This is a genomic window from Flavobacterium psychraerolatum (genome assembly GCF_025960985.1).
Classification (GTDB): domain Bacteria; phylum Bacteroidota; class Bacteroidia; order Flavobacteriales; family Flavobacteriaceae; genus Flavobacterium.
In genome coordinates this window covers 1-42651 of the sequence record NZ_JAOQMX010000039.1, presented here as the reverse complement: position 1 = coordinate 42651, position 42651 = coordinate 1, and the positions used below count along the sequence as shown (strand labels likewise).

At 35.1% G+C, this 42651-nt stretch carries 40 protein-coding genes; 16 read left to right on the top strand and 24 right to left on the bottom strand.

Annotated features, from left to right (window positions below; translation table 11 throughout):
• Nucleotides 1–648: 648 nt before the first annotated feature.
• The 5 genes from M2326_RS13685 to M2326_RS13665 all read right to left on the bottom strand — a co-directional run bounded on the left by M2326_RS13685 (nucleotide 649) and on the right by M2326_RS13665 (nucleotide 7529).
• Nucleotides 649–2943 carry an FdhF/YdeP family oxidoreductase gene (locus M2326_RS13685; protein WP_264620114.1) on the bottom strand — a complete coding sequence of 765 codons (2295 nt, stop codon included), beginning with the start codon at nucleotides 2941–2943 and terminating at the stop codon, nucleotides 649–651.
• 41 nt (nucleotides 2944–2984) lie between these two features.
• A complete protein-coding gene (gene fdhD, locus M2326_RS13680; protein WP_264620113.1) occupies nucleotides 2985–3764 on the bottom strand; it encodes a formate dehydrogenase accessory sulfurtransferase FdhD in 780 nt (259 codons plus the stop codon).
• 123 nt (nucleotides 3765–3887) lie between these two features.
• Nucleotides 3888–4844 (bottom strand): geranylgeranylglycerol-phosphate geranylgeranyltransferase, encoded by a 957-nt coding sequence (locus M2326_RS13675; protein WP_264620112.1) that lies wholly within the window; start codon nucleotides 4842–4844, stop codon nucleotides 3888–3890.
• 76 nt (nucleotides 4845–4920) lie between these two features.
• Nucleotides 4921–5859 carry a mevalonate kinase family protein gene (locus M2326_RS13670; protein WP_264620111.1) on the bottom strand — a complete coding sequence of 313 codons (939 nt, stop codon included), beginning with the start codon at nucleotides 5857–5859 and terminating at the stop codon, nucleotides 4921–4923.
• 581 nt (nucleotides 5860–6440) lie between these two features.
• Nucleotides 6441–7529 carry a diphosphomevalonate decarboxylase gene (locus tag M2326_RS13665; protein ID WP_264620110.1) on the bottom strand — a complete coding sequence of 363 codons (1089 nt, stop codon included), beginning with the start codon at nucleotides 7527–7529 and terminating at the stop codon, nucleotides 6441–6443.
• Between the two features lie 110 nt (nucleotides 7530–7639).
• Here M2326_RS13665 and M2326_RS13660 point away from each other — a divergent pair, with 110 nt between their 5' ends.
• Entirely contained in the window at nucleotides 7640–8116 is a 477-nt protein-coding gene (locus M2326_RS13660) for a TspO/MBR family protein (RefSeq protein ID WP_264620109.1), read from the top strand.
• A gap of 112 nt (nucleotides 8117–8228) precedes the next feature.
• On the opposite strand, the gene M2326_RS13655 is transcribed toward M2326_RS13660, so the two are convergent.
• From M2326_RS13655 to M2326_RS13630, 6 genes are all read right to left on the bottom strand, one after another.
• Complete coding sequence (locus tag M2326_RS13655) at nucleotides 8229–8969, bottom strand: hypothetical protein (protein ID WP_264620108.1); 741 nt, start codon at nucleotides 8967–8969, stop codon at nucleotides 8229–8231.
• A gap of 132 nt (nucleotides 8970–9101) precedes the next feature.
• Nucleotides 9102–10736, bottom strand: coding sequence for a hypothetical protein (locus tag M2326_RS13650; RefSeq protein WP_264620107.1), 1635 nt, complete (start codon nucleotides 10734–10736; stop codon nucleotides 9102–9104).
• 71 nt (nucleotides 10737–10807) lie between these two features.
• Nucleotides 10808–12016: a BaiN/RdsA family NAD(P)/FAD-dependent oxidoreductase gene (locus M2326_RS13645; RefSeq protein WP_264620106.1), complete on the bottom strand. Its 1209-nt coding sequence runs from the start codon at nucleotides 12014–12016 to the stop codon at nucleotides 10808–10810.
• Nucleotides 12017–12019: 3 nt separating this feature from the next.
• Nucleotides 12020–12700: a glycerophosphodiester phosphodiesterase gene (locus M2326_RS13640; RefSeq protein ID WP_264620105.1), complete on the bottom strand. Its 681-nt coding sequence runs from the start codon at nucleotides 12698–12700 to the stop codon at nucleotides 12020–12022.
• A gap of 126 nt (nucleotides 12701–12826) precedes the next feature.
• Nucleotides 12827–14632 (bottom strand): glycoside hydrolase family 13 protein, encoded by a 1806-nt coding sequence (locus tag M2326_RS13635; RefSeq protein ID WP_264620104.1) that lies wholly within the window; start codon nucleotides 14630–14632, stop codon nucleotides 12827–12829.
• 249 nt (nucleotides 14633–14881) lie between these two features.
• Nucleotides 14882–15709: a helix-turn-helix domain-containing protein gene (locus M2326_RS13630; RefSeq protein ID WP_264620103.1), complete on the bottom strand. Its 828-nt coding sequence runs from the start codon at nucleotides 15707–15709 to the stop codon at nucleotides 14882–14884.
• 143 nt (nucleotides 15710–15852) lie between these two features.
• Here M2326_RS13630 and M2326_RS13625 point away from each other — a divergent pair, with 143 nt between their 5' ends.
• Nucleotides 15853–17199: a deoxyguanosinetriphosphate triphosphohydrolase gene (locus M2326_RS13625; protein ID WP_264620102.1), complete on the top strand. Its 1347-nt coding sequence runs from the start codon at nucleotides 15853–15855 to the stop codon at nucleotides 17197–17199.
• A gap of 97 nt (nucleotides 17200–17296) precedes the next feature.
• Here M2326_RS13625 and M2326_RS13620 read toward each other — a convergent pair whose 3' ends face one another.
• Entirely contained in the window at nucleotides 17297–18256 is a 960-nt protein-coding gene (locus M2326_RS13620) for a DUF3078 domain-containing protein (protein WP_264620101.1), read from the bottom strand.
• 31 nt (nucleotides 18257–18287) lie between these two features.
• The gene (locus M2326_RS13615; RefSeq protein ID WP_264620100.1) at nucleotides 18288–20075 is read right to left on the bottom strand and encodes a 1-deoxy-D-xylulose-5-phosphate synthase; all 1788 of its coding nucleotides are present in this window, start codon (nucleotides 20073–20075) and stop codon (nucleotides 18288–18290) included.
• A gap of 130 nt (nucleotides 20076–20205) precedes the next feature.
• On the opposite strand from M2326_RS13615, the gene M2326_RS13610 reads away from it, so the two are divergent.
• On the top strand, nucleotides 20206–21384 hold the full coding sequence (locus M2326_RS13610) for a Fic family protein (RefSeq protein ID WP_264620099.1): 1179 nt from the start codon (nucleotides 20206–20208) through the stop codon (nucleotides 21382–21384).
• Here the strand turns inward: M2326_RS13610 and M2326_RS13605 are convergent.
• Nucleotides 21376–22221, bottom strand: coding sequence for an energy transducer TonB (locus M2326_RS13605; RefSeq protein WP_264620098.1), 846 nt, complete (start codon nucleotides 22219–22221; stop codon nucleotides 21376–21378). The genes M2326_RS13610 and M2326_RS13605 overlap by 9 nt on opposite strands.
• Before the next feature lie 61 nt (nucleotides 22222–22282).
• On the opposite strand from M2326_RS13605, the gene M2326_RS13600 reads away from it, so the two are divergent.
• The 7 genes from M2326_RS13600 (at nucleotide 22283) to M2326_RS13570 (ending at nucleotide 26426) form a co-directional block, all read left to right on the top strand.
• A complete protein-coding gene (locus M2326_RS13600; RefSeq protein WP_264620097.1) occupies nucleotides 22283–22726 on the top strand; it encodes a nucleoside deaminase in 444 nt (147 codons plus the stop codon).
• A 690-nt stretch (nucleotides 22727–23416) separates the two neighbouring features.
• Entirely contained in the window at nucleotides 23417–23698 is a 282-nt protein-coding gene (locus M2326_RS13595; protein WP_264620096.1) for a hypothetical protein, read from the top strand.
• A 28-nt stretch (nucleotides 23699–23726) separates the two neighbouring features.
• A complete protein-coding gene (locus M2326_RS13590) occupies nucleotides 23727–24260 on the top strand; it encodes a carboxymuconolactone decarboxylase family protein (RefSeq protein ID WP_264620095.1) in 534 nt (177 codons plus the stop codon).
• Between the two features lie 30 nt (nucleotides 24261–24290).
• Nucleotides 24291–24611, top strand: coding sequence for a thioredoxin (gene trxA / locus M2326_RS13585; protein WP_108740119.1), 321 nt, complete (start codon nucleotides 24291–24293; stop codon nucleotides 24609–24611).
• A gap of 4 nt (nucleotides 24612–24615) precedes the next feature.
• Nucleotides 24616–25044, top strand: a complete 429-nt coding sequence (locus M2326_RS13580) for an OsmC family protein (protein ID WP_264620094.1) — start codon at nucleotides 24616–24618, stop codon at nucleotides 25042–25044.
• 36 nt (nucleotides 25045–25080) lie between these two features.
• On the top strand, nucleotides 25081–25542 hold the full coding sequence (locus M2326_RS13575; RefSeq protein WP_108740117.1) for a YHS domain-containing (seleno)protein: 462 nt from the start codon (nucleotides 25081–25083) through the stop codon (nucleotides 25540–25542).
• A 149-nt stretch (nucleotides 25543–25691) separates the two neighbouring features.
• Nucleotides 25692–26426, top strand: coding sequence for a hypothetical protein (locus tag M2326_RS13570; protein ID WP_264620093.1), 735 nt, complete (start codon nucleotides 25692–25694; stop codon nucleotides 26424–26426).
• 97 nt (nucleotides 26427–26523) lie between these two features.
• On the opposite strand, the gene M2326_RS13565 is transcribed toward M2326_RS13570, so the two are convergent.
• Nucleotides 26524–26985, bottom strand: coding sequence for an Lrp/AsnC family transcriptional regulator (locus tag M2326_RS13565; RefSeq protein WP_264620092.1), 462 nt, complete (start codon nucleotides 26983–26985; stop codon nucleotides 26524–26526).
• 167 nt (nucleotides 26986–27152) lie between these two features.
• Between M2326_RS13565 and metE the strand changes: the two genes are divergently transcribed.
• Entirely contained in the window at nucleotides 27153–29471 is a 2319-nt protein-coding gene (gene metE / locus M2326_RS13560) for a 5-methyltetrahydropteroyltriglutamate--homocysteine S-methyltransferase (protein WP_264620091.1), read from the top strand.
• 189 nt (nucleotides 29472–29660) lie between these two features.
• Here the strand turns inward: metE and M2326_RS13555 are convergent, their stop codons facing one another.
• Nucleotides 29661–31001, bottom strand: coding sequence for a glycoside hydrolase family protein (locus M2326_RS13555; RefSeq protein WP_264620090.1), 1341 nt, complete (start codon nucleotides 30999–31001; stop codon nucleotides 29661–29663).
• A gap of 435 nt (nucleotides 31002–31436) precedes the next feature.
• Here M2326_RS13555 and M2326_RS13550 point away from each other — a divergent pair, with 435 nt between their 5' ends.
• Nucleotides 31437–31925, top strand: a complete 489-nt coding sequence (locus M2326_RS13550) for a PAS domain-containing protein (RefSeq protein WP_264620089.1) — start codon at nucleotides 31437–31439, stop codon at nucleotides 31923–31925.
• Between the two features lie 194 nt (nucleotides 31926–32119).
• Here M2326_RS13550 and M2326_RS13545 read toward each other — a convergent pair whose 3' ends face one another.
• The 5 genes from M2326_RS13545 to M2326_RS13525 all read right to left on the bottom strand — a co-directional run bounded on the left by M2326_RS13545 (nucleotide 32120) and on the right by M2326_RS13525 (nucleotide 37518).
• Entirely contained in the window at nucleotides 32120–32596 is a 477-nt protein-coding gene (locus M2326_RS13545; RefSeq protein WP_264620088.1) for an NYN domain-containing protein, read from the bottom strand.
• Nucleotides 32523–32756, bottom strand: coding sequence for an NYN domain-containing protein (locus M2326_RS13540; protein ID WP_264620087.1), 234 nt, complete (start codon nucleotides 32754–32756; stop codon nucleotides 32523–32525). Before M2326_RS13540 ends, M2326_RS13545 begins: the two co-directional genes overlap by 74 nt.
• 204 nt (nucleotides 32757–32960) lie before the next feature.
• Nucleotides 32961–35348, bottom strand: coding sequence for a ribonucleoside-diphosphate reductase subunit alpha (locus M2326_RS13535; RefSeq protein ID WP_264620086.1), 2388 nt, complete (start codon nucleotides 35346–35348; stop codon nucleotides 32961–32963).
• Between the two features lie 358 nt (nucleotides 35349–35706).
• Nucleotides 35707–36684, bottom strand: a complete 978-nt coding sequence (locus M2326_RS13530; RefSeq protein ID WP_108740108.1) for a ribonucleotide-diphosphate reductase subunit beta — start codon at nucleotides 36682–36684, stop codon at nucleotides 35707–35709.
• A 249-nt stretch (nucleotides 36685–36933) separates the two neighbouring features.
• Nucleotides 36934–37518, bottom strand: coding sequence for a DUF3109 family protein (locus tag M2326_RS13525; protein ID WP_264620085.1), 585 nt, complete (start codon nucleotides 37516–37518; stop codon nucleotides 36934–36936).
• Between the two features lie 154 nt (nucleotides 37519–37672).
• Here M2326_RS13525 and M2326_RS13520 point away from each other — a divergent pair, with 154 nt between their 5' ends.
• The 3 genes from M2326_RS13520 to M2326_RS13510 all read left to right on the top strand — a co-directional run bounded on the left by M2326_RS13520 (nucleotide 37673) and on the right by M2326_RS13510 (nucleotide 39290).
• Nucleotides 37673–38248, top strand: a complete 576-nt coding sequence (locus M2326_RS13520; RefSeq protein WP_264620084.1) for a MarC family protein — start codon at nucleotides 37673–37675, stop codon at nucleotides 38246–38248.
• Nucleotides 38249–38472: 224 nt separating this feature from the next.
• Nucleotides 38473–38676 carry a hypothetical protein gene (locus M2326_RS13515; RefSeq protein WP_264620083.1) on the top strand — a complete coding sequence of 68 codons (204 nt, stop codon included), beginning with the start codon at nucleotides 38473–38475 and terminating at the stop codon, nucleotides 38674–38676.
• Nucleotides 38676–39290 (top strand): NAD(P)/FAD-dependent oxidoreductase, encoded by a 615-nt coding sequence (locus M2326_RS13510; RefSeq protein ID WP_264620082.1) that lies wholly within the window; start codon nucleotides 38676–38678, stop codon nucleotides 39288–39290. Before M2326_RS13515 ends, M2326_RS13510 begins: the two co-directional genes overlap by 1 nt.
• A gap of 6 nt (nucleotides 39291–39296) precedes the next feature.
• Here the strand turns inward: M2326_RS13510 and M2326_RS13505 are convergent, their stop codons facing one another.
• Genes M2326_RS13505 through M2326_RS13495 form a run of 3 tightly spaced genes read right to left on the bottom strand, consistent with a single transcriptional unit; the run spans nucleotide 39297 to nucleotide 41893 of the window.
• On the bottom strand, nucleotides 39297–40865 hold the full coding sequence (locus tag M2326_RS13505) for a S41 family peptidase (protein ID WP_264620081.1): 1569 nt from the start codon (nucleotides 40863–40865) through the stop codon (nucleotides 39297–39299).
• Entirely contained in the window at nucleotides 40866–41297 is a 432-nt protein-coding gene (locus M2326_RS13500) for a deoxycytidylate deaminase (RefSeq protein WP_264620080.1), read from the bottom strand.
• Nucleotides 41298–41299: 2 nt separating this feature from the next.
• The gene (locus M2326_RS13495) at nucleotides 41300–41893 is read right to left on the bottom strand and encodes a HupE/UreJ family protein (RefSeq protein ID WP_264620079.1); all 594 of its coding nucleotides are present in this window, start codon (nucleotides 41891–41893) and stop codon (nucleotides 41300–41302) included.
• Between the two features lie 191 nt (nucleotides 41894–42084).
• Here M2326_RS13495 and M2326_RS13490 point away from each other — a divergent pair, with 191 nt between their 5' ends.
• Nucleotides 42085–42516, top strand: a complete 432-nt coding sequence (locus M2326_RS13490) for a TerB family tellurite resistance protein (protein ID WP_264620078.1) — start codon at nucleotides 42085–42087, stop codon at nucleotides 42514–42516.
• The last annotated feature ends 135 nt before the right edge of the window (nucleotides 42517–42651 follow it).

Genomic DNA, 42651 nt, shown 5'->3' with positions numbered 1-42651 from the left:
CTCTTTGAAAATCCATATCTCAAAAGTACATTTTTAGAAGCTAAAAGCGAAATGCACTAAAGTACATAGTTTTAACTATTTTTGGGACCAATAAAGATGAAACACAAACTACTATTGACATTCTTACTAATTTCTACCATTATCTCGCATACACAGGAATGAAAATTAAGCATAGAAGCAAGTTACCCAATTCCTATAAACAGTAATTCCATACCTAGTCAACACAAGGAAATAATAGATATTCGCACAAAATATCTTTTTCACAGTCATCTTCGTACTTTAACTTTAGGGATTTCTTCATAAACTGAGAACTTACAAAACACTCTTTAGGAATAGCGATGAACAAGGCTACTGAACAAATACTTATTTAACTTACACATAGCTAAATACTTAACTAAAAAACAATAAAACGACCGACTGCTTTTACTGGATTAAGACACACAATGACAATCTTTAAAACAACAGGTACCAAAACGATGATATACCCAAACTGTCTGCCCCAGATAGTAGCGGTAGCCCCGAAAGATAAAACGCTATTTTTTATGGAAGCAGCAGAGCGATCAAAGGAAGCTCCTGCTGTGACCTTGTAGAAAAAGCGTTTTGAAAGAGGACTAAAAGGAATAGCTAGAATTGGCGCATGATAATCCTCTACTTCCTTTTATGTATGGTGATGATAACAGTCTTGGATGTTGGTGTATTGCTTATTCGGGCTTTGCTATGTAGGGGTACGAGAACGTTTGTCTCTGGAAAATAGGTCGCCGTGCAATACCTCGGGATACTATAAGGAATGACGATAAATTTTTCGGCTAAGCGCTCTTGCCCCTCAAAGTGACTTACTAAATTGACTAAATCATCTTTCTTTAACCCAGCTTCATCTATATCTTGTTGATTCATAAATACGACTCGACGCTCGTTTAGAATACCACGATAACGGTCGTTTAGCCCATAAATAGTTGTGTTGTACTGGTCGTGCGTACGTATGGTCATCATTATATACTGCCCTTTTTCTAGTATAATATCTGAAGGTTCGTTAATTGTGAAATTGGCTTTTCCGGTATTGGTACTGCTAAAATCATTTTCACGCGCATTGTTTGGCAAATAAAATCCACCAGGTATGCGAACGCGTTTATTAAATTGAGTAAATCCTGGAATGGTGGCTTCGATTGCCTCTCGAATCAAATCATAATTTCCTGCCATTGCTTCCCAATTTACCATAGAATTTTTTACGGTAGCTTTTGCTATTCCTGCAACAATAGCCGTTTCACTTTTTAAGAATTCTGACAATGGCTCTAGAATCCCCACTGATTTGGAAATCACCCCCATGGAGTTTTCGACAGTTACAAACTGGTCGCCACTAGCCTGAGCATCAATTTCGGTGCGACCCAAGCAGGGTAAAATTAGCGCTTCTTTGCCGTGAATCAAATGGGAACGATTAATTTTGGTCGAAATATGAACCGTTAAATCGCAATTTCGTAATGCTTGAGCAGTGACTTCCGTATCGGGTGTGGCAGATATAAAATTTCCACCCATTCCGAGAAAGAAATGTGCCTTTTTTTTGTGCATTGCCTCGATTGATTCAATTACATCATGACCCTGTTTGCGAGGCGCATTAAAATCAAAATAATTATCTAAAGCAGCTAAAAATGATTCTGGTGCTTTTTCCCAAATCCCCATCGTACGATCACCTTGTACATTGGAATGACCACGTACAGGACAAGTTCCTGCACCTTTTTTTCCGATGCTTCCTTTGAGTAATAATAAATTCACCACTTCGCGAATGTTATCTACTCCATTTTTATGTTGTGTCAAACCCATTGCCCAACAGACTATAATTTTTTTATTATCGGCAATCATTTCAGCAGCTTCAATTACTTCTTCGTATGTTAGTCCTGTTTGCGCTACCAGTTCTGTTACCTTATACTTTTCTAAGTCGGCTATAAAGACGTCGTATCCTTGTGTTTGTTTAGCTATGAATTCTTGATCGAATACGGTCCCAGGATTGGCTTTTTCTTTTTGGAGAAGCAACAACAATATTGCTTTCAAGAGTGCAACGTCTCCGTTAATCTTTACCTGCAAAAACAAATCGGATAAATCTGTACCACTTCCCAACCACTTTAATGGATTTTGTGGTTCGATGAAATTTTTCAGACCCACTTCTGGTAATGGATTTACACTCATGATTTTCCCACCATGATGTTTTGTTTCACCTAAAGCTGTTAACATTCTAGGATGATTGGTCCCTGGGTTTTGCCCCATGACAATAACCAAATCGGCATGTTTAAAATCATCTAGCGTCACAGAACCCTTCCCTATTCCCAAAGTCTCACCCAATGCAGAACCACTTGATTCATGGCACATATTGGAGCAATCAGGCAAATTATTGGTCCCAAATTGACGGACAAATAATTGGTACAAATACGCCGCTTCATTACTAGTACGTCCCGAAGTATAAAAAATGGCCTCATCTGGGGAGTCCAAACCGTTCAATGTTTTACCTATTAATTGGAACGCATCCTCCCAAGGAATTGCTTCGTAATGAGTTGCACCCTCACGCAAGTACATAGGATGTGTGATACGACCTTTCTTCCCTAGCTCATAATCGGATAATTGCCCTAATTCATTGATGCTATGCAAAGCAAAAAACCCTGGAGAAACTCGGTTTTTGGTTGCTTCTTCAGCTACTGCTTTGGCACCGTTCTCGCAATACTCTGCCAAGAAAGAACGTTTTTCATCTGGATCTGGCCAAGCACATCCTGGACAATCAAAACCATCTTTTTGATTTAGTTTTGCCAGTAAACCTATACCTTTTATAATTCCAACCTCATCCTTAATATATGTCAAAGCAGATTTAATCGCTTTAAATCCTACGGCAGAATGTGGAACTTCAATTTCTTCAATTCCTGTTAGTTTTTCTGGTGGTTGCGCTATTGTTTTCTTTATCATAATGATAGTATTTTTTATATTCAATCAAATCTTGGTGATCCCTATGGGTTTGAATAAATGGTTGCTTTGTTATCTCTAGAGAACCCAATTAAACAGATTCCGAATTCCTTAGCATAATCAACCGCCAGAGAAGAACAGGCTGAAACGGCTACAATTGTCCCTATTTTTGCAAAGAAAGCCTTAGTTATAATTTCATAAGAAACCCTCCCGCTTACTAGTAAAAATATGCCTTTTTTTAATTGTTGTGATTGAATCAATGCTCCCACACATTTATCGACCGCATTATGCCGACCAATATCTTCCTTGAGTACTATCATTTGATACTTAGCATCAAAAATAGTAGCTGCATGAGACCCTCCTGTTAAACTAAAAGTTTTTTGATTGGCCGTCATCAAGGCAAACATTTCGGGTAGTTTGTTTAAATTGAGTGAAGGCTGTTTTGCTAGTTTGGTTTTTGGGCTATCAAAATCTTCTAGCTGCTGTTTACCGCAAATGCCACACGAAGAAACCGATAATAAAGATCTTTTATTGAGATAACCAATTCCTATTTGATCTTCTGGAATAGTCACTTCAATTTTAGTGAAGCCATTTGGCGTTTCAGAAATGATTTTCATCAGAAGTTCACCCGTATTTCTGTAAATATCTTCAACATAAAGTAATCCTCGAATGAGGTCAAAATCATTTCCAGGCGTTCTCATTACAACTGTAAACGGACTTTGGTTAATACTAATTTCCAGAGGAGCTTCGACCACCAAAAAATCATTTACTAACTCCCTAGTTTCAGCATTTTTTTTAATACCCTCATAAGTCACTGTTTGCATTTCATTCCTTATCATATTGTAAAAATACAGAAAAAGACAAAGAATGCATTTACTTATACCGTTAAATCAATAACGGATTATGTTAAGTTTTACAGGCTACTCGAATGGCGTTTTGAAAATATATTAACTTGCTAGAATCCACCTTTTACCATTGTACAAAACCGAAGGATCTATTAACACGATACAAAATACTCCCGAAACAATAAGAAACTTCAGGATGTTGTGCAGTACCAGATATTGTTCTTTGGACGTAGCTTTCCACAAATACATCAAAAAGAAGATTAAGATGATCAATGCTATATAAAAATAAATATCCATATACCCGACCTCATAAATAGCAACTAAGAGGTACACAGGGAAAATGGTCAAAACAACCAACATAGTAATGATTTTTTTTGATACAGCAACTCCAAAACGAATTGGAATAGTACGGTAATCATTAGCTAAATCCCCTTTGATATTTTCTAAATCTTTTATCATCTCTCTAATTAAGAGTAATAAAGATAAAAAAGCAGCATGTGCAAAAATCACCGCAAAATGAGATCTATAGCTAATAATTTCTTCGAAACTTAAATTATAATAATAATGCAAGGTGATGGCAAAAAAAGGAATTACAGCCATAAAGGTAGCCGTAAGATTACCAACTACTGCATACTTTTTTATTTTATGAGAATAAAACCAAATCATAAAAATATAAGTTGAAAAGAAAAGAAAAACTTTCCAAGACACCAACAATGCCATGGCAGCTGCTAGAAAATTTAATCCAAAATATACTTTCAATTTTGTAGCTTGACTAACCAAACGATCCAACATCGATTTGTTTGGTCGGTTGATTAAATCTTTTTGGCTATCATAAAAATTATTAATAATATAACCCGAAGCGATGGTAATTGCAGAAGCAAAAACTAAAAGAAATAAATCGCCATCAAACAAAATATCTAATGCCCTTTTCTCTGGTGCTAAAATAAAAATTGCCGATAAATACTGCGCCAAAATGATTACCGGAATATTGTACCCTCTTACTACAGAGAACAGACTCAGGATTTTTTTCAATAATAGCCTTTGTTTTCTACTGAGCATTTTTTTTAATAGTCCAATTTGTTCGTATGCAATAAATACAGAATAGAAGTATATTAATTTTATTTAAAAACTAATCTTAAAATTGATAAACGACTTCTAATTTATAATCTTTTAAAGAAGCTTTGGCGCGTTCTAAATCTTCGGTAAAACCCAAAATATAACCACCTCCACCAGAACCACACAATTTCAAGTAATAATCGTTGGTATCTATTCCGTGTTGCCAGAGCAAGTGAAATTGTTCTGGAATCATTGGTTTAAAATGATTCAAAACAACTTTTGATAATTTCTTGGTATTAGCAAATAAAGACTTCATATCGCCGCCAAGAAAATTCTCTACGCAAGCATCAGTATGTTTTACAAATTGGTTCTTTAACATGGCACGAAACCCTTTGTCTTTCAAGTTTTCCATAAAAATATTCACCATTGGAGCTGTCTCTCCCACAATCCCGGAATCCAATAAAAATACCGCTCCTTTCCCGTCAAAACTTTGATTTGGAATCCCAGTTGCTTCTATATTATCTTTGGAATTAATTAAAATCGGAATACTCAAATAACTATTCAAAGGATCAAGTCCTGAACTCTTACCGTGGAAAAAGCTTTCCATTTGGGAGAATATATTCTTCAATTGCAATAATTTTTCACGAGTTAAGTTTTCTAAAACTGTGATTTTATCTTGCGCATATTTATCGTAAATCGCTGCTACAAGAGCACCACTGCTACCAACTCCATAACCTTGTGGAATACTAGAATCAAAATACATACCTGTATCAACATCACTTTTCAAAGCATTCAAATCAAAAATAACCAATTCTGGTTGCTCAATCTGTAAATTTTCTAGATAAGTAGCAAAACGCTGTAAACTTTGATTGGACGCAATAGCTTCTAGAGATGCATTTTCGTCTCTCTTCAAAGCTCCATTGTAAAAATTATAAGGTATCGAAAGCCCTTTTGAGTCACGAATAATTCCGTATTCTCCAAAGAGTAATATTTTTGAGTAAAATAAAGGTCCTTTCATATATTTTTTAAATTAGCAATTTGGGCTTGGTAATTATTTTATTAATCTTATTTAGGTCTTATCTGGTATCGAAAAGAGCCCAAATGATTACCTTTTATTTTGAAAAAGCAAAGAAAAAGCTACTTTTTTTTAACATCACACATTTCCGAACTTTTTATTATGAAACGAAATTGGAAACAAATCTGGATTTCACGTAATCCTTTTTATATTTTCATACAATTTGGTTGCAAACCTGACTTGTACTTTTTTATTCCAATTCTCTTCTAAATAAGCCAAAGCCTCAGCAATATCTCTTTTAGTCCTATCAGTTATCACAGCCTTTCTCATTTACCGAGATAAGGAGTTATAAATTCATCAAAATCAGAATACCTCCCTTTCTCCGCCTCTAGCAATGATAACTGAATCTCTTCTTTCTGCAATTCACTCAAATCATCCCACCAATTTTTAGGTTCTCGTGTGAAAACTTTTTTAATTGATGCAATAATTGTTTCGTCATTGACCTACAACAACTGCCTAATTTTCTCTAACTTTTCTAATTGAATATCCATAACTAAAAAATCAATCTGTAAAGATATGAAAAATTAGACTTGGAGCGCGCCATTTCCAATTTGATCACAAAGGTACTGACCATTTTGACAATAGCCAACTAATTCGTCTTTAATAAATTGCAATACTCTCTCTTTCTCATTTACTGGATACAGAACATGCACATTTGCTCCTGCATCTAGGGTGAAACAAACTGGTGTTTTTGTGTTTTCTCTAAATTTCCAAATCGCATTGATGATCTCTAATGTATTTGGCTTCATTAAAATAAAATACGGCATTGAGGTCATCATCATAGCATGTAAAGTCAAGGCTTCGCTTTCAACTACTTTTATAAATTCATCTAAATCTCCATTTTGGAAAATTGAAATTAATTTATTTAAATTTTCATGTGCTTGCGCAAAACGTCTTTCGGCATACGGATGGTTGTGCATTAAATCATGCCCAAGTGTACTCGAAACTTGTTTTTCTCCTTTGTCTACTAAAAGAATAGTATCTTGAAAACCTTTGAAAACGTCGTGAATTGCATACGGATACTCTACACCATATAAATCTGAACTCCCTTTGACATTAGTTTGATTTCCCCACACTACTACTTGTCCTTTTACGCTTCGACAAGCACTACCCGAACCCAAACGCGCCAAGAAAGAGGCTTTTTGATAAAAATAATCATCGGACATTTCAGGATCTAAGGCTCTCTCCAAACTCATTAAATTCATTGCCAAAGCTGCCATACCTGAGGCTGAAGAAGCAATTCCGGAGCTATGCGGAAAGGTGTTTTCGGTATCAATGGTAAAATGATAGTCTTTCAAAAATGGTAAATAAATTGCTATTCGATCAAAAAAATTATTGATTTTCGGCTTGAAATCTTCTTTTGGATTACCATCAAAAAGCAAATCAAATGAAAAAGATTCATCAGACAAACTTACTTTTTTAACGAAAGCTAGTTTGGTAATCGTTTTACAATTGTTCAAAGTAAAACTTACAGATGGATTAGCTGGAATTTGATTTTCCTTTTTACCCCAATATTTCACTAAGGCAATATTACTGGGTGCTGTCCATTGAAAATTTCCATTTTCAATAGTTTGAGAATATTTCGATGGGATAAAATCAGTATCTAAAAACATGAAAGTCAATTTTTAAGCAAAGATACTTTTTTTGTGCCATCCGTATTATGTCAATTTGATTTATTACTTGCATAAATTTGATTAAATTTGGCTTTCGAAAATACTATCTCATGAATAAAATAAGTAAAATCCTTTGCATCGTAGTTACCTGTTTGGCTATTGGCTATCTTTCTGGAACAGTAACCCGCAGCGCGATCACAACCTGGTATCCTACTTTGACAAAACCAATTTTCAACCCACCAAACTGGATTTTCGCACCTGTTTGGAGCATGTTATACATTATGATGGGAATTGCAGCAGGTTTGGTTTGGGATCGTATTGAATATGAGCAAGAAATTGTCAAAAAAGCTTTGACTGTCTTTGCTATTCAGTTGGGTTTAAATGCACTTTGGTCGTATTTATTTTTTGGACTCCAAAATCCGTTGTTGGCTGGATTAGAAATTATTATCCTTTGGCTATTCATTTATGAGACTTATCTACAATTTTCCAAAATCAATAAAATTTCAGGCTATTTGTTCTTGCCATATTTAGCTTGGGTTAGTTTTGCAACAGTATTGAATGGAAGTATTTGGTGGTTGAATAAGTAATAATCATCAAATAAAAAAGATAACATTTTACTAATGAATTTTACAACTACTTAAAAGTATGAGCTACTTACTGAAAGTGAAATAATAGTACAAAATAGAATTCACTAAAAAATTATTCCTGCCCATGAAGTTTTTTGAATTCCTTATTTTTTTTATAAAGATATTCCATAAATATAAGTTGGTTCGAATTATTGGATAACATTATTTTTGATTCGGGATCAAAATCACAGAAATCAAGAAATGGACCGATTTCTTCTTTTTTTAATTTTAATGTTTCGGTATAAAACTTTTGATCAAAACGATATACGGCTGTTGTTTTAAAATTTACCTCAACACCCCCTTCTTTTTTATGTTTAAACAAACCACCAAAAAGCAACTTACCAACTTTGATTAAATCAAGTGGCTTATCAATACTTCCGTCGTTAACTCCAGGGTTTTTTATTTTATTTTCATTTCGATACAAGGTTACTTCATCTCTCTTGGACTCTTCCCATTTTTTATCAAATTTCCAATCTACATTAATTTGATGAATGATAACTTCCTTCAACTCTTCAGGTTTTTTATCAATTAGGATCACCATATTATTTTTTTCAATATCCTCTGAACTCAGCTTGATACCTTTCAATATAAAATCTTTGCTATAAAAAAGAATACTATCATTTACACTAACAGGCAAGACAAACTCTCCTTTTTCGTTTGTTTTAGTATTGGTAAAAGTTGTCTTATTGATGACATCTACATTTTCTAAAACGAAATTTTGAAACATTACTTTACCTCTAAGTAAATTATGTATTTGAGAATAACCTAAAGAAGGAATGCAAATAATAAGAATAACAACTGTTTTTATTTTCATAATTATTAACAACTTAAAATGAATACAAAATACTCAATTACTTCATAATATAATTAATTAAAAATGTAATTTTTAGTTAATTATATTATGAAGTAAATTATGCTTAAAATTTATAAGAAATACTTATTTATACTAATTAACAGCAATCTTTTGAATAGCCCATTCATTTACTAAGCCCGCCCCCCTAGCTTTTGTCATTATATAAATCGCATTTCCTGTGGAATTACTAAAAACAAAATATGGTTCTGCATCAAAATAATTAAAACCACCAAAATTATTTGGCACTTGATACTTTTCTAATTCTATTTTATTTTTAAGATTTAAATTTGTAGCATTATAGTTATAAATATAAGGTGATTTTACTGGTAACCAAGCACTACCTAAATTAATAATAACAAATAAATTCTCCTTAGCAGCAGAATGATCAAGCCATTCTATATTTGAATCAGCAGCTATACTACCATTATACACCATGTCTGAGGATCTTACGTCCGAAGTTCTCAATACTGTTTTACCTCTTGTAAAAATTCTAACACCATCTTCTGTAAACCATAAATTACCTGACATTGGATAATCACCATGGTAAGGAGAATCATAAAGCATGTTTGCTACTCCATTTTGAATATCATATTTCTCAATATCCGAAGGACTTACTCCATTATCTGCACCGTAAATATACTTACCAGAGGAATGCAATCTCCCTTTCGTTCCTGCATAAATTGACCCTCCGGTGCTGAGTGCTTCATTATCATTTGATAAATTCATATTAATACATCTAATATTGGTCCATTGATTTTCCTTAGGAAATACGTAAGCCCATTTATTATTTCCTAATACAATATCAATAGCAAAACATGATGAACTGTATGTTTTTATGATTGCTTTTGTTTTTAAATTGACATAAGTAATATGGCCGTCATGACCAACAACTGCAGTTTCTCCATCTTGTGATAACGATACGCACGTTGGCGTGTAGACCAATGGAATCGTTTCCATATTTAATGTAATAGGATTATAAATTGATAATTTAGAAGGATTTGCAGAAACAAAAACCAATTGATCTTTGACTTTAGAATATTCAGCATCCATTACATCACCTATCAAAATAGATTTTAGTTCTTTAAAATTATTGACATCAACAGCTATTGCTTCTTCATTGTTATTAATTTTCAAGTTTAAATTAAAATTAGTCGATCCATTAGGCAAAACACCCCTATTAAGAGTAACGACTATTTCTTTCTGACCACCCACTTCAATAGTACCTGCGTTTGACGACAGAATCGCTATTACATCTCGATTATCAAAGCTATACAACAACGGAATATTACCATTATTTTTTATACTAAATTTCACTTCACTATTATTAATAGAAAAACTGAGCGTTTTGGGAATACTATATGATATATTATCTCCAACAATCGCCTGTAAAAGGATTGTTTTATTCCCTAACGTCGTTGTGAATTCTAATTTTCCTTCATATTTTCCGGGTTGTAAATTTGTTACATCAGATGATAAAATTACTTCACTGAAACCATTTGAAGTATTTATATTTCCTGATTTATGATCGGCCTGAACCCAGCTAGGCATTGAGGTAATTTGATAATCACAATCAGATTTTGGGTTTGTTGAGATAAAGAGAGATTTTGTTTCAGAACCATTAAATACAATAGTCTCTTCTGAAAAAATTAATTTTGTTCCTTCAAGATGATCTGATACACAGCTGAAAAGGGAAATTAGGATGACAACTAAGAGTAGTGTTTTTTTCATATGCTAAGTTTTATCATTACCTCAGTCTTAAAGTAAAATCTGAGTTTGTGCAAATATATATAAAAAAACATTTAAATAGCATTCGCCAAAATAAAGCCACTCGTCCAAGCATTTTGGAAGTTAAAACCACCCGTAATGGCGTCAATATTTACAATTTCACCAGCAAAATATAGGTTAACATGTAATTTGCTTTCCATAGTCTTGAAGTTGATTTCTTTAAGGTTGATTCCGCCCGCAGTTACAAACTCTTCTTTAAACGTACTTTTTCCATTGACTTGAAATGTTCCTTTGGTAAGTTGTTGTCCCAATTCTTGCATTTGTAGTTTAGACAAATCAGCCCATTTAGTTTCAGACTGTATTCCCGAAGCAAGTACTAAGCTTTCCCACAATCGATTAGTGAGTTCAAAAGGTGATTTTTTGGACACCATTTTTTTAGCGTGTTCTTGTTTAAGCGTTTTTAATACTTTTTCTACATCTTGAGTATCTAAGTCGTTGAGCCAATTGACATAAACCGTAAACTGATAATTTTTATCGTGTAATATGCGCGCACCCCAAGCCGAAAGTTTTAAGATTGCAGGTCCGCTCATACCCCAATGTGTGATTAACAGCGGCCCAGTAGAAACCAATTTCGTATCTTTTACTGTCACCGTGGCAAGCGCCGAAACGCCTGGTAACTCTTTGATACGAGAATCTTTGATATTAAATGTAAATAGTGAAGGTACGGGCTCTACGATAGCATGACCGAAATTTTGCAGCATTTCCCAAACTTTAGGATTACTACCTGTTGCCAAAATGAGTTTTTCGGTCAAGTATTTTTCGTTTTGGCTTTCTATCTGCCACAATCCTTCTTTATTATAAATTGATTGTACGCTTTGCCCTGTCAATACCGAAATTCCTAATTTTTGAGTCGCTTGTAAGAAGCAATCAATGATCGTTTGAGACGAATTGGATACTGGAAACATACGCCCATCCTCTTCAATTTTAAGTGCTACACCATGTTTTTCGAACCATTCGATGGTATCACCAGAACAAAACTGATGAAATGGACCACGCAATTCCTTTTCACCACGAGGATAAAATTTCACTAATTCATTGGGTTCGAAACAAGCATGTGTTACATTGCAGCGTCCACCCCCAGATACGCGAACTTTGGATAAGACTTCTTTTCCACGTTCTAAAATAGCAATTTTTAATTTCTTATTTTTCTCTGCAATATTAATAGCAGTAAAAAATCCAGCTGCACCACCGCCGACTATTATAATATCAAAATTTTGATTCATATGTTATTGTATTCGATCTGGAAAATCAGAAATAATTCCGTCCACACCGTAATTTTGTAATGCTTGTAGGTCATTCACTGTATTTACAGTCCATGGAAAAACCAGAAAACCTTGCTGTTGTAAATGTTTTGTAGTACCAACTTCTACTAATTGAAAACCTGGATTGATAGCCTTTGCTTTTATTTTTTTAGCGAAAGCTAATGCTTCCTCAATTGTAGTCTCGGTCAAAACTGCAATGGGAATTTTTGAATCTAAAATTGTTATCTCCAAAAGCATCTCCCATTCGAAACTCGACACGATAAAATCAGTATAATTCCATTTATTAATGGTGATGTAGTGTTGAATCATATCGACTACTGGCTTTGCAGTTCCTCTGCCTTTAAGTTCGATATTGACAAAACATTTTCGATTAATTACCTCTAAAACTTCATCTAAACGTGGAATATATTGTTCTTTTTCTATTCGAAACTGCTGCAATTGTTGTAAGGTCATCTTTGCAACCCACCCTTTCCCGTTGGTAGTTCTATCAACAGTCTCATCGTGAATTACTACCAAAATTCCATCGGAAGACAAATGCACATCCAATTCGATGCCATTTACCCCCAAATCGAGGGCTTTTTGGAAACTCAATATTGTGTTTTCGGGTTCGTATCCTCGAGCTCCTCGGTGACCAATTTTTAACATGAGGCTAGTTTTGGAACAAAGGTAAGGAAACTATACTGAGGTATAATTCAAAAACAAAAGCTATTTCACAGAGATACAATATGATTCCAAAATATTGATTTGAAAAAACAACAATGCTTAATTAAATTAACTCAACTCCAATATCAAAAACGATTTACCTTCTACTGCCAAATCATTTTTCAATTCTAGTGATTGTGCTGAAAAAACACAAAAACCAGTTATATAATTTTCTAGATTTTCTTTGAAACGGATTGTTGGTACTGTTCTGGTTTCTGTATTATTATTGATAACTACCATAATGGCTTCCGTTTCATTGTATCGAAAATAGACATAAATATTATCTTGAGGAATATAATGAGTAGTTTTCCCGAAATGAATCACAGCTTTGGTTTGGCGCCAATGAAATAATTTGGAAGTAAAATTGAAATATTCATTTTGTATATCAGTACGACTTTCTGGATCGAATGCATTATTTATATCGCCTTCCCAACCACCAGGAAAATCTTGACGAATATCTGCATCACCAATATATTGATCTCCTCCCATTCCGATTTCTGAGCCGTAATATACCTGCGGAATTCCGCGTACAGTGGCCAGTGTCACCATTGCCAATTTGTATTTTTGCAAGTCGTGATTGTAACAATAATTAAGCCTTTTGGAATCATGATTTTCGGCAAAAATCATTAAATTATTCACATTAGGATACAAGAAATCAAACGTCAAAGAATCATATACTCGAGTCATTCCTCTATCCCAACACCCATCATCTTCGTTAAAAACTAATTGCAAGGCGTCGCAAAGGGAGAAATCCATGACAGATGGTAAATTGGAATTAAAATCATGAATTTCGCCTGTTTTACTATCTTTTTGCCAATAAGCCAAAATACCATGATTACGCTGTGTAATTTCGCCCACCATATTAAAATTGGGATATTCTGCCATGATTGCATTGGTCCATTTGACCATTTGCAAAGGTTCGGCATAATTGAAGGTATCAATTCGTAACCCATCCAAATTGACGTATTCAATCCACCAAATAGCATTTTGAGTAAGATATTTCAACACCAAAGGACTTCCCATATTCAAATCTGGCATTGTAGGTACAAACCAACCTTCAATACACTGTTGACGGTCAATCTTGGCGGCATTGACATCAATTACAGTGGTACGTTTGTGGTTGGTCTCGGTATAGATTTCAAAGGTATTAATCCAATCTAATGTAGGCGGGTCTTGCACCATCCAGTGTTGCAATCCCCAATGATTGGTTACATAGTCATGAATTAATTTCATATCCCGTTTGTGCAACTCTGCAGACAGGCGCACATAATCTTCATTGGTTCCAAACCGCGGATCCACTCTGTACACATCTGATTGTGCGTAAGTGTGATAGGAAAACTCTGCTTCATTATCCTCACATACGGGTGTGTTCCATATGGCAGTTGCTCCAGTAGATTTTATATAATCGAGATGCTTCGTGATGCCATTGAGGTCACCTCCATGACGACCTCCTGGTAGTTCTCTGTTGTATTTTTCGGTAGTATTTTTATCATTGGTATTTTCACCATTTCCATTGGCAAAACGATCTGGCATGATCAAATAAATCACATCCGAAGAGTCAAAGCCTTTTCGCTCTGAGGATAGTTCTCTCCTTTGTCTGATGTTATATTTTTGAGTGAATACGGTTTTATTATTTTGTTTAAATATAAAAACAATTTCTTTGGCATGTTTCCATTTAACATTGATCGTAACAAATAAAAAATTGGGATTCTCGGTTTTAGTTACTGTGATGATAATTCCTTTTTCGACCGTTTCAACAAAATTTTTACCAATATTTTCGCCATAAAACATAATTTGCAATTCTTTATTATGCATGTCTGCATACCAAAAAGGTGGCTCAATTCTTTCTAAGGGTGATTGGTATTTTGAATTCATGGTTAGGATTGCAGTTTTTGGTTAAGAAATCAAAAATACAATATAAAAAAAGAAGTTGTACTGCTAAATATTATTTTTCTTACTAAGAAGAAAACATCTCTTGTTGTTTTTGTAACTGTTACCAATTCGCTATTCAAATGCGTGAAGTATACGAGCAGTATCTTTTTTTTTGCAAAAAAAATAGAAAGGCTGACTCATCACCCAATAGCTATCTGGGTCACGAAGCGGCATGCCTAGAACAATTACTTTTTAGGATACCAAAGATTTTTTAAAATCTGATGGAGAAACCCCTTCAGACTTTTTGAAAAATTTACTGAAGGCTTGAATATCTTCATAACCGACTTCATAAGCAATTTCTTTGATACTCAAGTCAGAATAACGCAACAACCTACGTGCCTCAAGAACTAATCGGGCTTGAATAATTTGCAAGGGCGATTTTTCATTGTACTTTTTAAAGAGGTTCGAAAGTGTCTTGGGACTTTTATTCAACATCTCTGCATAATCGGCAACTTGGTGTTTGGTTTTGAAATGGCTTTCGACCAAATAATTATATTCACGTACGATATCCAATTGATTGTTATCGAAAGTAGTCAGTTCTGTTTGCTCTTTATAAATTCGGGTACTCAGAATAAGCAATCTTTTGAGCATCATTTGAAGCATATCATTTTGGAGATTGTCTTTGGATTCCATTTCGATAGAAAACATTTTCCACAAGACTTCAAATTTTTCAACTTCATTATCTGGAATCGTTATTTTAGGAAATTGTGAAGCTCCAAAAAACAGAATCCCTTTACACCCTACCTCGTTATCATGATCCGAAATGCAATAAAACGCACGATTGAAGCGTACCAATCGTGCCTTAGTAACTGATACAATAGTGACTTTGTGGTACTCCGTTAGAAATAGAACCGTGTTTTCAGGAAAAACATATTCGCCACCATCAACATTGACCTGCATATCTTCTTGGCACCAAATAACGCTCAGACTTTCGCTCACTTTTTCTTTGAGCAAATCGCAATTAGAAGCATCAATTTCGGCTAATCGTACAAATTCATTAAGCTGGCCGGTGTATAGCATTTTGTTTTAGATATAAATTAAGTGATACAATGTAGTTCAAATCTATCATATAGTCGTAGGTTTTTAGAATTCCTTACAAAATTATTGGGATTACGGGCTTTTAAGTATCTTTGAAACCAATCCAAATTTTACAAAACAAAACCATGAACTGGGAACAACTTTTATCATTGAGACGTCAGGGAGACAAAGGCAAACGACTACGCATTGAACAAGACGACACGAGACTAGGCTTTGAGGTCGATTATGACCGCATTATCTTTTCGGCCGCCTTCAGAAGTTTACAAGACAAAACACAAGTTATTCCGCTGTCTAAAACTGACTTTGTACACACAAGACTGACACATAGTTTGGAGGTTTCTGTTGTGGGGCGCTCTTTAGGACGATTGGTAGGAAAAAAAATAATCGAGAAACATCCGCATTTAAAAGAAGTACATGGTTTTCACATGAATGATTTTGGTGCTATTGTTGCGGCGGCTTCTTTGGCACATGATATTGGAAATCCCCCTTTTGGTCATTCTGGAGAGAAAGCCATTGGCGAGTATTTCTCCATTGGAAAAGGTCAAAAATACAAAGAGCAACTGAGCTCCAAACAATGGCAAGATTTAATTGATTTTGAAGGAAATGCTAATGGTTTTACAGTACTTACAGGTAGTCGTCCCGGTATTGAGGGTGGTCTCCGAATCTCATATGCTACTCTTGGTGCTTTTACCAAATACCCAAAGGAGAGCTTGCCGAAGAAGCCAACAAAAAATATTGCTGATAAAAAATATGGTTTCTTTCAAACAGATAAGGACTTTTTTCAAGAAGTAGCAGCAGATTTGGGATTGGTACCTAATAAATCTGGTGATGATATAGGTTTTGAAAGACATCCTCTCGCTTATTTAGTCGAAGCTGCCGATGATATATGCTATACAATTATTGACTTTGAAGACGGAATCAATCTCGGACTGGTATCTGAAGATTTTGCGCTAGAATACCTCATCAAATTGGTAAAAGACAGTATCGACAGTTCAAAATATAAAACGCTAGAGACTAAAGAAGATCGCATAAGTTATTTGCGTGCCTTGGCCATTGGTAGTTTGATTAACGATGCGGTAACGGTTTTCATTGCCAATGAAGATGCTATTTTGGCAGGAGAATTTCCATTTTCGATAATGGAAAAAAGCAAGTACAAAGCGCAAATGCAAGACATCATTAATTTGAGTATTGACAAAATTTATCAAAGTAGGGAGGTAATCGAAAAAGAAATTGTTGGATACCAAATCATCCAAACACTTTTGGACAAATTTATAACCGCCTTTGACAATAACCACAATGGTACCGCCTCCAATTATGATGCGCTGATCATGAAATTATTACCCGAAAAACATCATTTGAACAAGGACAATTTATACGAGCGATTATTACACATTTGCCACTACATCTCGTTATTGACAGATGGGAATGCGCTTGAATTATTCAACACGATCAACGGTAAAAAAGGAGTTTAGATTTTAAGGAGCAGGACAATTTCGTTTTAAATCACGAGTTGTCCCGCTTTATGTAGAATCTTTTTATTTGTCCCAATTCAGTCAATCTCTAGGACGATCAAAAAGTATACGTCATACCAACACCTAACACTTGTTTCAATTGCATTTTTGGTCCTACGGTGATTTGCTCACCATTAACTTCTTCTTTAGCCTTGATATCATCATCATATACCAAATGAACACCAATATTAGTTCGAACATATTGATTTACAATTAAATCAATTGCTAAATCATAATAAACATCTACATTTCCATATTTATTGATATAGTCAGAATAGAGACTCAAACGATTCTCCAAATTAATATTTTTAGCTATTTGTTTTTTATAAAAGGCTGTAATCAATGTACCTAACTCCGACTTAACCTTCTTTCCATGCTTGATTAAATTACCATCTGCATCATAAATTGCTTTGGCCACACCAAATGAACCACCATCTGCAAGGCGCTGATTACCGACAATCGTAATTTTGGATGTAAAGGGAGAGAAATAAAACAAACGATCTTTTTTATCAGAAGCATATTCAGCTCCAACACCGAGAAAAGAATAAGCTGGAGCAAACGGTGAAGAAACTGCAATATCTTTGTTTGGATAATTATAACCATCAGTAAACTGTGTATTAAAATTAAACTTGGCACTATGATACCAATTTGATTTTTCGTTTTTACGATATCCAAAAGTTGAACTAAACTGAAATGCATCATCTGTTTTACGAAGTTCAGTACCATCTTGCTTGTTCAAACCATATCGCATAATTAATTCATTGGCCCAACGCGTATTTTCGTTACTATAATTTCGATTGAACTGCATATTCATCAAACCCGAAATTGAGCTAACCCCACCTGCATTCCAGTTCACGAATAAAATTTCTGAAATAGAAAACCCTATTTTATTCTTTTTTTCCCAATGAGAAATGCTATCATTAAGTACTAGAGGCGGTACTAAAGTGGTAATTATTTTTTGAGAAAAAACGGTTGTACTTACAATTAAAAACAATAGAATGAGAAAAATTTGTTTCATTATGAGTTTTTTACTTTCTTTTATATGCTGCTTATTTTATTGATGCCAAAAAAAGGCTTCTCAAACTGCTAACGTCTATTTTACAAATTTGTTGTAGTTGATCAACTGTCCCATGTTCTACAAATACATCTGGAACCCCTAGTTTTTCAACGGGAATTGCATAGTTATTTTGAGAACCAAAATCCAAAATAGCTGCCCCAAACCCACCAATTACTGTGCCATCCTCGATAGTTATAATTTTCTTGAAGGTTTTAAAAATTTCATGCAAGGTTTTTTCGTCCAAAGGTTTAACAAACGGAAAGTCATAATGCGCTATATCGATTGGCTCACCCAAATTATTCAAAGCTGTTGTAACATTTTTTCCGATAACTCCATTTGACAAAATAGCTATAGTGCTACCTTTCTGCAAACAGTTTGATTTTCCTAATTCTATTTTTTTATACTTTCCAAAATAATCTTTTTTCCAATTCTGAGTTACTCCACGACCTCGTGGATACCGAATTGCAATTGGAAAATTAATTCCTAATTGAGCAGTATATAAAATATTCTGCAAATCAATTTCATTCAAAGGCGAATAGATTACCATATTTGGAATGCAACGCAAATATGCCAAATCAAAAACGCCGTGATGTGTTGCTCCATCTTCACCTACCAAACCTGCTCTGTCTAAGCAAAAAATCACGGGTAAATTTTGCAAAGCTACATCGTGAATGACTTGATCATACGCTCGCTGTAAAAAAGTAGAATAGATATTGCAGTACACAATCATGCCTTGGGTCGCCATACCTGCAGCCAATGTAACCGCATGTTGCTCGGCAATACCAACATCAAACGCACGCTCTGGCAAAGCTTCCATCATAAATTTCAAGGAACTTCCTGAGGGCATTGCGGGAGTAATACCGATAATTTTTTTATTTTTTCTGGCTAAATCCAAAATTGTCAACCCGAATACATCTTGGTATTTTGGCGGTAAATTTTCTTCAGATTTTGAATATATCTCACCTGACAAAGCATTAAACTTTCCTGGAGCATGGTATTTTACTTGGTCTTCTTCGGCTTGTTTAAGCCCTTTACCTTTGGTTGTAATTATATGTAGAAATTTTGGCCCTTTAATTTTTTGCAAACGCTTTAGTTCGTTTACGACAGCAAAAATATCGTTCCCATCAATGGGTCCCGAATAATCAAAATTCAACGATTTGATCATGTTATTCTGGCGGTGATTTTTTCCTGTTTTTACAGCAGTCAAATAATTTTTTAAGGCTCCTACGCTAGGGTCAATTCCGATGGCGTTGTCGTTTAGAATTACTAATAAATTGGCATCGGTAACTCCTGCGTGATTCAGACCTTCAAACGCCATTCCGGATGCGATAGACGCATCTCCAATTACTGCGATGTGTTGTTTATCGAATTCGCCTTTGAGGTTGGAAGCAATAGCCATTCCCAAAGCTGCCGAAATAGATGTAGAAGAATGTCCCACACCAAAGGCATCATAAATACTTTCACTTCTTTTTGGAAAACCAGAAATGCCGCCCAATTGCCTGTTAGTATCGAATAATTCTCTTCTTTCGGTCAAGATTTTATGGCCGTAGGCTTGGTGCCCTACATCCCAAATCAATAAATCTTCGGGGGTATTAAAAACATAGTGCAAAGCCACAGTCAACTCCACCACGCCCAAACTGGCTCCCAAATGCCCCTCTTTTACAGCAACGACACCAATAATAAAATCACGAAGTTCTTGCGCCAATTGCGGCAATTGTGATTCGGTCAAAAGACGCAAATCGGTTGGATTGTGAATATGTTCTAGTAAATTGCTTTTCATTATGGAGATCAAAAAAGCAAATTTACGGTTTTAAATCTAATTTTGTTTTTGAAAGTAGAATTGAATTCCAACTCTAAATAATCAACTAAAACAATTGGTATGTAAAAGTTGAGGCGATTAAAATCATTAATTGCCTCAAAAAATAACTACATTTGAGGCAATTAATTTGATTAAACACCTCATGCGCTACAATTGGCAACTACCAAACTGGCCTGATTTCACCTTTGACGATTCGGTTTTAGACTCGTTATGCATTGCTTTTGCTTTAGAAACAGGAGAATTAAAAGGGCTTGTTGATTCATTATCAACAGAAATTCAGCAAGAAACCGTTTTGCAATTTATGATTTCAGAAGCTATTAAAACATCTGAAATCGAAGGAGAATTTTTCAGTCGTCAGGATGTAATGTCTTCTATAAAGAAGAATCTAGGTCATGGAGATGTTTTTGAGCACATTCGAGACAAAAATGCTCAAGGTGTTGGAAAGTTGATGGTAACCGTTCGTCAATCGTATTCTGAAAAGCTGACTGAATCTACCATAAAGCAATGGCATGCTATTCTCATGGAATATTCCAAACATGTTAATCCAGGCGATTATCGAAAAGGGGGAGCACCAATGCAAATCGTTTCAGGTAGTTTTGGAAAAGAAATTATTCATTATGAAGCACCTCCATCCAATCGAATCCCTGAAGAGATGTGCGTTTTTATCGAATGGTACAATGATTTTAAAGTAACAGCGACGGATATTAAAAAAGCATTAATCAAAACTGCTATTTCACATTTGTATTTTGAGAGCATTCATCCGTTTGAAGATGGAAATGGTAGAATAGGAAGAGCGATTGCCGATAAATGTCTTTCGGAATCACTCAATAGGCCTGTTTTAATGAGTCTTTCGAGTACTATTGAGCAAAATAAAAAACAATATTATCAGTCTCTAAAAGAAGCACAACAAACTCTCATCATTACAGATTGGATTTTATATTTTTCAAATTTAATTTTGGAATCACAACAAAGCGCCAAGCAAATGGTTTTATTCACTCTAAGTAAAACCAAGTTTATGGATACTTTTAAAAACCAAATGAACGAAAGACAAACGAAAGCCGTTTTGAAAATGTTCGAAAATGGAATTTCTGGTTTTAAAGGCGGCATGACGGCTCTGAAATACATATCGATTACCAAAACCTCCAGAGCTACTGCAACCAGAGATTTACAAGATTTAGCGGAAAACGGAATTTTGATTCCAAAAGGAGAAGGTCGAAATAGGAGTTATGATTTGGATTTTAATTATTTTAATAGCAGTTTTTTAAAGTAATGAAATTGGCATAGTATATTGTGTCCTTGTTTTTTTGCCATTTTGTTCACCTGGTTTCCATTTTGGGGACAATTTTAAAACTCTAATAATTTCATTTTGTACTGCTTGGTCAATCGTTGATTTTGGCTGAGCATAGGTTAATGAGCCGTCCATTTCTACTGTAAAGGAGAAAATAATTTTATTTTCTTTTGTAATGTTTTCAGGAATTTTAAATTCGTTTCTAAAAAAAGAGTAAAATTTCTGAATTCCTCCATTATATTCTGGAGCAATTTCAAATCCGATACCTCCGTTATAAATTTCATCTTCAACAATAGTATCTTGTTTTATTGCATTTTCATAATTATTTTTTTTAGGTTTTACAAATTTCACCTGATTCCCTTTTGGAGGCGGGGGTGGCGCAAGAACAGAGTTTGTCGAATTGGATTTTGAAGGTATCATTTCTCCAACGGTCATATGTTCTTCTTTTACAATTGTATCTTGAACAACTTCAATTTTATCAATCTTTAGTTTGTTTCCATTTTTATCGGCACAACTAAATAAAGTAGTTCCCATTGCAATAAACAAAGCCAACAAAAATGCTTTTTGAAAATGTTTTTGCGAATATAAAACTCGATTAGGGATTTGAATAGTCAAGGAATTCAATTGAGAACTTTTAAATCTTCCGCAAACGTTGCTATGCTCTAGAAAATAGGCTTGAATTTTATCTGATTCCATATTAGTAAAATCAACAACATTTTTGGAACAGCTTTCGCAAAAGCGACCATTTTTATTTGGAGTCATTTTATTCCAATCCTCGAGGCAAGGTTCGGGAATGGAAATCTTATACTTTGTCGCCATTTAAAAATCGTTTAGAATATTAAAAGTAACAAAAATAACTTCAAAACCCTACTTTTGCAAGATGATAAACCCTTTCACTGACGAATACTTTATGAAACGTGCTTTGCAAGAAGCCGAAGCCGCTTTTGAAAAGGGTGAAATTCCTGTAGGCGCTATCATTGTTGTAGACAACCGCATTATTGCCCGTTCGCACAACCTTACCGAATTACTACATGACGTTACAGCTCATGCCGAAATGCAAGCCATTACTGCTGCTGCCAACTTCTTGGGCGGAAAATATCTTAAAGATTGCACCTTATATGTAACACTCGAGCCTTGCCAAATGTGCGCAGGTGCTTTGTATTGGAGTCAGATTTCGAAAATTGTCTTTGGGGCATGTGATGCGCACCGTGGTTTTGAAAAAATGGGCGGACAATTACATCCTAAAACTACTGTTGTTCGAGGCGTTCTTGCCGACCAAGCTGCCGACTTAATGAAAAGGTTTTTTGCTGACAGACGAAAATGATAGGACGCGGATGAAACGGATTCGCTATCGCGAAGTCGCAGATAAAAACGGATTTTTTACTCTTCCTTATTATTAAAAATAAAAATAGCATCTTTTACCTCAAAGTACTCGACCTAGTTTGTCTCGCTGAAAGCATCTCTGTAAAGATGCGTACAATGATGCGGCAAATATTGAATACAAAACCATCTTCTTTTACCTCAAACCAATCCATCTAGTTTGTCTTGATTGATGAAATCGTCTCTTTTAAGTTGCTCTTAATGATTTGGCAAATATTCTACACAAAACCATCTTCTTTCTCCTCAAACAATTCTACCTAGTTTGTCTCGCTGAAAGCGTCTCTGTAAAGATGCGCACAATAATGTGGCAAATATTGAACACAAAACCATCTTCTTTTAGCTCAAACCATTCTACCTAGTTTGTCTCGCTGAAAGCGTCTCTGTAAAGTTGCTCACGTAAACTATTGCAAATATAGCACGCAAAACTATTCATCAGCTGGCACGCAGATTTCAAAAGATTTACGCAGATGCTCTTTTATTTCCTTTCTACTTTCTCTTTTACTACACATATTTATCCTTAACGGGTTTTGCGTGAAGGATAGAACGGAAATCCTTTTTTGGGGCTTTTTCTGCCCCAAAAAAGATTGGAGTGATAGCCTGACCCGGAGTTTTTACGAAGGGGCACGCCCAAATAATGGCAAAAACTTCACAAAAACACCTCAAAAGGAAGAATGGGCAACTCGTCGGGAAATATGACCTAACTTCTAGGTCTACTTTCGTCGCACCTTTGTACCAACAATTAGAAACAACAAATAATATGAAAACAATCCATCACATTATAGTAAGTATAAAAACATTTTTTACGGCTAATCCAACTGAAGTACAACCGCAATTAATTGCTGTAGATCAAGCTCATTTTTGTGACACAATGGGACTTTCTGATTATTACTGCGACGAAAACAATCTATTTATATAATTATTAATTCAATAAAAAATAAAACATTATGTCAACATTTAACGTACCAACAAGAGAAGAAGTATCTGCAAACAATCAAGCAATTTTTGACAACCTACAAAAAGGATTAGGGTTTGTTCCTAATTTATACGCTTACTACGCCAAAAGCGAAACGGCATTGGGAGATTATCTGACTTTGCAAAACAGAAAAAGTAGCCTGAAAGCTAAAGAGAGAGAAGTAGTCAACTTGATCACGAGCCAAATCAATGGTTGTGAATATTGCCAATCGGCACACACAGTGCTAGGTAAAATGAATGATTTTACAGATGAGCAAGTGCTTGAACTACGTAAAGGATCGGCAAACTTTGATACAAAGCTTGATGCCTTGGTAAAATTTACAGCATCAGTGGTTGAAAACAGAGGGAAAGCAACTGCAGATGTAAAAACAGCGTTTTTTGACGCAGGTTACACAGAAGAAAACATGATCGATGTAGTAATCGTAGTGGGTGACAAAGTAATTAGCAACTACATCCATAACCTTGCTGGCTTTGCAATTGATTTTCCAATAGCACCAAAACTGTAATTTATACTTCAATTTTAAAATTAAGAAAAGATGATACAACATTTAGATAAAACCAATTTCGAAAAAACTATTACTGAAAATCAAGTCGTACTTGTTGACTTTTTTGCAGACTGGTGCGGGCCTTGTAAGGCTTTGCACCCAGCCCTAGAGGAACTTTCAAATGATTTTGAAGGCAAGGCAGTGATTTCAAAAATCAATGTAGATACCAATCCTGAGTTAGCAGCACAATTTAAAGTACGTAGTATTCCAGCCTTATTTTACTTTAAAAATGGTGAAATTGTAGGAACACAAAACGGATTGCACAGCAAATCGGTTCTAGCGAGTCATTTAAACAACATTATTAAAAACTAAGAAAATGGGCAAGAAAATAAACATCAAGAATTTACCAACAGGGTACCAATCTTTTATCACAAACGGAAGACATTCGATCACTGGTGACGAACCTTTGACAAGCAAAGGAACTGATCTTGGTTTCTCTCCAGAAGATCTGATTTTGTCAAGCTTAGCAATGTGCAAAGTAGCAACCGTACGTTACATTGCCCGCAAAAACAATTGGACCATCGATGATGTGGATGGTGAATTTGAACTGAATGTTAAACGCGGAACCGATGGCTCTTTGTCTACAACCGTGACCGGAAAGATCAAAATTGAAGGTGACCTAAGTGAAGAACAAAAAGCAGAATTAATTAAGCAAGCCGATGCTTGTTATGTACACCGCATGATCGAAGGGAATTGGGACATTCAACCCATTCAAGCAACAAATGAGTTAGCTGTTACAGCATAATTATACAATTTAAAAATAAACCTATAAAAAAATATCATGAAAAATTTAAAAATCGCATTAGTAGTAGCATTCATCTCCTTATTCTCAAACGCAGCATTGGCTCAAATTGATCCAATCGACAAAGACGGATTGGCACTTGGTGGCTACGATGTTGTAGCATATCACACTGTGAACAAAGCCGTAAAAGGAAACAAAGCGATTGTAGAAAAAATTGGAGCAACAGAATACCGTTTTGTTTCGAAAGCAAATGCTAAAGCGTTCAAAGCAAATCCTGAAAAATACTTACCTGCTTGTGCTGGATACTGTGCTTGGGGTGTAGCTGCAAAAGATTCTAAATTTTCAATGAATCCAGAAACTTTCAAAGTAGTAGACAACAAACTATATTTGTTTTTCAACGGCGATTTTAACGGAAGCCAAGTAAACACTTTGGATATCTGGAACAAAGACGAAGCTACTTATTTGAAAACTATTGATACTAAATGGTCTAAAATTCAATAATAAATACCACGATTGCTTACTAATTTAATTTGATTCTGAAAGGGTTTTGCCATAAAAAGCAAAACCCATTCTTGTATAAAATAACTAGTGATTACTGCTCATATTTACTTAAATTTGTACAGTATTTGAATATGGTAAAACTAAATGTAATGAAAAAAATTGGTAAGATACTGGGCTTAGTCCTATTGGTTGTTGTCTTTTGTTCTGTTGGTTATGGCTACTTTATTTCGAAACCATTACCAAAAGGAGTTACTGGTCAAGAAGCAGAACTTTTTACTGATAAAATACAAACTGCCATCAATCAAAAAGCTTGGGACAGCACCGCTGCCGTGACTTTTGAATTTGCGGGAGATCATAAATACCTTTGGGACAAAAAACAGCATTTGGTACAAGTGGAATGGAATGACAAAAAAGCCGTCTTTAACACCACAACCCTTGAAGGAATTGCATTTGAAAATGATATCGAAATAATAGGAGAAGAAAAAACGGAACTTATTAGTAAAGCAAATGATTATTTCAACAATGATTCTTTTTGGCTTATTGCGCCTTTCAAGTTAAGAGATCCCGGTACCACACGAAGCATTGTGCTCCAAGACAATCAAAAAGCATTGATGGTTACTTATGCCTCTGGCGGTAGCACTCCTGGTGATTCTTACGTTTGGTTGGTCGATGCAAATTTTGTCCCTACAGCCTGGCGCATGTGGGTAAGCATCATCCCTGTAGGCGGAATCGAAACGTCGTGGGAAGATTGGAATACCTATAACAATTCGCTTAAAATTGCCTCTACCCACAAAGGACTCATTAATTTGACATTGAAAAATATTAAAACAGGCCAAAGTATTGAAGAAATAAATAACGGTCAAAATCCGTTTTTGTCTCTTTAGTCGTATTTTATTCTAAAATGAATCTGTCCTGTATTTTATGAAGTATTCCCATTTAACAATGGACTTTGTAAAATACAGGGCTTTTTTTTCGAAAAAATTAAAAATGCAAAGCAGTACTATTTTTAATTTCGCCCATTACAAAAATGGTTTGCGTATTCCCAATATTCTCAATTGTCGATAGTTTGTGCATGACAAAGTTTTGATAGCTCGCCACATCTTCAACTAGAATTTTGAGCATAAAGTCATAATCCCCTGCAATGTTATAACACTCTATAATTTCCGGCAGTGCTACAATATCTTTCACAAAATTGGCTCCTACATTTTTTGCGTGCTCCTTCAAACGGACGTTGCAAAAAACGGTCATACCCAATTTCAACTTCTTTTTATCCAATAAGGCGACATATTTCATGATATATCCGTCACGCTCCAAGCGCTTGATACGTTCATATACAGGTGTGGAAGTCAGGAATAATTCGCTTGCAAGCTCTTTTATGTTGATATCTGAGTTGGTCTGGAGGCGTTTTAGAATCTGAATATCGATGGCATCTAGATTTTCCATAGGATTAATTACTGCAAAGGTTAGCTTATTCGAAATGAATTAGAAATAAAAACTACAAAATTACATTTTTTCAGTTCAATTTACGCAATAAATACTTAAATTTTAGTAGTATTTACTAAGTATATACCTTTGTATAGTAAAAAATACTAAAAATAAATTCTACTTTAATGAAAACAAATAATCTAGGTTACCCACGTATCGGAAGCAACAGAGAATTAAAAAAAGCTAACGAATTATACTGGGCAGGAAAAATTACGACAGAGGCTTTATTGAAAACTGGTGAAAAAATTCGTCTAGAAAACTGGAAACTACAAGCTGCAATAGGAATCGATTTTATTCCGTCAAATGACTTTTCATTCTATGATCAAGTATTGGATTTGAGTTTGACTGTAGGTGCTATTCCTGAGCGCTACCATGAATTTGCGGAAACTAATTCGTTTTTAGACTTGTATTTTGCAATGGCTAGAGGAGCTCAAAAAAACGACCAAGATGTAGTAGCTATGGAAATGACCAAATGGTTTGATACCAATTACCATTATATTGTTCCTGAATTTACAAAAAACCAAAAATTTTATTTATTTTCTGAAAAAGTAGTCGACGAATTTAAAGAAGCAAAAACCATCGGAATCACATCAAAACCGGTTTTGATTGGACCAGTTTCGTACTTATTATTAGGTAAAGAAAAAGAAGCTGACTTTCATCGAATTGATCTTCTAGACAAATTACTTCCTGTATATTTTGAAATTATAACCAAATTACAATGCGAAGGTGCAAGTGAAATTCAGTTTGACGAACCCTTTTTGGCACTTAATCTTACTGATCTAGAACGCGCGGCTATTGTAAAAACCTACAATCAAATTCACAAACAATTTCCAACTCTCAAAATTCAATTGGCCAATTATTTTGATTGTTTTGGCAATAATATAGAAACTGCTTTATCACTGCCTGTTGACACCTTCCATCTGGACTTGGTTCGTTGTCCGTTACAATTGGATGATATTTTAGAATCGAATTTATTAGCACCTAATACAAAAATATCATTGGGTGTTGTGGATGGTCGAAATATTTGGAAAAATGATTTCAAAAAATCGTTACAACTCATTCAAAAAGCAATTGATGCTTTGGGAACTGATCGTGTTTTAATTGGAACTTCTTGTTCCTTGATTCATTCTCCTTGCGATTTGGATTTAGAAACTAATGAAGAAAATTTAAGTACGGAAGTAAAACAGTGGTTGGCATTTGCTAAACAGAAAATTGAAGAAGTTGTAGTGCTTCGAAATTTAGCAACTAATGAAATTACCGAGTACGATCAAGCGCAGTTTGAAGCAAACACAGTCGCAAACGAAAAGCGCAAAACGGCTACTATCATTCATAATGACGCTGTAAAAAATAGAGTTGCCTCTATTGAAGAAAATGATTCTAAAAGAAATAATCCTTTTGCTGTACGTAGTATTCAACAAGCAAAATCCCTACAGCTACCCTTATTCCCAACGACAACCATCGGATCATTCCCACAAACCCCAGAAGTGAGAAGCTGGAGAGCTAAATTCAAAAAAGGAGATTTATCGACCAAAGAATATGATGCCTTACTGAAGAAAGAAACCGAAGAAACGATTCGTTTTCAAGAGCAATCGGGAATTGATGTTTTGGTTCATGGTGAATTTGAGCGCAATGACATGGTGGAATATTTTGGCGAACAACTAGCAGGTTTTGCCTTTACCAAAAATGGTTGGGTACAGAGTTACGGAAGTCGTTGTGTAAAACCACCCGTTATCTACGGTGATGTTTCCCGTCCTAGTCCAATGACCGTAAAATGGGCAGAATATGCACAATCCCTTACTCCAAAATGGGTAAAAGGAATGCTAACCGGACCCGTTACTATCTTACAATGGTCGTTTGTACGTGACGATCAACCGCGCTCAACTACCTGCACACAAATTGCACTTGCGATACGTGATGAAGTAGTAGATTTGGAAAAAGCAGGAATCAAAATCATTCAAATTGATGAACCCGCTATCCGTGAAGGACTGCCATTGCAAAAAGAGGAATGGGCTAATTACTTGGATTGGGCTATTAAAGCATTTAGAATTTCGGCTAGCGGCGTGGCTGATGACACGCAAATACACACGCACATGTGCTACAGTGAATTCAACGATATTATTCAAAACATTGCCGACATGGATGCCGATGTGATTACAATTGAATGTTCACGCTCGCAGATGGAATTGTTAGATGCATTTGCCGACTTTAAATATCCTAACGAAATTGGCCCTGGAGTTTATGACATTCACTCCCCAAGAGTGCCATCAAATGACGAAATGGTGAACTTATTAGAAAAAGCAGCATCCGTAATTCCTATAAAACAATTGTGGGTAAACCCCGATTGTGGTTTGAAAACCCGTCATTGGGATGAAACTAAAAAAGCATTGATCGAAATGGTGAAAGCAGCTCAAAAAATGAGAGTAGCTGCACTAGAAGTGGTTTAATTTCAAAACCCTAGAATTAAACAATGTGACTTATTACTTCAACTTTCTTTTACAAATATAAAGTAATTGTTGTATTACACATAAATGCCCCTTTCAAATCAATTTGAAAAGGGCATTTATAATTGGATTAGTTTTTAAAAAATTAACATACTAGCTATAAACAGCCAGCTCACTAACTGTACAGGATATTTAATACGCTTTTTCCCCGCACTGCTTATCTGCATCTTTGCCTCGATAAGCATCTTTTGTAACAATTAATACTCTTGCAGCAACTGTATTTGCTGGTTCTGTCTGTGCAGGTACAGAAGCCGAAACCGAAGCTTTATCAATTTTAATTTGCCCCACATAGTCACCAATTACCGCAATTGACGGGCCTTGTCGAACACCTTTGTTTTCTGCATCTACCTTTATATCGTCTTTAAAATAAGACAGTAAACAATTTGGAATACTACTTTTTCCAGAAAAATGTACCGGTGCATCCAGCGTGTACACAGCTGTAACATTCTTAATCCATGAATCAGCTGCGAAGCGTCCACCCTCTCGGCCATCTCTAATTTCGATACAAAGTTGTGATCCTATCGAATGTGCTCCATCCACAGTCACAGTACCACTAACTAAATTGTGAGGTTTGAAATATACTGCACATTTCCCTTTGATACTCGTCACATTTTCTATTCGAATATTATCAACCCCAACTTTAATTTGAGCTTCGCGTCCACGGTTATCCGTTTCAATACGCGCTGCTACACCACCGCTACACACAAGATTTGAAAGCAACATATTGGACCCCGTGTTGGCCTGAATCAACCCGTAACCATACGATGCATTGATTTGCTCAACATTATCTACCGTTACGTTTGTTGCGCAACCGTCTTTGCTATTATCTCCTTTTTTGAATGTAAATGCCACACCAGAAAAACGAGTTTGTTCGTCATCAATTACGACATTCTGAATAAATAAATTTTGGACTCTACCTATTGAGAATGCTCTCGAACCTCCTTTTTTAGGATCACTATTTTCACGAACGTATTTAATTCTTGCTCTCGCATCTCCTTTTCCTTCTCCAATTATAGAAACATTTTCCAGAGATTCCTCCGTCCCAATTTCGAAGATTTGCTTGACTTGATTTCGTTTTGACACATCATCTTGATCAGCCCTAAGCAGAACGCCTGCTCTCAAAAGCATATGCACATTTGATTTTAAAACCAATCCATCGACTACGTACCTCCCTGGATTCAAAACGACTCTTCCTCCATTTTTTGATTTGCTCGCTTCAAGAATGGCTTTATTAATCGTTTTGGTCGCATTTTCTGTTGGGTTTACGGTGAAAACCGGCAATTTATCAATTTCCTTTTGGCTTGGACCTTGATATCCTACACCCGCAACTTTAAAAATAGCAGGAACTAAATTTTGCTCTATCCCGACTTGCGTAACCTCAGACGCTTTCTTGGTCGATTGACAACCTCCAATGGTAGAAACCATCATAGTCCCCATTAACAACATTAGAAAAGTACTATTCTTTTTCATCATAATTCTGAATTTATTAGTAGAACGCTACTCACCACAAGTGTAGCAGTATTGAAGCGTCAATTTTAAGATTAAAGAAGGTATATTAACAGTGTAATATTACCCAGAATACGCCTTGATTTATCCATTAATAACAAATAATCTTAACTGTTTTTTACTAATTATGTTTCATAACTTCTCCCTGAGCTTGGATATGGCTTTCCTGATTTTTGAGAACACAACCACAAAAATAGGCTGATAATCAACTACTGACACTTCATTAATTCAAACATAGCAACTTTAAACGGAAGTTAAAGTTTAAAAGAGAACTAAGTTTATTTCTATTAAATACCTAAATTTGACCTTCAATAGTAGATTACTTTTCGAAAAAAAAAATTTGAGTTACAATGCTACTATTTAAAAGATTGAAATTTAAGTTTAATTTTTAAATGTTTGACCATGACACCTGAATATGATAAAGCTTTAGTCAAATATAGCAACAGTTTACGAATTCTACATTTACCCCTACTTTCATGGGAGTTTTTTGCTAGCCATACCAATGAAATCAACAAATTTGTTTCCATTCAAAAACATTGGAAATCCAAAGTTGATTTCAGTGCCATCGCTTCAAATGCAGAAACACAGATTTTGATCACCAACTCAAAGCAACAAATTGTTTTTGCGAGCAATGGTATACATCAAATGAATGGTTATCAAGCACACGAAATAATTGGTAAAACACCAAAAATGTTCCAAGGCGAATTGACTTCTACAGTAAGTAGACAAAAAATAAAAGTCGCACTTCAAAACAACTTACCGTTCAAAGAAGTATTGATCAATTACAAAAAAGACGGTAGTACTTACCTATGTGAGATCGAAGCCTATCCAAAATTCAACAAAAAAGGTGAACTCATTAATTACATCGCTTTTGAACGAATTGCTTCTTGAATAGAATTTTATTCTATTTAAATTTACTTAATAAGCGTATCCTTTTTTTACCCTGATAGTTTATGAAGAAATTATTTTTCAAGATCCTGAATGGCTTCATATGTAAGAAAAATTATCATTTTATTAAAACGAACAAAACCGGAATTATATTAATAAATTATAGTTGAAAAAAAAAGCACAATCAAGTCTTCCTATCAAAACCAATCATTTGGTTTTGATAGTATAAATCCGTCTCTTTTTGCAACTTCCAATGGAAATTGACTATCAACAAGCTTTTTTCTTCCTATAGTCAACGAACCTTTAGCAACGATTGAGACTGATTGATTGTGTCTTCTTGGTGGGAATGCAGCAAATACTCTCTTGTCTTTAAAGTTTTCATGAACAGCAATCATTGGTGGAACCAAATCGCTATCCCCTGAAATCAACATCGCCATATCATAATTGTCCTGATAAGCATCGATTAAAATCTGCGTTGCAATATTAACGTCAGTCATCTTTTCATTAAATTTAGGCCAAACATTTTTGCATCTTTTACATTCTATTTTATCTGACTGATAATTACCAAAAAACATATTAACACCACTAGCTTCAAGCGCTTCAATATATGTGTTTTGCCTTTTTTTGCTTTTCAGGATTATTACTAACTCTGCTTGTAAAATATTTAACCTCAACCAATTCTTGATTAGGCTGTAATAAATTTTTAGATAACTGAATCACATCTAACCATTTACAGTAATCAAATCCTGCTTCTAACATCCCAAAATATAAGTTAAAGCCATCGATGTAAACGATAACTCTTTCTTTTTTTACCAAAACACTTGTTTCACTCATCTTTTTTTCCTTATATTTGCATAACATAAACAACGCTAAAGATAGCATCTTTAGTCCGACGCCTCAATAGAGGCGTTTCTTTTTTTACACCCACAAGTAAATATAACCAAATCTTTAAAAAAAGAATTGATTAAATTTTATTTAAGATATATAAATAACCCTTGCCAATAAATTAATTAGCAAGGGTTTTTCTATCTAATATTATTAAGACCCACACATTTCACAATCTTCTGGTCCGTCAGCTTGCGCTTGTAGAATCATCTTTTTGTACTCGTCAATATTAATTGCTTCTGTTTGAATTTCTTCAGAAACTGGTTCTGCTTTTTTATCGTTGTTCAAGGTAAATTTGATTGCATCAACTGCTGCTTTTGTTCTCAAATAATACATTCCTGTTTTCAATCCTGATTGCCAAGCGTAGAAGTGCATTGACGTCAATTTTGAATAGTTTGCGTTTTGCATAAACAAGTTCAATGACTGCGATTGATCTACAAAATACCCACGTTGACGTGACATATCGATAATATCTTTCATAGACATTTCCCAAACTGTTTTGTACAATTCTTTTAAGTCTTGCGGAATATCCAAATCTTGAACTGATCCGTTGTTACGCATCAATTCTTGTTTCAAGGTTTCGTTCCACAATCCACGATCCACTAAATCATGCAATAAGTGTTTGTTTACCACAATAAACTCACCAGACAACACACGACGCGTGTACACATTTGAAGTATATGGTTCGAATGCCTCGTTGTTACCTAAAATTTGAGAAGTTGATGCAGTAGGCATTGGCGCTACCAATAATGAGTTACGCACTCCATGTTCTACTACTTCTTTACGCAAAGATGCCCAGTCCCAACGACCAGATAACTCTTCGTCTTTTATTCCCCATAAATTAAATTGGAAACTACCCTCAGACATTGGCGAACCTTTGAATGATGAATAAGGACCTTCTTCTTTGGCCATTTCCATCGAAGCAGTTACTGCTGCAAAATACATGGTTTCAAAGATTTCTTGATTGAGCTTTTTAGCCTCATCAGAGGTAAAAGGTAAACGCAACATGATGAAAGCATCTGCCAATCCTTGTACTCCCAATCCAATTGGACGGTGGCGCATATTGGAGTTTTCTGCCTCTTTTACTGGATAGTAATTTCTATCAATTACTTTGTTCAAGTTACGAGTTACACGTTTTGTAACATTAAAAAATGTTTCGTGATCAAATTTTCCGTTTTCAACAAACATTGGCAATGATAATGAAGCCAAGTTACATACAGCAACCTCATCTGGAGAAGTGTACTCCATGATCTCCGTACATAAGTTTGACGAACGAATCACACCCAAATTCTTTTGGTTTGATTTACGGTTGGCCGCATCTTTGTACAACATATAAGGTGTTCCAGTTTCGATTTGCGATTCTAGAATTTTCTCCCACAATTCATGTGCTTTGATGGTTTTTCTACCTTTACCTGCTTTTTCATAACTTTCGTACAAAGCTTCAAATTCTTCTCCGTATACATCATACAATCCCGGACATTCGTTAGGACACATCAAAGTCCAAATTCCGTTTTCTTGTACACGTTTCATGAATAAATCTGAAGTCCACATAGCGAAGAATAAATCTCTAGCACGCATTTCTTCTTTTCCTGTATTCTTTTTCAAGTCCAAGAAATCAAAGATATCCGCATGCCAAGTTTCGATATAAATCGCAAAACTACCTTTACGTTTTCCACCACCTTGATCTACGTAACGAGCCGTATCATTAAAGACACGTAGCATTGGTACGATTCCGTTTGACGTCCCGTTTGTTCCACGTATGTATGAACCTGTAGCACGTACGTTGTGAATAGAAAGTCCTACTCCACCAGCAGATTGAGAGATTTTTGCCGTTTGTTTCAACGTGTCATAAATTCCGTCAATACTATCATCTTGCATTGCCAAAAGGAAACAAGAAGACATTTGTGGTTTTGGAGTTCCAGAGTTAAACAAGGTAGGCGTTGCATGCGTAAAGAATTTTTTAGACATTAAGTCATATGTTTCCAATACTGAATCCAAATCATCTAAGTGAATCCCAACCGATACACGCATCAACATATGTTGCGGACGCTCTACAATTTTTCCGTTTATTTTCAACAAGTACGAACGCTCTAGTGTTTTAAAACCAAAGTAATCATAATTGAAATCTCTATTATATATGATATGCGAATTCAAAAATTCAGCATTTTCTTGAATTACTGCATGTACTTCATCCGATAACAAAGGTGCTTTTTGTCCGTTTCTTGGATTTACATAATGGTACATTTCGTCCATAGTTTCAGAGAACGATTTATTGGTATTCGAATGTAAATTCGAAATAGCAATACGAGCTGCTAATTGAGCATAATCGGGATGCGCAATAGTCATTGACGCTGCCGTTTCTGCTGCTAGATTGTCCAATTCAGATGTAGAAACCCCATCGTAAAGTCCTTCGATCACACGCATTGCCACTTTCACAGCATCTACTAAATCATTCAAACCATAGCATAGCTTTTTAATTCTATCTGTGATTTTGTCGAACATTACAGGTTCTTTCCTACCATCTCTTTTAATTACGTACATAAGCTTTTTTGTTTTTCAAAACAGAAAATCCCTTCTCTGTTTTTCGGGTATTCGTTAATTGTTGTGTTTTTGGGAAACTAATCCCGAGCATTCTAATTATTATTATTTTGGAGCTATTCCCGCTATCCGTTTCAATCTTTTGGTTTTTAAAGAAAAAACCAAAAGGATTTCCACTTCTATCGGGGCTAGGAAATTTGCATTCAAATCACGAATGATCTTTAAAAAATTAACGATTGATGAATTCAGAAGTAACTTTTATCATTAAACATCTTTTTTAAATTTTCTAAAAACTGCAATAAATCACTATTCCATTATTTTAAAACTTTTCCTTGCGCCCTTGCGTCTTTGCGGTAAATTGTTAAAAATCAGCATCGAAACTAATTTTTTGAGCATCACCATCTGTGTTCATTACACCAGATTTTTGATATTCGGCAACTTTCTTTTCGAAGAAGTTTGTTTTCCCTTGCAACGAAATCATGTCCATAAAGTCGAATGGATTTGTTGTATTGTATTCTCTTTCGCAACCTAACTCAACCAAAAGTCTATCAGCAACAAACTCTAAGTATTGAGTCATTAATACAGCATTCATACCAATCAAACTTACTGGCAACGATTCTGTGATAAATTCACGCTCAATATTCAAAGCATCAACGATAATCGTTCTGATTCTTTCCTTAGACACAGGGTTAATCAAGTGGTGGTTGTGTAAATGCACTGCAAAATCACAGTGAACACCTTCGTCACGCGAAATTAATTCGTTAGAAAAAGTCAAACCTGGCATTAAACCACGCTTTTTCAACCAGTAAATAGAACAAAAAGCTCCTGAGAAGAAAATCCCTTCTACTGCTGCAAAAGCTATTAAACGTTCTGCGAATGAATCAGAGTCAATCCATTTCAAAGCCCAGTCGGCTTTTTTCTTGATCGCTGGAAAAACTTCCAATGCGTTGAATAAGTCATCTTTCTCAGCTTCGTCTTTCACGTAGGTATCAATCAATAGTGAGTACGTCTCACTATGAATGTTCTCCATCATGATTTGAAAACCGTAGAAAAATTTAGCTTCAGCATATTGCACTTCGTTAACAAAGTTCTCAGCTAAGTTTTCGTTTACGATTCCGTCAGAAGCAGCGAAGAAAGCCAAAATGTGTTTAATGAAGTATCTTTCATCATCACTCAACTTATTATTCCAGTCATTTAAGTCTTGTGACAAATCAATTTCTTCAGCCGTCCAGAAGCTAGCTTCCATAGACTTGTAAAATTCCCAAATATCATGGTGTTTGATAGGGAAAATCACAAAACGATTCTTATTCTCTTGTAAAATTGGTTCAACTTGAGACATATCTATATAGTTTTATTTTATTGAAAATTAACGTAAAAAATACCCGTTTTTACGGAGTACAAAGATGGCGAAATATTGCGTATTTTAAAAGTCAAACTTATCCACAATTGGTGATAGTTTTTAACAAAGATAAAAAACAGCAAATTAATTGCGGAATTCGCAATTAACTGAAAATCAATATTTTGAAAACTTAAAAAAGTAGAAAATGCGGTAGCGAAAAGCACTCTTAAAGACTACAAACAAAGGGATTTAGCGCAATTTTGAACCTTGACTTTTCCATTCTTGAGCAACCAAATCAAGCTCTGCGTACCAGTCCTCTCCAAACCTTCTCACAAGGGCTTCTTTGACAAATTTATAGACCGGAACCTCTAATTCCTTACCCAAAGAACAGGCGTCATCACATATGTCCCATTTATCGTAATTTACAGCAGCAAATTCTGAGAAATCCTTAATTCGAATCGGATATAAATGACACGAAACTGGTTTTTTCCAATCAACTTCTCCTTGATTATAGGCTTGCTCTATTCCACATAAGGCAGTTTTACCATCAAAAATTACATATGCACAATCTTTCTCGTCAATTAGCGGCGTTTCGAGATCGCCATCTGTACCTACTCTCGAAGTTCCTTGCGCTTCAATAGCCTCAATTCCTTCTTTACGAAGAAATGGTTTTACTTTAGGATAAATAGCTTTAAGAATTTTTGTTTCTTCCTCACTCAAAGGCGCACCAGCATCTCCATCGACGCAGCAGGCTCCTTTACAAGCAGACAAGTTACAAACAAATTCTTTCCCTAAAATATCTTCTGAAACGATGGTTTTTCCTAATTGAAACATGGAGGTATATTGACTAAAATTATAAAGCACAAAGGTAGTCAAACAAAAATGAATACGAAGAACTTAAACTACAGTATTCCTGAAAACAAATTCTTTAAAATAAAAACAACAATTGCAGTAATTCAACAAAAAATAATATATTTGTTAAAAAAATATGTTTTTAGATTTAAGAGAAATAGCTACTGTTGGGATGGTCCTTTTTGCCGTAATTGACATTGTCGGATCGATCCCTATAATCGTTGACTTAAAAAGAAAACACGGTATCATCGAATCTGGGAAAGCCTCTATTGTGGCTGCCATAATTATGTTGATTTTTTTATTCACAGGTGAAGAATTCCTGAAAATAGTCGGAATAGACGTCAACTCTTTTGCTGTAGCAGGATCTTTTGTTTTGTTCTGTATCGCTCTCGAAATGATATTAGGAATTAGAATCTATCGCGACGAAGAAGCTAGTTCTGCTTCAATAGTCCCTATCGCCTTTCCCCTTGTAGCAGGAGCAGGAACCATGACCACGCTATTATCGTTACGTTCTCAATACCACACGATCAATATCGTGATCGCCATCGTACTCAATATCACCGTTGTATACTTCGTTTTAAAATCTTCGTCTAAAATAGAAAAACTGCTAGGCCAAGACGGATTAGGTGTTATTCGCAAAACTTTTGGAATCGTTCTACTCGCAATAGCTGTTAAATTATTTGCCGCTAATGTTAAAGGACTATTCATTTAAACATATTTTTTATAAATTTGCTTCCTAATACCACTGTTATAGGCAACTAACAAAAGACACAAACGCGTTTTTCTTATGTGACAATATAGCAATAGTATATGAAGCATACTTATTCAAAACCTATTAAACCATGTTCTAATTTGCTGTAAATAAACACAAAAAAATCGGCACCATCAGTTCAAATTTTGATTAAGACATTTATATAAAACAACAAACTATACCTCATGAAAATTTTTATTAATATACTAGTTATTTTAGCTGTTTCCCTTATTATTTTCAACATTACTATGTTAGACTTTAAAAATTTATTTCATGGAGATAGCGCTGTAGCTTTCATTGGAATTGCTGCTTCACTTTGTGCTGTTTTAATTCTTCTTATTTTTAAAACCTCTAAGAAAATTGACGACAGATTGAATGACAAATTATAATGCTACTTGATTCTCTCATTATTGGCGGTGGCGTATCTGGAATTTCCTGTGCACTTGTATTAGGTTCTGCTCAACAGAAAAACTTTGCCAAGGATAAAAAAATCACCATTATCACACACCAAAAGACATCTGCCTTACAAGATGCAATTTTTTATAATGCTTATGGAATTGTTCCTGGAACATTGGGTTCTGAATTACTCCACACCTCAACAGCGCATTTAGCCGAAAGCTATCCTCATATTACACAAATTCAAAACGAAAAAGTTATTAAGATCGAAGGAACTTTTCCTGAGTTCATGGTAACAACCAACAAAAGCACCTACAAAACAGCCACCGTTGTTATAGGAATTGGTTCCACCAACACGTTTGACATCGAAGGCTTGATGAATTATGTTGAAACACATCAAAAGTCACTCCCCATAAAAAACCGCATTCAGTTGAGAAATAAGGATCATAAAGTAGCAGAAGGTATTTATGTGATTGGAACTTTGGCAGGATGGAGAAGTCAACTTGCAATTGCAGCCGGAAGTGGTGCTGCAGTAGCCACAGACTTACTCACATTATGGAATGAAGGCGAACAGACTCACGCACACGATAGTATTCGAGAAAAATAAAAAATATTATTGCCTACCCAAAACCTTTTGTACCATTTTATCATGATCTAAAAGCAATTGATAATATTGATTTTCACCGTACAATTGGCGTGCAAATTCCGCATTTAAGTAACGCTTTACAATCTCTTTGTCTTTCGATAAAGAAAGCGCCAATCTATTGTTAAAAACAAATTTCTGAAAAGCATCAAAATAACGTTCGGTCCCATTCATCTGATTCGAAAATTCATCAAAGGACTTACCTTTAAATTCAGATCGTTGTCTATCCAATTGTTCGAAAACAAAATTACCAACAATTCCAGACTGCATCAAATAACTCACATTTGCATTTTGCATCTCCACAGGCACAAAAACGTCAGGAACGATTCCGCCGCCACCGTAAACAATACGCCCTTTTGGTGTCTTAAACTTCAGGCTATCCGCAATTTTAATACTATCTTTTGCATACAACTCACCATTTACAAAACGAGATTCCGATTCTTTAAAATACGATTCATTCCCACTAGCATACGATTTTTGAATGGAACGTCCTGTAGGTGTATAATAACGCGCTACAGTCAATCGAACAGCAGAACCATCATCAAACTCCATTTCGCGCTGAACCAATCCTTTACCAAAAGAACGTCGACCTATTATGGTACCGCGATCATTATCTTGAATGGCTCCTGCTAAAATTTCACTAGCTGATGCGCTATTTTCATTAATTAGCACTACTACTTTTCCATTTTCGAAAGCACCATTTTTAGTAGCGTAAGTATTATCAATAGTTCCTTTTTTATCTTTAGTAAAAACAATCAGCTGTTTTTCTTTTAAAAAATCATCAGCAATTGCAATCGCCTTTTCCATATAACCACCTCCATTATCACGTAAGTCTAGGATGAGGGTGTTCATCCCTAATTTTTTCAACTGCAACAAAGCAGTTCTAAATTCGGAGTAGGTAGTTTCAGAGAAACGGTTAATTTTAATATATCCAGTTTTGGCATTCAATAGCAAAGACGCATCAACACTTTTCAACGGAATAACATCTCGCTTGAGGTTGATGGTTATTTTTTTGTTTTCAGATTTTCGATAAATAGTAAGTGCCACATCCGAACCTTGTTTTCCTTTCAACTTAGAATACAAACTATCTGAAGGCAGCTTTCGACCAAAAAGCTTGGCATTATTAGCATATAAAATTCGATCTCCCGCTTTGACTCCTGCTTTTGCAGAAGGTCCGTTTTCTACTGGACGAATGACCGCCAAAGTATCTTTGAACATGTAAAAGTTAACACCAATTCCAACAAAATCACCACGCATGTTTTCGACAACTCGCTGTTGTTCTTTTGGTGGCACATAAACTGAGTGTGGGTCCAATTGGCTCATTATTTTATCTACGGTAAGCTCAACAATCGAATCTGTATTGACATCGTCGACATAATCATTTTCGATAAAATCAATTAACTTATTCAGCTTTTCTTTAGAATTATTCCTAGCTAAATACTGACTTCCTTTAGGTGCAAACAGACTTCCGCCCAAAACAATGCCAATAGCTAAGCTAAGACCAACAATAATAGGTACGTGTTTTGGCTGAAATTCCATCTAGTCTTTTAAGTCCTTTATATGATCTACAACTACCCCTGCTTTTTTTAAGAAATCGATTCCAGATTCATCACGGTATCCATTATTGTACACGACGCGTTTTATACCCGATTGATGGATTAACTTACTACACTCTTTGCAAGGTGAAAGGGTAATATATAAGGTAGCTCCCTCACAGGATTGTGTCGAACGTGCTACTTTCAGGATCGCATTTGCTTCTGCATGTAGCACATCCCAACGAGTCACACCCTCTTCATCTTCACAACAGTTTTCAAATCCAGATGGGGTACCATTGTAACCGTCAGAGATAATCATTCGATCTTTGACAATTATAGCCCCTACTTTTTTGCGTTTGCAATACGACAACTGTCCCCATTCGGTTGCAATTCGAAGGTATGCTTTGTCGTATTTATTTAATTTTGATTTTTCCATAATTATCTAAGCCAAATTTTATTTGCCACTATCAAAGGGATTACTACTCCGATTATAAAAGCGGACATGACCAAAGTCCAATCTCTTTTTGAAAACCTAAAAAATGTTTGTACAATATAGGACAAAATTAAGGTAACTACAATAATTACTAACTGGGCTGCCTCAATCCCTAAAGAAAATTCAGCAAGAGGCAATAATTTTGAAACGGTACCTCCTGGTAAAATGGCTTTAAAATAACTTGAAAACCCAAGCCCATGTATGATTCCAAAAAATAGGGTTACAAAAAAAATCAGATTAATACTTTCCTTTTTATTTGTTTTACCTGCAGTAAAAAGGTTAAAAAGAGCAACAATCAATATTGTGATTGGAATAAGCATCTCGACTACACTAACTTTGATTGCTACGATTCCAAAAATGACTAGTAATAATGCCATCGAATGACCAATAGTAAACATGGTCACTAGTACTAAAATACGTTGCCAATCCTTAAAACTATAAGGAACAGCTAGACCAATTAGAAATAAAACATGGTCATAGGAATAGACATTTAGAATATGCTTTAATCCTAATTGAAAATAAATTAAAAATTCAGACATCACTTTTATGCATTAAATTTGTTTGGGATTGTAAACTTACGATTATTTTTGAAAACGATGAATTTAGCATCATAAATCGGCATCACACGGCCTTTATTATCTCAGATAACCAGATAAGTATTAAAAATATATGATTTTGAATTTAAAGAAATAAAAAATAAATTACCTTTGCGCCATAAAAAACAATTACTATGTCATTTTCAGATTTATTTGATAGCGAATTCACTCAAAGAAACAAAGGTCACTTTTCTTCTATTGTTCGTCTTGCTTTAGCCGACGGTGTATTAGCACCAGAGGAGAAAAACTTTTTGGACAAACTAGCTACGAAGCTTGAAATTTCTGCTTCTGAATACGAAGAGATTTTAGCAAACCCGGCACTTTACCCAATCAACCCTCCTTATTTGTATACACAAAGATTGGAACGTATGTATGATTTGGCCAGAATGGTACACGTAGATCACCATTTGGGAGACAAACAAGAAATAATTTTGAAAAAAATTGCAGTAGGTTTAGGATTTACACCTAGCAATGTAAATTATATTATTGCAAAAGCACTTTCATTAGTTGACAAAAAAGTAGATTTTGACACTTTTGTGTACGAAATGCAGAATATGTACAAGTAATACTTGACAAACTCATAAAAAAAAGCTCTTGAAAAATTTCGAGGGCACTGAAAAAGTCTTTCTAATAAATTGACACATAAAAAGGAGTAGATATCTATGGATTTCTACTCCTTTTTTCTTATATTTAAGTCTAAT

Bases quoted from the DNA above. Each gene is read 5' to 3' on its own strand.
- M2326_RS13685 (WP_264620114.1), bottom strand. From the start codon at position 2,943: ATGATAAAGAAAACAATAGCGCAACCACCAGAAAAACTAACAGGAATT.
- fdhD (WP_264620113.1), bottom strand. From the start codon at position 3,764: ATGCAAACAGTGACTTATGAGGGTATTAAAAAAAATGCTGAAACTAGG.
- M2326_RS13675 (WP_264620112.1), bottom strand. From the start codon at position 4,844: ATGCTCAGTAGAAAACAAAGGCTATTATTGAAAAAAATCCTGAGTCTG.
- M2326_RS13670 (WP_264620111.1), bottom strand. From the start codon at position 5,859: ATGAAAGGACCTTTATTTTACTCAAAAATATTACTCTTTGGAGAATAC.
- M2326_RS13665 (WP_264620110.1), bottom strand. From the start codon at position 7,529: ATGTTTTTAGATACTGATTTTATCCCATCGAAATATTCTCAAACTATT.
- M2326_RS13660 (WP_264620109.1), top strand. From the start codon at position 7,640: ATGAATAAAATAAGTAAAATCCTTTGCATCGTAGTTACCTGTTTGGCT.
- M2326_RS13655 (WP_264620108.1), bottom strand. From the start codon at position 8,969: ATGAAAATAAAAACAGTTGTTATTCTTATTATTTGCATTCCTTCTTTA.
- M2326_RS13650 (WP_264620107.1), bottom strand. From the start codon at position 10,736: ATGAAAAAAACACTACTCTTAGTTGTCATCCTAATTTCCCTTTTCAGC.
- M2326_RS13645 (WP_264620106.1), bottom strand. From the start codon at position 12,016: ATGAATCAAAATTTTGATATTATAATAGTCGGCGGTGGTGCAGCTGGA.
- M2326_RS13640 (WP_264620105.1), bottom strand. From the start codon at position 12,700: ATGTTAAAAATTGGTCACCGAGGAGCTCGAGGATACGAACCCGAAAAC.
- M2326_RS13635 (WP_264620104.1), bottom strand. From the start codon at position 14,632: ATGAATTCAAAATACCAATCACCCTTAGAAAGAATTGAGCCACCTTTT.
- M2326_RS13630 (WP_264620103.1), bottom strand. From the start codon at position 15,709: ATGCTATACACCGGCCAGCTTAATGAATTTGTACGATTAGCCGAAATT.
- M2326_RS13625 (WP_264620102.1), top strand. From the start codon at position 15,853: ATGAACTGGGAACAACTTTTATCATTGAGACGTCAGGGAGACAAAGGC.
- M2326_RS13620 (WP_264620101.1), bottom strand. From the start codon at position 18,256: ATGAAACAAATTTTTCTCATTCTATTGTTTTTAATTGTAAGTACAACC.
- M2326_RS13615 (WP_264620100.1), bottom strand. From the start codon at position 20,075: ATGAAAAGCAATTTACTAGAACATATTCACAATCCAACCGATTTGCGT.
- M2326_RS13605 (WP_264620098.1), bottom strand. From the start codon at position 22,221: ATGGCGACAAAGTATAAGATTTCCATTCCCGAACCTTGCCTCGAGGAT.
- M2326_RS13600 (WP_264620097.1), top strand. From the start codon at position 22,283: ATGATAAACCCTTTCACTGACGAATACTTTATGAAACGTGCTTTGCAA.
- M2326_RS13595 (WP_264620096.1), top strand. From the start codon at position 23,417: ATGGCAAAAACTTCACAAAAACACCTCAAAAGGAAGAATGGGCAACTC.
- M2326_RS13590 (WP_264620095.1), top strand. From the start codon at position 23,727: ATGTCAACATTTAACGTACCAACAAGAGAAGAAGTATCTGCAAACAAT.
- trxA (WP_108740119.1), top strand. From the start codon at position 24,291: ATGATACAACATTTAGATAAAACCAATTTCGAAAAAACTATTACTGAA.
- M2326_RS13580 (WP_264620094.1), top strand. From the start codon at position 24,616: ATGGGCAAGAAAATAAACATCAAGAATTTACCAACAGGGTACCAATCT.
- M2326_RS13575 (WP_108740117.1), top strand. From the start codon at position 25,081: ATGAAAAATTTAAAAATCGCATTAGTAGTAGCATTCATCTCCTTATTC.
- M2326_RS13570 (WP_264620093.1), top strand. From the start codon at position 25,692: ATGAAAAAAATTGGTAAGATACTGGGCTTAGTCCTATTGGTTGTTGTC.
- M2326_RS13565 (WP_264620092.1), bottom strand. From the start codon at position 26,985: ATGGAAAATCTAGATGCCATCGATATTCAGATTCTAAAACGCCTCCAG.
- metE (WP_264620091.1), top strand. From the start codon at position 27,153: ATGAAAACAAATAATCTAGGTTACCCACGTATCGGAAGCAACAGAGAA.
- M2326_RS13555 (WP_264620090.1), bottom strand. From the start codon at position 31,001: ATGATGAAAAAGAATAGTACTTTTCTAATGTTGTTAATGGGGACTATG.
- M2326_RS13550 (WP_264620089.1), top strand. From the start codon at position 31,437: ATGACACCTGAATATGATAAAGCTTTAGTCAAATATAGCAACAGTTTA.
- M2326_RS13540 (WP_264620087.1), bottom strand. From the start codon at position 32,756: ATGAGTGAAACAAGTGTTTTGGTAAAAAAAGAAAGAGTTATCGTTTAC.
- M2326_RS13535 (WP_264620086.1), bottom strand. From the start codon at position 35,348: ATGTACGTAATTAAAAGAGATGGTAGGAAAGAACCTGTAATGTTCGAC.
- M2326_RS13530 (WP_108740108.1), bottom strand. From the start codon at position 36,684: ATGTCTCAAGTTGAACCAATTTTACAAGAGAATAAGAATCGTTTTGTG.
- M2326_RS13525 (WP_264620085.1), bottom strand. From the start codon at position 37,518: ATGTTTCAATTAGGAAAAACCATCGTTTCAGAAGATATTTTAGGGAAA.
- M2326_RS13520 (WP_264620084.1), top strand. From the start codon at position 37,673: ATGTTTTTAGATTTAAGAGAAATAGCTACTGTTGGGATGGTCCTTTTT.
- M2326_RS13515 (WP_264620083.1), top strand. From the start codon at position 38,473: ATGAAAATTTTTATTAATATACTAGTTATTTTAGCTGTTTCCCTTATT.
- M2326_RS13510 (WP_264620082.1), top strand. From the start codon at position 38,676: ATGCTACTTGATTCTCTCATTATTGGCGGTGGCGTATCTGGAATTTCC.
- M2326_RS13505 (WP_264620081.1), bottom strand. From the start codon at position 40,865: ATGGAATTTCAGCCAAAACACGTACCTATTATTGTTGGTCTTAGCTTA.
- M2326_RS13500 (WP_264620080.1), bottom strand. From the start codon at position 41,297: ATGGAAAAATCAAAATTAAATAAATACGACAAAGCATACCTTCGAATT.
- M2326_RS13495 (WP_264620079.1), bottom strand. From the start codon at position 41,893: ATGTCTGAATTTTTAATTTATTTTCAATTAGGATTAAAGCATATTCTA.
- M2326_RS13490 (WP_264620078.1), top strand. From the start codon at position 42,085: ATGTCATTTTCAGATTTATTTGATAGCGAATTCACTCAAAGAAACAAA.